At 43.0% G+C, this 57,671-nt stretch carries 48 protein-coding genes (1 of these 48 running past the window's edge); 16 read left to right on the top strand and 32 right to left on the bottom strand.

The annotated features are described in order from the left end of the window. The 7 genes from BLS65_RS02905 to BLS65_RS02930 all read right to left on the bottom strand — a co-directional run. A partial coding sequence (locus tag BLS65_RS02905; protein ID WP_139180944.1) for an IS1 family transposase occupies positions 1–264 on the bottom strand: 264 nt, incomplete at its 3' end. 17 nt (positions 265–281) lie between these two features. Continuing rightward, the gene (locus tag BLS65_RS02910) at positions 282–2,945 is read right to left on the bottom strand and encodes an ABC transporter permease (RefSeq protein WP_092435595.1); all 2,664 of its coding nucleotides are present in this window, start codon (positions 2,943–2,945) and stop codon (positions 282–284) included. Between the two features lie 6 nt (positions 2,946–2,951). Beyond that, positions 2,952–3,863 (bottom strand): ABC transporter ATP-binding protein, encoded by a 912-nt coding sequence (locus tag BLS65_RS02915; RefSeq protein ID WP_092435596.1) that lies wholly within the window; start codon positions 3,861–3,863, stop codon positions 2,952–2,954. A 143-nt stretch (positions 3,864–4,006) separates the two neighbouring features. Beyond that, positions 4,007–4,738: a nucleotidyltransferase family protein gene (locus BLS65_RS02920; RefSeq protein WP_092435599.1), complete on the bottom strand. Its 732-nt coding sequence runs from the start codon at positions 4,736–4,738 to the stop codon at positions 4,007–4,009. Next, on the bottom strand, positions 4,735–4,872 hold the full coding sequence (locus BLS65_RS18170) for a hypothetical protein (RefSeq protein WP_170829982.1): 138 nt from the start codon (positions 4,870–4,872) through the stop codon (positions 4,735–4,737). Before BLS65_RS18170 ends, BLS65_RS02920 begins: the two co-directional genes overlap by 4 nt. Before the next feature lie 6 nt (positions 4,873–4,878). Beyond that, entirely contained in the window at positions 4,879–6,306 is a 1,428-nt protein-coding gene (locus tag BLS65_RS02925; RefSeq protein WP_092435603.1) for a RapZ C-terminal domain-containing protein, read from the bottom strand. A gap of 4 nt (positions 6,307–6,310) precedes the next feature. Continuing rightward, positions 6,311–6,997 carry a DUF554 domain-containing protein gene (locus BLS65_RS02930; protein WP_092435606.1) on the bottom strand — a complete coding sequence of 229 codons (687 nt, stop codon included), beginning with the start codon at positions 6,995–6,997 and terminating at the stop codon, positions 6,311–6,313. A 210-nt stretch (positions 6,998–7,207) separates the two neighbouring features. On the opposite strand from BLS65_RS02930, the gene BLS65_RS02935 reads away from it, so the two are divergent. Further along, complete coding sequence (locus tag BLS65_RS02935) at positions 7,208–7,666, top strand: hypothetical protein (RefSeq protein ID WP_092435609.1); 459 nt, start codon at positions 7,208–7,210, stop codon at positions 7,664–7,666. On the opposite strand, the gene BLS65_RS02940 is transcribed toward BLS65_RS02935, so the two are convergent. Beyond that, positions 7,663–8,784: a 4-phosphoerythronate dehydrogenase gene (locus BLS65_RS02940; RefSeq protein WP_092435612.1), complete on the bottom strand. Its 1,122-nt coding sequence runs from the start codon at positions 8,782–8,784 to the stop codon at positions 7,663–7,665. The two genes, BLS65_RS02935 and BLS65_RS02940, sit on opposite strands and share 4 nt — an antisense overlap. A gap of 59 nt (positions 8,785–8,843) precedes the next feature. Continuing rightward, on the bottom strand, positions 8,844–11,090 hold the full coding sequence (locus tag BLS65_RS02945) for a tetratricopeptide repeat protein (protein WP_092435615.1): 2,247 nt from the start codon (positions 11,088–11,090) through the stop codon (positions 8,844–8,846). A gap of 313 nt (positions 11,091–11,403) precedes the next feature. Between BLS65_RS02945 and nhaA the strand changes: the two genes are divergently transcribed. Together nhaA and BLS65_RS02955 are read left to right on the top strand one after the other, a co-directional pair. Then, entirely contained in the window at positions 11,404–12,714 is a 1,311-nt protein-coding gene (gene nhaA / locus BLS65_RS02950; protein ID WP_092435618.1) for a Na+/H+ antiporter NhaA, read from the top strand. 81 nt (positions 12,715–12,795) lie between these two features. Beyond that, the gene (locus BLS65_RS02955; protein ID WP_092435621.1) at positions 12,796–13,932 is read left to right on the top strand and encodes a metallophosphoesterase; all 1,137 of its coding nucleotides are present in this window, start codon (positions 12,796–12,798) and stop codon (positions 13,930–13,932) included. A 105-nt stretch (positions 13,933–14,037) separates the two neighbouring features. On the opposite strand, the gene BLS65_RS02960 is transcribed toward BLS65_RS02955, so the two are convergent. The 11 genes from BLS65_RS02960 to BLS65_RS03010 form a co-directional block, all read right to left on the bottom strand. Continuing rightward, a complete protein-coding gene (locus tag BLS65_RS02960) occupies positions 14,038–15,006 on the bottom strand; it encodes a mevalonate kinase family protein (RefSeq protein WP_092435624.1) in 969 nt (322 codons plus the stop codon). Positions 15,007–15,106: 100 nt separating this feature from the next. Further along, entirely contained in the window at positions 15,107–16,168 is a 1,062-nt protein-coding gene (locus BLS65_RS02965; protein WP_125869750.1) for a diphosphomevalonate decarboxylase, read from the bottom strand. A 10-nt stretch (positions 16,169–16,178) separates the two neighbouring features. Beyond that, a complete protein-coding gene (locus BLS65_RS02970; RefSeq protein ID WP_092435630.1) occupies positions 16,179–17,096 on the bottom strand; it encodes a GYDIA family GHMP kinase in 918 nt (305 codons plus the stop codon). Then, a complete protein-coding gene (locus BLS65_RS02975) occupies positions 17,093–18,406 on the bottom strand; it encodes a hydroxymethylglutaryl-CoA reductase, degradative (RefSeq protein WP_092435633.1) in 1,314 nt (437 codons plus the stop codon). Before BLS65_RS02975 ends, BLS65_RS02970 begins: the two co-directional genes overlap by 4 nt. A gap of 15 nt (positions 18,407–18,421) precedes the next feature. Then, a complete protein-coding gene (locus BLS65_RS02980) occupies positions 18,422–19,417 on the bottom strand; it encodes a beta/alpha barrel domain-containing protein (protein WP_092435815.1) in 996 nt (331 codons plus the stop codon). A gap of 116 nt (positions 19,418–19,533) precedes the next feature. Continuing rightward, positions 19,534–20,682 carry an acyl-CoA dehydrogenase family protein gene (locus BLS65_RS02985; RefSeq protein ID WP_092435638.1) on the bottom strand — a complete coding sequence of 383 codons (1,149 nt, stop codon included), beginning with the start codon at positions 20,680–20,682 and terminating at the stop codon, positions 19,534–19,536. A gap of 6 nt (positions 20,683–20,688) precedes the next feature. Continuing rightward, a complete protein-coding gene (locus tag BLS65_RS02990; RefSeq protein ID WP_092435642.1) occupies positions 20,689–22,659 on the bottom strand; it encodes an acetyl/propionyl/methylcrotonyl-CoA carboxylase subunit alpha in 1,971 nt (656 codons plus the stop codon). A gap of 24 nt (positions 22,660–22,683) precedes the next feature. Continuing rightward, the gene (locus BLS65_RS02995; protein ID WP_092435645.1) at positions 22,684–23,481 is read right to left on the bottom strand and encodes an enoyl-CoA hydratase/isomerase family protein; all 798 of its coding nucleotides are present in this window, start codon (positions 23,479–23,481) and stop codon (positions 22,684–22,686) included. A 3-nt stretch (positions 23,482–23,484) separates the two neighbouring features. Next, positions 23,485–25,092: a carboxyl transferase domain-containing protein gene (locus BLS65_RS03000; RefSeq protein ID WP_092435648.1), complete on the bottom strand. Its 1,608-nt coding sequence runs from the start codon at positions 25,090–25,092 to the stop codon at positions 23,485–23,487. Positions 25,093–25,277: 185 nt separating this feature from the next. Continuing rightward, on the bottom strand, positions 25,278–26,717 hold the full coding sequence (locus BLS65_RS03005; RefSeq protein ID WP_170829983.1) for a TrkH family potassium uptake protein: 1,440 nt from the start codon (positions 26,715–26,717) through the stop codon (positions 25,278–25,280). Positions 26,718–26,720: 3 nt separating this feature from the next. Beyond that, positions 26,721–27,497, bottom strand: a complete 777-nt coding sequence (locus BLS65_RS03010; RefSeq protein WP_092435653.1) for a HAMP domain-containing protein — start codon at positions 27,495–27,497, stop codon at positions 26,721–26,723. Between the two features lie 164 nt (positions 27,498–27,661). Here BLS65_RS03010 and BLS65_RS03015 point away from each other — a divergent pair, with 164 nt between their 5' ends. From BLS65_RS03015 to BLS65_RS03035, 5 genes are all read left to right on the top strand, one after another. Continuing rightward, positions 27,662–28,228 (top strand): RNA polymerase sigma factor, encoded by a 567-nt coding sequence (locus tag BLS65_RS03015; RefSeq protein WP_092435656.1) that lies wholly within the window; start codon positions 27,662–27,664, stop codon positions 28,226–28,228. A 48-nt stretch (positions 28,229–28,276) separates the two neighbouring features. Then, positions 28,277–28,708, top strand: a complete 432-nt coding sequence (locus BLS65_RS03020) for a TMEM14 family protein (protein ID WP_092435659.1) — start codon at positions 28,277–28,279, stop codon at positions 28,706–28,708. Between the two features lie 8 nt (positions 28,709–28,716). Then, positions 28,717–29,211, top strand: a complete 495-nt coding sequence (locus tag BLS65_RS03025) for a hypothetical protein (protein WP_092435663.1) — start codon at positions 28,717–28,719, stop codon at positions 29,209–29,211. A gap of 45 nt (positions 29,212–29,256) precedes the next feature. After that, positions 29,257–29,814, top strand: coding sequence for a Spy/CpxP family protein refolding chaperone (locus tag BLS65_RS03030; RefSeq protein WP_092435667.1), 558 nt, complete (start codon positions 29,257–29,259; stop codon positions 29,812–29,814). Between the two features lie 263 nt (positions 29,815–30,077). Then, entirely contained in the window at positions 30,078–31,100 is a 1,023-nt protein-coding gene (locus tag BLS65_RS03035; protein ID WP_092435670.1) for a 1,9-bis(guanidino)-5-aza-nonane synthase, read from the top strand. Between the two features lie 628 nt (positions 31,101–31,728). Here the strand turns inward: BLS65_RS03035 and BLS65_RS03040 are convergent. Both BLS65_RS03040 and ccsA read right to left on the bottom strand, forming a co-directional pair. Further along, a complete protein-coding gene (locus BLS65_RS03040) occupies positions 31,729–32,883 on the bottom strand; it encodes an iron-containing alcohol dehydrogenase (RefSeq protein WP_092435672.1) in 1,155 nt (384 codons plus the stop codon). A 37-nt stretch (positions 32,884–32,920) separates the two neighbouring features. Next, a complete protein-coding gene (gene ccsA / locus BLS65_RS03045; RefSeq protein WP_170829984.1) occupies positions 32,921–35,947 on the bottom strand; it encodes a cytochrome c biogenesis protein in 3,027 nt (1,008 codons plus the stop codon). Between the two features lie 381 nt (positions 35,948–36,328). On the opposite strand from ccsA, the gene BLS65_RS03050 reads away from it, so the two are divergent. Beyond that, complete coding sequence (locus BLS65_RS03050; protein WP_092435678.1) at positions 36,329–38,107, top strand: aminopeptidase P family protein; 1,779 nt, start codon at positions 36,329–36,331, stop codon at positions 38,105–38,107. Between the two features lie 67 nt (positions 38,108–38,174). On the opposite strand, the gene BLS65_RS03055 is transcribed toward BLS65_RS03050, so the two are convergent. From BLS65_RS03055 to BLS65_RS03065, 3 genes are all read right to left on the bottom strand, one after another. After that, entirely contained in the window at positions 38,175–38,819 is a 645-nt protein-coding gene (locus BLS65_RS03055) for a DUF4395 domain-containing protein (RefSeq protein ID WP_092435681.1), read from the bottom strand. Between the two features lie 175 nt (positions 38,820–38,994). After that, positions 38,995–39,864, bottom strand: coding sequence for a YkgJ family cysteine cluster protein (locus BLS65_RS03060; protein ID WP_244500656.1), 870 nt, complete (start codon positions 39,862–39,864; stop codon positions 38,995–38,997). Between the two features lie 147 nt (positions 39,865–40,011). After that, complete coding sequence (locus BLS65_RS03065) at positions 40,012–41,427, bottom strand: SDR family oxidoreductase (RefSeq protein WP_092435684.1); 1,416 nt, start codon at positions 41,425–41,427, stop codon at positions 40,012–40,014. Positions 41,428–41,859: 432 nt separating this feature from the next. Here BLS65_RS03065 and BLS65_RS03075 point away from each other — a divergent pair, with 432 nt between their 5' ends. Further along, positions 41,860–42,381, top strand: a complete 522-nt coding sequence (locus BLS65_RS03075; protein WP_092435690.1) for a hypothetical protein — start codon at positions 41,860–41,862, stop codon at positions 42,379–42,381. Between the two features lie 408 nt (positions 42,382–42,789). Here the strand turns inward: BLS65_RS03075 and BLS65_RS03080 are convergent, their stop codons facing one another. Then, a complete protein-coding gene (locus tag BLS65_RS03080; protein ID WP_125869751.1) occupies positions 42,790–43,209 on the bottom strand; it encodes a hypothetical protein in 420 nt (139 codons plus the stop codon). A gap of 124 nt (positions 43,210–43,333) precedes the next feature. Between BLS65_RS03080 and BLS65_RS03085 the strand changes: the two genes are divergently transcribed. From BLS65_RS03085 to BLS65_RS03095, 3 genes are all read left to right on the top strand, one after another. Next, the gene (locus tag BLS65_RS03085; protein ID WP_092435701.1) at positions 43,334–44,053 is read left to right on the top strand and encodes a DUF6261 family protein; all 720 of its coding nucleotides are present in this window, start codon (positions 43,334–43,336) and stop codon (positions 44,051–44,053) included. Between the two features lie 226 nt (positions 44,054–44,279). After that, entirely contained in the window at positions 44,280–45,212 is a 933-nt protein-coding gene (locus tag BLS65_RS03090; protein WP_092435704.1) for an SMI1/KNR4 family protein, read from the top strand. 269 nt (positions 45,213–45,481) lie between these two features. Continuing rightward, complete coding sequence (locus BLS65_RS03095; RefSeq protein ID WP_092435707.1) at positions 45,482–45,673, top strand: hypothetical protein; 192 nt, start codon at positions 45,482–45,484, stop codon at positions 45,671–45,673. Between the two features lie 355 nt (positions 45,674–46,028). Here BLS65_RS03095 and BLS65_RS03100 read toward each other — a convergent pair whose 3' ends face one another. Both BLS65_RS03100 and BLS65_RS03105 read right to left on the bottom strand, forming a co-directional pair. Next, positions 46,029–47,363, bottom strand: coding sequence for an MATE family efflux transporter (locus BLS65_RS03100; RefSeq protein ID WP_092435710.1), 1,335 nt, complete (start codon positions 47,361–47,363; stop codon positions 46,029–46,031). Positions 47,364–47,632: 269 nt separating this feature from the next. Next, positions 47,633–49,780, bottom strand: coding sequence for a S9 family peptidase (locus BLS65_RS03105; RefSeq protein WP_092435713.1), 2,148 nt, complete (start codon positions 49,778–49,780; stop codon positions 47,633–47,635). Between the two features lie 362 nt (positions 49,781–50,142). On the opposite strand from BLS65_RS03105, the gene BLS65_RS03110 reads away from it, so the two are divergent. Genes BLS65_RS03110 through BLS65_RS03120 form a run of 3 tightly spaced genes read left to right on the top strand, consistent with a single transcriptional unit; the run spans position 50,143 to position 54,590 of the window. Further along, complete coding sequence (locus BLS65_RS03110; protein WP_092435716.1) at positions 50,143–51,057, top strand: hypothetical protein; 915 nt, start codon at positions 50,143–50,145, stop codon at positions 51,055–51,057. 11 nt (positions 51,058–51,068) lie between these two features. Then, positions 51,069–51,491: a hypothetical protein gene (locus tag BLS65_RS03115; RefSeq protein WP_092435719.1), complete on the top strand. Its 423-nt coding sequence runs from the start codon at positions 51,069–51,071 to the stop codon at positions 51,489–51,491. Positions 51,492–51,503: 12 nt separating this feature from the next. Beyond that, on the top strand, positions 51,504–54,590 hold the full coding sequence (locus BLS65_RS03120; protein WP_092435722.1) for an ATP-binding cassette domain-containing protein: 3,087 nt from the start codon (positions 51,504–51,506) through the stop codon (positions 54,588–54,590). A gap of 52 nt (positions 54,591–54,642) precedes the next feature. On the opposite strand, the gene BLS65_RS03125 is transcribed toward BLS65_RS03120, so the two are convergent. The 4 genes from BLS65_RS03125 to BLS65_RS03140 all read right to left on the bottom strand — a co-directional run. Further along, complete coding sequence (locus BLS65_RS03125; RefSeq protein ID WP_092435725.1) at positions 54,643–55,023, bottom strand: DUF1987 domain-containing protein; 381 nt, start codon at positions 55,021–55,023, stop codon at positions 54,643–54,645. A gap of 13 nt (positions 55,024–55,036) precedes the next feature. Further along, positions 55,037–55,606: a SiaB family protein kinase gene (locus BLS65_RS03130; RefSeq protein ID WP_092435728.1), complete on the bottom strand. Its 570-nt coding sequence runs from the start codon at positions 55,604–55,606 to the stop codon at positions 55,037–55,039. A gap of 159 nt (positions 55,607–55,765) precedes the next feature. After that, positions 55,766–57,532, bottom strand: coding sequence for a DEAD/DEAH box helicase (locus tag BLS65_RS03135; RefSeq protein WP_092435731.1), 1,767 nt, complete (start codon positions 57,530–57,532; stop codon positions 55,766–55,768). Positions 57,533–57,569: 37 nt separating this feature from the next. After that, positions 57,570–57,671 carry the 3' end of a S41 family peptidase gene (locus BLS65_RS03140; protein WP_092435734.1) on the bottom strand. The gene runs 1,497 nt beyond the window's last position, so the window shows 102 of its 1,599 coding nt (coding positions 1,498–1,599); its start codon lies beyond the right edge, outside the window; its stop codon occupies positions 57,570–57,572.

Raw genomic sequence — 57,671 nt, forward strand, 5'->3', positions numbered from 1 at the left:
AAGTGAAACCTTTTTCAACCCGTGTATGGGCGTTCCGGTAAGCATAGTAAAGGTCTTGCCGCACGTTTTGCACTTGGAGCGCTGCCTCCCATTGAACATGCTGTGCTTAATGATCATGCTGCTCGAGCAGTGGGGGCAGACTTTCGCCTCCCCCAGCTGAGCCGTAAGTGATGCATCCGTATTTTTCAGCTCCCGCATTACCGTAACGCGCTCTTGTTCTGTCAACTGTTTTGCGAGTTCTCGGATTTGTTCAATTATTGTCATATCATAGAGACTTTCCACTAAGATAAGCAAATTTTTGCAACAACATTATCACTGAATAGAGCCATGGTTTTTAACCGTTTGGCTCCAACCACATAGGTCTTAAACGATGGACCATCATTACCACTGGATTCATCGCTCCCAGTCTCCCGCACAGCAATCTTTACAATCCCATCAATTTTGGATTCATTGCCAATTGATAGCCGAGTAAGATAGCGTTGACGCTGCCCTTCTTTTACTTTCAGCGCCTCCACTTGACCAATACGATACCCAGGCAACTCCTTAGACATAAGCCAACCCGCGATCAGATTGTCAATATTCTCTCCCGTCCGCTCCAAGATCACCTTTTTAAAGTCGACATAATCAATTGGCCGGAAGCTATGATCTTTTCGGATAAGAGCAATTATATCATCGAGGGTTTGCCGCCCAACACGCTGTTCTAGAAGCGAAAAAAGGGCATCACCTTTCATATCCATGACATTATCGGCCAACTTATTATAAGCGGGATTAGAGATGATTTCTGACATGCTTTTTTCCCGAAGAAGTAGCGCAGCCTTTTCGTATTCGCTAAAACCATACGTAAAAGCACCCTCATTTTCGATTTGACCTCTACGGCTTAAATAAGAACCAAGTAGCGGTGTGAAAATAGGGTATTGCTCCGAAACTACCGGATGGTTGAACCCATAAAACTGATCAAAAATAAAGTATGGATTATTAACCTCGTCCTCAATACGCTGACCGTTTTCCCAGCGAATTCGGTTGCGTGACATATTTTTCACAAAAAGATCTAACAAACTCTTTATCTCGTCAATTTGCAGGGAAAGAGAGTCTTGGTCTTTTTCATTGCCCCATTTATTTCGGTTTTGCATATTGCTCTTAAACCTAAAAGTACGCGACGAACCTCCCTTTTCGGGGACAAAGACCATTCCCGGCTGAACCATCTCGCTATGGTTAAGCCAGTAGCGTGGATAGGAATAGACTTGTATCGGAACTTCTACAAGGTATAGGCCACTGAATGGGTAATCGCCACCATTCCTAATGGCGAAATCCTGAAAAGTTTTATAAATAATACTTTCGGCAGTATCCTTAGACTCAACGAAAATGTTTTTGTAGAAATCGTGGCCCGGCTTAATCCACACACCGAGTTCGGGTAATTGCTTTTTATAGGAGTGTTTTTCATATTGGCCAATCACCAGCGAAAGTCCGGTTAATGGGTTTCCAGAATAAAATGTAGCAGGATTTACCTCTCCCCTTCGGCTCATACCCGATACAATAATAGCAGCACCATCAAAAGTATTAACAGTAAGAGTATACCGAGAAAAATAGGGCAGAATCCAACCCGTATTCTTTTGATTGTAACCAACGTTAGCCATTGGATACCAATTCGCCTCCGGCGTCAAGAAAAGATAGTTGCTTCTGATACAAGCATACACCTCCCCAATACTCAATATGTCCACCGATTTCTTTTTTGCGCGTAACTCTTCATCAATATCAATGTAGCAGGCCTCCTGATCTATACTACCCGCATACTCAATTCTTACTATTGCAGAATCGCCTATTGCAAGCGGTTTAGGCATATTAATGAAGAGCAAATGTCTTTCCCGCTTAAAATCGAGAGTTTGGGTACCCGACTCAACTTTGCTCACAGTAAGACCCGGATTTAAGCGAACAAGAACCTGACTCGATGGTTGACTCTCGTTATTTTTAACGGTAATAGCAACATGAACCCATATTTCAGTCCCTTTGTGGTTAAGAGTTATATGCTGATCGGTGATGCTTAATTGGGGTAACGATGAGTATTGATTGTTCAATCCAACCATCTCTTTCCTTAGTTCTTCGCCATACCGTGCATCCGCTATATGGAAATATCCAAGAACAACGCTCCCAATTAAAAAAATGAGAGCAACCATCAAGGGATAAACCCTAGAGAACGGTTTATTGGGAAGACGGCCCAAACGGTAAACGGTAAAGGAAATAAACGAAAGCCCTAAACTGGCATACATTAATCGATGAACCAACAACTTTCCTATATCGGAAAACCCAATCAAATCGGAATATACCATTGGGATATTATAGGCCATGTAATCGAACAAGTAGAAGTACTGCTGCTGAAGATAAAAGAGTGTGAGAAAGATATACCCAAGCAGCACTGCAAAAGTAATGGCCTGATTCCGGATGAGGTTCATCAGCACAAAAGAGAGGCCAATTATGAATAGTAATGTAGGCACCGAAATAAGCAAGAAGTAGTACAGATAGGACTCCAAGCATACCTGATGGGAAGAAGAGATAATATTAATGGTTAAGGATAAAGCAAGAATCAAAAAGTTGAAAGTGAAAAACACCGTCAAAACACCCAACAATTTACCTAGGATGTAATCGCCATTGGACATCGAACGGGTATAAATAACCTCTGTGGTATCGAGTTTTTTGTCCCGTTTCAAGAAGTCAGAAGCTAAGAATACGGCAATTATCGACTGGACCAGATTTAAAAACAAAAGGTTAACGTAAGGTATTGCCGATGGAACTGCTAGATATAGTTGTCCTTCATTATCGCTAATCTGCTCAATATCAAACACAAGTAGAAACAACAGCATGAGGATTCCGAAAATTCGAAAAAACCAACTCCGGAAGAGAGTTTTTGCTTCGAAATGCGCAATCGTATTTATGTGGTTAAAGGATAGCATACAGGCTTATTTTTCGGTATCGATGAATAAGAACTCCTTACTGCCCGAATGCTGGTCCATAAAGTAAACGTAGGCATGTTCGAGATTTGCATCCACTTGCTTACCAACAAACGGACTCGGATTATCGGTGACCACCTCAATATCCCATCCGTCAGAAACTGGAATAGTCGTAGTAATAGGGAACTGTTGTCCAATTCTATCCATTTCCTCTTGGTTAACAACCATTTGCCATACCTTACCCCGTGCTTGGGCAACTAAATCTTCGGGAGTACCACAGTAGGCAACTTTACCCTCAGCCATTAATGCCATATTGCGGCAGGTGCTTGAGATATCGCTTACAATGTGCGTAGAAAGAATAATAATAACATCTCGGTTGCTAATGGTAGAGAGCAGATTTCGAAACCGAATTCGCTCTTCTGGATCAAGCCCCGTGGTAGGCTCATCCACTACAATGATTCGGGGATCGTTAATGAGCGCCTGAGCAATTCCTAACCGCCGTTTCATCCCACCCGAAAGTTTATTCGCTTTCCGATCGCGGGCATCAAACAAGCCCACAGTCTCCAGCATTCCATTCACTGCGATTGCACGAGGTTTACTGCGATTCATACCCGATAGGCGTGCCGCAAAATCCAGAAATTCGTAGGTTGTAAGGTTCGAAAAGAATCGAAAATCTTGGGGTAGGTAACCCAACATGCCCCGCATCTCCTTACGATGCTTGGACACATCAAGTCCATCCACAAAAACAGTCCCTTCCGTTGGATCCATCAGGGTTACGAGTATCCTCATCAGTGTAGACTTTCCAGCTCCATTTGGCCCAAGTAGCCCAAACATACCACTAGAAATGGAAAGATTAACGTTGTCGAGTGCCTTATTGCCGTTGGGATATACCTTCGAGAGCTGCTTAATTTCAATCTGCACGGTGCTGTTATTTGTTCCTCAATAACGAGATCGAATAACAACCGCTGCATCTGCTGACGAACAATTAAATCGACCCCTTATACAAAGGTCGAAAAAAAACAGTCAAAACAAAGTTAATGAGAACTTAATTGCAAATTGGTTAGCTACAAAACGCCTTCCGAAACCAAACGATTAGCCTCCTCTAGTTTTGGAAGAGTTCCAATATCCAGTATCATAGAGTTGGAAAGATTCAGTGCATGAATGGAAAACTGGCAACAAAGCGATAAATAGACATCGACAATTGAAAATGCACCCAATTGGCTGTGATGATTGAAAATAGCAGGATTCACAATATGAATACCAGAGAAAGCTGCCGCCACAAGATTTTCTACCTCACTACAGGGAAGTTTTTTCTCATTCGTATTTACGTTCTCCCATCCCCGGAGAAGTCCGTCGGCATTGAAGAGAAACCTTCGGCTACTCGGGCGATTGCTAACGACCAGTGAAGCGAGTACCTGGGATTGAGCATGTTGATGATAAACTTCGGCAAGATTAATATTGGAAAGAATATCGACGTTGTGAACTAAGAATGGTTCATTCCCGCTGAGCAAATTGGCTACCTTCCATAATCCACCACCAGTATCTAGCAGCTGATCCGATTCGTTAGAGATTAAAACCTCAACCCCGGGAATTTCAAGGGAGGATAAATATGCTATCACTTTCTCCGCATGGTGATGTACATTAACCACAATCGTAGTAAAGCCAAAAGTTGCAAGCCTCCGTATTTGGTAGCCCAGAATAGGTTCACCATTAACCTCAACCAACGCTTTTGGGATGAAATCGGTTATTGGCTTAAGCCTCGTACCTAACCCTGCTGCAAATAGCATTGCCTTCATTTCTTAGCCTTTTCGGGTTTACAAAGTTTCTCCTCTTTTTTGGCAAAACGGCCACAACGTTTACACTCGAAACGGGCATCTTCCGATCCCTTTTCTTTACCCTTTTTATCCTCTTTGCACAACGTCTTGCCCATAACAAACTATTTTTCCGTAATACCCAACTCTCTATGTCGAAGAACAACCCTCACCGAAGGGAAATACTGCCTTAACTGCTGCGCAATCGCTTCTGCCGAATAAACCGATCGGTGTTGACCTCCAGTACAACCAAAAGCGACAACTAAACTTCTAAAACCTCTTGCCAGATATCTTTTAACAGAGGCTTCGATTAACTGATTGGCGCTTTGTAAAAACGAAGCCATCTCGGTCGACTCCCCTAAATAATTCGCAACTTCAGCATCGCGACCCGTTAGGCTTGCCAAGCGGGGCAACCGTCCTGGATTATGAACCGCTCTGCAATCGAAAACGAAACCGCCCCCATTACCTGAATAATCTTCCGGTATACCGTTACGATAAGAAAAGCTCCAAACATCCACGGTTAAACCATCAAAGGGCTCTAGTTGTTCAACTCCGATTCCTTTGTTTACGAGGGTGGTTAACACTTCAGCAAAATAACTCCCTTCCAAAGCACCTTCAATAAGTAGTTGCTTTAGATTGGATAGAGCAAATGGGACACTCTGAATAAAATGAGGTTTCTTTTCGAAAAAGCCGCGGTAGCCATATGCCCCAAGAACTTGCAGCGTGCGAAAGAGAACAAAAAGTTTATACTGTCGCCTAAGGTCTGGAACATTTATGGAAATCCGCTCTCCCAACTCTTTCAGATAGTAATCAAAAAGCCTATCGCGCACATCGGAGGAAAGACCAGCCTTTGCCTGATAAATAAATGAAGCAGGATCATAAAGAAGAGGGCCACGCCGTCCGCCCTGATAATCGATAAATACAAGTCCCCCATCCTCCTTCATCATAATATTCCGTGACTGAAAATCGCGATAAAGGAAGTAGTTATCGTCTCCCACGGTAAGGGTTTCCGCTAATGAGACAAATTCGTTTTCGAGTATTTGCTCGTTGAAATTAATTCCGGAAGGCTTTAAAAAACAATACTTAAAATAGTTCAGATCCCACATCACAGTGGTTTTATCCTGTGATTCTTGGGGATAGCATTTATGAAAATCTAAGCACTCACCACCATCTATCTGAAACTGCACCAGAAGGGATAAAGCCTCGCGCATCTTGGCTTCACGTTCGGCCATAAGGATGCTGGGATCGGTAATGAATGAAAAAAGGTCATGCGTTCCAACATCCTCTTGTAAGTATGAAAGAGAATCATCGCTAACTCTAAAAAGCTCAGGAACAGGAAGCCCAATGGAACGAAAATGATTGGTCAGGTAAAAAAAAGCCCTATTTTCATCAACATCCTCACCTACTACACCAATTACGCTTTTGTTTTCAAAAGCCATACGGAAATAGCGACGATTTGAACCCGAAGCAGGCAACGGTATGATAGAATCGGCCAGTTTGCCAAAATGTGCTAACGAAAGCGCATCGAGAATTTCCTTTTGTTTTAAAGCCATAACCTTATATATACTTTCCAAACAGAATTACAAGAACCACGATAAAGACAAGTGCAGGCAAAAGATTCAACACTTTAATGGCCTTTACCTCCAGAATTGTTAGCCCAAGCCCAATGAGCAAAACACCTCCCACGCCCGAAATTTCAGAAACAATTGACTCAGGTAAAGCATGTCCAAAATAACGAGCAAGCAAAGTAAGGGCACCTTGATAGATGAGCAATGGAATGGCAGCAAAAATTACTCCCGATCCAAATGCCGCAGTAAGCGCTATGGCTGAGATTCCATCCATAAGCGATTTGGCCATTAACAATCTGGGATAGTTGCCCATACCCTCTTCGAGTGAGCCCAATATCGTCATGGAACCCATGCAAAACATTAAAAATGCAGTAACTAAACCTTCTGTAAACCGTGCATCTCCAAACTTTATTCTGCGCTTTATCGTCTCACCTAAACCATTCATCCTTGTCTCCAATCGCAGCAACTCGCCAGTAATTCCGCCAAGAATCAAGGCAAATATGGCCAACAATATCTCGTTCATTTTAAGAGCCATAGACACGCCCAAGAAGAGCGTGAACAAGCCCATTGCCTGAAACACAATAATGCGAATATTATTGGGAAACTTGGACCGAAAAGCCAAGCCGATGAATCCCCCAACAACTATTGCAGCAAAATTTATAAGAGTTCCAACCATATAAATAAATTGATTGGCTCAAAAATAGCAGTTAATTTCCGGGGAAAAGTCGACATATGATTATTTGATGCGGAAAGAATTAGAAAAAAGAATAAATTTACCTAGGAAAAATACCGAACTTGCATCTATTTAAATACCCACAATTTCGGTTAAGAAAAATGATATTGGTACAGCCGGCAGTAAGAAACAAACATTAATATCTCCATTACTATGAAACTAGGATTACAATCAAAAGAGCAAGTATTTAATTTTGTGGAGTTTAACATCTCAGGTAATTCGGATATATACTTCAAGTGTGACACCGAATCTAAATTTCTGTACTTGGATGTATTCAATATTTTTGTTGGATGTTTTGAGCGCAGCAACCATATTTATGACTTTTTTGGTGCCACTAAATACAACTCCAGAAACATCATTCCCCTCAAAAACGAACTACTCGATAACCTAGAGAAAATTGTATCCATCACTAATCTGGATGAATTCAAGGGTTACTTAACCGGAATATTCCTAGGTAAAAATTTGTTAAAGGAACTCGAAGAGCAAGATAAAAGATGGATTACCCGTTGGCATGCATACCACCGCAAGTTGATTCAGGTAAACCGATCTCTTATTGCCCTTTGCGACAAGTGTGTTTTAGAAGAAAGAACACTATGGGTTATTAACTTCTAGTATCCTGTCACGATAAATCCAACCTTTTGGAAACGCTTTACCAATTTTGCATCGAGATTGCTTCCATCAACTTGAAAAGAGGAGAACTCATTGCGGAAATTATAATCGGTTCGTAACTTCTCGAAATTCCGAGGATTCGATCGCAAACCATTATCGTCGATCATAACCCTGTAGGTAGACCTTACCGCTTCAAGGATTGTTTTGTGAGGCACATTATTTTTGGGTTCAATGATTGAATTTCGCGGTGAGGGAACCGAACTTGGATACCAGTTGTCGATGCCCAATCCAAAATGCCTACTCAACGCTTGAACGGCATACGCAGTTCCTTTGGCTTTACCTTCCACAGAGTAGCCAGCAATATGGGGTGTAGCAATATCTACCATTCGGAGCAGTTCAACATCCACCGTTGGCTCATTTTCCCAAACATCCACAACAGCACCCCGAATAACTCTCGAAATCAGGGCGCGTTTGAGCGCATCACCCGACATAACCTCGCCGCGAGAAGAGTTAATAATTATCGGCATTTTCTTTAATCGAGCAAAAAAATGATCATCGACCATTTGGATCGTCTTATAATCACCCTCCAGTGTAAGTGGAACATGGAAAGAGATAAAATCCGATTCAGCCTGAATAGTTTCAAGCGAAACAAAATCGCCACCCTCCTTCAGTGCCCGAGGCGGATCATTTACCAAAACGTTTAAACCTAGAGCCAAAGCCGTTTCGGCAATTTTGCTACCTACATGGCCAGCGCCAACAATGCCTAGTGTAAGATTATTTAAAGACATCGAATATTTCTGGGCCATTTCGAGGATAGAGGCAATAACATACTGCTGAACAGCCCAAGCGTTACAACCGGGAGCATTCGACCACTTTATTCCAGCTTTCTTACAGTAAGCGGCATCAATATGATCGTGGCCAATAGTTGCGGTGGCAATACACTTTACAGGAGTACCGTTTAGTAGTAACCCATTGCACTGGGTGCGAGTTCTCACCAACAGGGCATCAGCGTCTTGCAAATCGGTTCTGCAAATGAACTTCCCAGGTTTGTATACCACTTCAAAATAATTCTCTAGAATACCCTCCAGAAATGGGATCTTATCGTCAATAACAATTTTCATATCTCTTACAATTAAGAGGTTATATAATCATCGCAAATACATACATTCTTAAGCAAATACTAAATCAAAAGTCCAAAAACCATCATATCATCCACCTGCTCCTTTGTTCCCTTCCAATTGTCATATTCCTGCTCCAATAACAAATATTGATCCTGAAGAGGCAAGCCAGAACTATTCAAAAGTAGTTTTTCGAAGCCGGTAAACAGTAGTTTTCGACCCGTTTTTTCACCCAGTTGATCGGCGAATCCGTCAGAATATAAGAATAATCTATCGCCCGACAATAAGGTTGTGGTGGTAGTGTTGTAATCGGATGTACTGGGAATATATCCAATTGAGGTCCTATTCCCCTTAATTTTATGCGAAACAAACGAGGATCGTTCCTTACGTACAATTAGCGAATCCATTCCAGCGCCTGCATAATCTAACTGAAGAGTATCCCTATCGATAACTGCAATAGCTAGGGCGAGGCCATCGTGACTATCGTTCACTTTTCCATGTTGATGCAAGTTAGCGACAATTTTATCCCTCATTCTAGATGCGAACCAAGCTGGATCGAGCGAAGTTGCCTCAATAAAAAATTGGTTTAAATGCGAAATAGCCAACACGCTCATAAAGGCACCTGGTACTCCATGCCCCGTGCAATCCACGGCCACAAGCATCATCTTGTTTTGACGGAAAGCCACCCAAACAAAATCCCCGCTCACAATATCCTTAGGTCGATTCAAGTAGAAAAAATCGGAATAGTATTCTTTGATGGACGCAATAGGTGCTAACAGAGCATTTTGGATAGTTTTAGCGTATGTTATAGAATCAGTCAGCCGCAAGTTAGTCCGGAAAATTTCGTAATGTTGAACAGATATCTCCTCGTTTTTTTCCTCTATTTCCCGATTCTTTAAGGCAAGAGCCTTAAATGCAACCCTCTTCTGATAGTAGGTATATAGCAGCATTATAGCCAATATTAGCAATACCAAACTGGAAACCACCGAGATTAGAAGTTCTGTCCGCTTCTTATCCAGCAAAACGGTCTGGAAGGCCTTCTCACGCTCTAAACTGCTAATAAGATTCTCCTTCTTATCGGACTCATATTGCACAAGCAACTCATTCATTTGCTTCCTTGCCTGAAGACCATTTAAGGAATCGCTCAAAGAGTGATAAATTTCAAAATGCGTCAAAGCACTTTTTAAACTTTTGCCCTTCTTTTCAACTCGGTAGAGCCAGAGTGAAGCCTCTTTTTGCAACTCTAAATTTTCATGTTTTTCCGCTTTTGCCAATCCATCACGCAAATATATTACGGCCTCAGCATTCTTCCCCATCATCACATTTACGCGCCCAAGATTTACATAGCAGGCGGGCAAACTACTTTCCTCGCCGCTCTCGCGCAGCAAAACAATAGCTCGTTTAAAATAAACTACAGCCTTTGGATAGGCTCCTTTCTGAAAAAAGACCTCACCTAAATTATTTGCCGAAAATCCGATACCTGATATATTTCCTGCCTTCTTTTCAAGAGCCATGGACTCTTCAAGAGTAACAATTGCCCTGTCATACTTTTTAAGATTCTTATAAGCAACCCCAATGTTATTTAAGGCATTTCGTAATCCGGTATTGTTATTCTTAATTCGATAAATGTTTAGGGCACGGCTATACCAAACAAGTGCATTTTTGTAATCCTTTTGATCGTCGTATATTATCCCAATATTATTGGAAACATTTGCAATCCCGACCGAATCGGCTACCCGTTCCTTCATCCGGAGCGCTTTGAGAAATATTTTGATGGCACCTGGATAGTTGCCGCGTGCCCACTGAACGCCACCCAGTAAATTATAAGCACTTGCAAGTTCTTTATCCGATCCTTGCTTAATTAAAATTTTCTCTGCCTTCTCCAACGCCTCAATGGCATTGTCATACTTTCCCAAACGAAAACAAATGCCACCCTTGGCAAGTAGCAACTCGGCCTCTATACGTTGATTACCACACGTCTTAAGCCAACCCAATGCTCGGTCGGTCTCCTCTAATGCTTCCGGTAGTTTACCCTGAAAGCGATATGCCTTCACTATTCCAAAATGAATTAGTGGTTTAAAATAGCATGAATCAGTTTTATTAAGCAAGGATTCAGCCCTATGCAGATATACTTCAGCTTTCAATGGTTGGTCGGACACAACCGAATTAGCAATATCACACAGATACCGAATTTTTTGGTGATTTGCAGGGAATTTTTTCAATTGCTGCGACAAAGTATCCACCTGACCATGCGCCAGCGATGAAATTAAAAGTAGAATAAGTAGAATAGATTGCCGTGCAAATAGCATGTTCGATTATCTTTACCCGTAAAAGCATCAACACTGTTAATGCATCCATCAAATATAAAAAAAATGATCATACTGAACTATTCCAAAAAAAAATTTGAATCAGATAAAAAGTCTAGAGCTTAAACTCCGCCACCAATACCAGCACACGAAAGTTAATGAACATTCGGATTATTACCAGAATACCAATGATGCCATTAACAAAAAGATAATGGAAGATTGTTGTTAAACATAACAACAAGTTCGCTGTTTGAGATTGCGGAAAACATCTCGCTTAAAATACGATAGTTGAATTAACAATAAAGCATCATAAGGAATGAAGAGAACAGACAATCCATTTCAAAGATTTGTTTCGTTAGAATCTACAAGTAGTTTGCTACTATTTGTCGCCGCATTGGTGGCATTATTCTGGGCAAATTCCGAATTTTCTGCATCCTACTTTTCCATATGGAAGACCCAAGTTTCGCTTGGAGTTGGCAATTGGTCTATAGACAAACCACTGATTTTATGGATAAACGACGGACTAATGGCCGTTTTCTTCTTTGTAATTGGACTCGAAATAAAAAAAGAGATTTTAGCTGGAGAACTCTCCACCATTCAAAAGGCCTCACTACCAATATTTGCCGCAGTTGGAGGCATGGTTGTCCCAATCACTCTTTTTCTTGTTCTGAACGACAATGGTGTCGGCAAGGAGGGCTGGGGAATACCAATGGCTACCGATATAGCCTTTTCCTTGGGTATCCTTCAACTTCTAGGAAAGAGAGTTCCACTTAGTTTAAAGATATTCCTAACCGCATTTGCTATTGTAGATGATTTAGGTGCAGTTTTGGTAATAACGTTCTTTTACAGCACTTCCATTCTATGGATTTATTTAATTGTGGCATTTGGAATACTTCTTTTACTATTCGTGGCCAACTACCTAAACATAAACCACAAATGGACCTACATTCTTGGTGGAATTGGTGTTTGGTATTTATTCCTTAAATCGGGTATTCACCCAACAATTGCAGGGGTTCTCTTGGCCTTTACCATCCCCGGAAATAGAAAGATTGAAGTGGGAACATTTCAACGTCTCCTTCGGATCGAGATTGATAACCTAACGTGTACCTTCAAGAAAAAAACACAATTCTTAACAAAACCTCAAAGGGTCTCGCTCGAAACTATAGAAACCCTCACGCAGCAAGCTCAACCAATGCTACAACATTTTGAAACACGATTGCATGGATTTGTAGCATTTGTTATAATGCCCATTTTTGCACTAGCCAACGCTGGTGTAGAATTATTCCCTGCATCAAATTCGGCTTCAGGATTTACCCCACTGTCGCTGCATTTAGCAGAGGCCATGCTGTTTGGAAAAGTCTTAGGAATAAGCCTATTTAGTTGGTTAGCCATAAAAATGGGATTTTCCTCACTCCCATCTGGGGTTAACTTTAAACAGATCATTGGAGTCTCAATCTTAGGTGGCTTCGGCTTTACAATGGCTCTGTTTATTGAAAGTTTAGCTTATACCGATCCCGACATTATTACAAGCGGGAAAATAGGCATTTTGGTAGGTTCCCTTTTTGCAGGCATTCTTGGTTATATATTCCTTAGAGTTACACTTACAAAAGAACTAAAAAGAGCCTAACCGATGGCGTCTCGTCAAATAAGATGCCACCACAAACAGTATAAAAGCAACATACAATTAAACGTCAAATAGAACAAGAAGATGAAAGTGTATTTTTTAGTATTTTTTTCCATTGTGCTGCTTGTATTCTTCAGCACCAACTACTACATATTGCACCGATCGGTGGCAGCAATACAAGGTTTTCACTATAAGAACTATATCATTGCCCTATTCTGGCTTATCGTATTTACCTACCCAGTGGGCCGTATATTGGAAAGTGTAATTCCGACTTTAGCCCCGCCAGTCCTGGTGAAAATAGGATCAATTTGGTTGGCGGTAATGCTTTACCTTTTCCTTGGGCTTCTATTGCTGGATATACTCCGGGGTATATATGCTCTTTCTGACTTTCACTTTTTATCGTTCCTTGCAGCAAAACGACCGTTGCTAATCGGCATAGTGTATGCAATCACTTTTGTTGTGGTGATAGTTGGGTATTTCAATGCAGTTACACCACGTATTAAGCAACTGCAGATAAACCTCCCTGCCGAAAAGAGAATCCTTCGTCCGCTGAAGATCGTAGCTGCTAGCGACATTCATCTTGGAACAATAATTTCGAATGGTAGACTCAAAAGATTGACGACCCTCATTAACAGCCAAAAACCGGACATCATTCTACTGGTTGGAGATACCTTTGATGAGGATCTTGGTCCAGTTATCAGGAACAACATGGGAGAGCAACTGTCCACCCTAAAGGCCACTTATGGCGTTTTTGCAATCACTGGAAATCACGAATACTATGGAAATGTGGATAAGGCTATTCAGTATCTTCAAGCCCACGGAATCACAGTACTTCAAGATACGACTATTACAATCGATGGAATAGCAAACCTCGTTGGACGCAACGATCGGCAATCGATACGGTTTCTGGGAAAGAACAGAAAACCGCTTGAGGCACTCATGAAAGAGAGCAATCAAAGCCTACCAACCATTTTACTGGATCACCAACCATTCAACTTATCAGAAGCACAAAATAACAAGGTCACACTCCAACTATCTGGCCATACACACCATGGACAATTGTGGCCGTTTAACTACATTACAGAAGCCATTTTTGAGTTAAGCAGCGGATACCTCCAGCGGGAGAATACCCACTATTACGTTTCCAACGGCTATGGAACTTGGGGGCCGCCGGTAAGAGTAGGCAACAGACCAGAAATAGTAGTGATTACGCTGAAATAGTCATCATAATACTGAGAAAGAAAACCCCCACCCAAAAATATTTGAGTGGGGGTTTTAGTATTTGAAAATCAAACGATTCGTGGAGATAGAAAGTCGAAAATAGGATTACTCCTGTAATCCCGAAAGGTAAACCGGAAAGTGAACATACTTATTTTCGGACAAATAACCTGTCACCTGCAAATAGTCAGGTGCAAAACCGGTTAGGAATCCGCCACCGCCCGAACCGCAAAGTTTAAGGTAGAAAGTATTAGTTCTCAAACCTTCTTTCCATAAAACTAAAAGATTGCTTGGAATCATATCTGTAAGGTTCTCGAGTTGGAATTGTGACAACTTTTTAATGTTTGCCCAAAAGGATAAATAATCGCCGCTTATTAAACTTTGAATTGAAGCATCATTCAGCTGTATTAACTCCTCTCCATTTGGAGAAACATTACTATCAGGTGCGAAATTGTTTAAAAACAACGAAACCAGAGGACCCGTCTTTCCTGAAGACCCACTATCCAATAAAAAAATACCGCTATTCCTATCGGAACGATTGTGAGGTATACCAACAAAATCGATATTACCATCCTTACGAATGAGCAAAGGAGCCTTCAAGTAACAACTTAGCGGATCAATTCCAGAACTTTTGCCATGAAAAAAAGATTCAATGGTCGAAAAAATTGTTCGTAGTTTTTGAATTTGCTCCTGCGATACTCCTTTGTTTGAAATACGGTCAATAGCATATCGTCCATATAGTGCGGCACAAAGAGCGCCGGAACTACCAATACCATAACTTTGAGGTATAGACGATTCAAAATAAAGACTTAGAGTAAGGTCTTTTTCAAACTGGTCAAGGTCTAGTATCTCATCCAAATTTGAATTTGTTGCGGTTATCTTTAAGTAGTGGTGCAACTCGCGCAGCAGTTTATTGCTGGTTAACGCAAAATCTAAGTCGGTATACTTGTCCTCGTGAATAAAACTCAACTCCCCCTGAAAATGGCTATAAGGGATACTTAAGGCCATCGATCCTAAAAGGACCGAATACTCCCCAAAAAGAAGAATTTTTGAATAGAACTTCTCTGATTCGATCATAAGTATTTGGGCTAGACCACTGATTCCTTACAAATGTTTAACTAAAACTAGCATTCATCTTACAAACAACAGGAAGAACTAAAAATAGTTCAGATTAAATTTAAATTCGCTCAGGTCCGGTACCACATTTATCGAAGATCACATAACCATTTTCACATAGCGCTTTCAATTCAGCGTTAGCAAAAGACTCCACCTCAGGCGCATGCGACTCGAGATAAAGCAGGTGAATGTTTGGTCCTGCATCAATAGTAAAGCCAACAGGCAAACCCGTCTGTTGACGAAATTCGCGAATTTTAGTAATCATCAGCAAACTTTCGGGAGCTAAAAGCATAGGTGTGGTACGCGAACTCATGATTAAACCGTGGAGCGTAAGAGCCTCCTGCTCGCAAAGGTTAATAAACGCACTCAAATCCCCCTTTTTCAATGCTTTCAGCAAGGCATTTAGGCTCAACTTGGCTTCGGCATATCGGGCTTCAGCATAGGGATGATCCACCATAAGGGCGTGCCCATTGCTGCTTGACAAGGATTTAGGCTTAGTGCTAACTACAAGAACGGCATCGCGTAAACCTAAGAATTTAGGATCGATCGATGGGGTAACCGGAATAGCATAGTCATTGGTAGAATTTGGTAACTCGGCCAAGTAACCCCAAACTTGGTATCCACCGTAAACCGAGCGAGAAGCACTGCCGGAACCAATACGTGCAACAGAGGAAGCCTTCTGAAGAAAATCGGACCCAAATCCTTCGTTGCCTAGTAAGCGCTGTTCAATTTCGCATAGGCAAAGGGCCAATGATGCAAAAGACGAAGCGGAGGAGGCAATACCAACCGAATGAGGAAAACTGTTCTCAGTAATAACCGATATGGAAGCCTTCGCTAAAAAGGGGAAATTGATCTCAATATCGTTGAAGAAATTTGTAAGTTTCGGCATAAATGGATGGTTCTCATCGCCATTCACAACTATTGGTTTGCGAACCTCGCTATAGATCAACGAAAGCGTGGTGGCAGTATAGCATGCGCTCAGGCTAAAACTCAGGGATGGGTTTTGCGGAATCTGATTGGGCCTTTTCCCCCAATATTTAATCAGGGCTATGTTAGAGGGAGCCTTCCATGCCGCCGATATTGAACCAAAAGGCTTAAGGGCATCAACAGGTAAAGAACTCATAAAAGTATTGTTAGTCATATCCTAGTGTAATATCGTTAAACCGAAAAATTGGAGTCAATCCTTTTGCTGCAATATAGCTATAAACTTGATTTGTGGGTAAGGAAGAACAAAACATAGCAAAATCGCCACCCCATGCACCTAGAGACTTTACACTTCCTTCAAAATCGTTAAACCGAAGTTGTTTCAACGGCTTTATCCCTAGCACCTCCGAAATAATTTCTTCGTGCCGTTCCATCAATTGGCAAAGATGGGGAATGCTCTCGGCGTGAGCCATCGAGTAAGAAATTGTTGAAATCTCGTCTATCATCCCAGACGGCCATACCTTCTCAGACCTCAAGAATCGACTTACCCCGGCCTGGCTGTCCTCTTTTTTTCCTAAGTAAGCAAAGTAGACACCGTGGCTAAAAACAGGCGACAATGTTGTTGGTGTAATTGTAGCCACGCCATTCCTCAGATTATATAGGAAAGCGCCACTGCTCACAGCCGCTACAGCATCGTAGCCCGAGCCATTGCTTACCATCCGATGAAGAGTGAGCGGATCAACTGCGGCAAGCTGAGCTAGAAGACCAATAAGACTTGAACTACTCCCAAGCCCCCAACTCATATTAAAATCGGCAGTAATGGTAATTGTTTTCCCAATAAATTGTTGAAAAAAGTTCGATCGGAGTGAGTTTATAGCCAGAATTATACCCGATACAAACTGAGCCGACTTTTCGCTTGACGCTTCAATTATCTGACTATTTTCCTTGAAAGTTGCTGAAAACCAAATTCCCGTAGGTGATTTGCTAATCCAAGTAATTTGGTTGATTGGCCCTTCACTTACACTTAATTCTTGCCCAAATTTCAGTGGAATGGCAAGAGCTTCAGCCCCAGAAAGCACAAGGTATTCACCCGACAAAAGCAATTTCCCATGCGCCTTAAAGTTCATTGCTTACCAGTTAAAAATTCCTTTACTGCCGCAAAACTCACTTTTTTATCTTCAAAATAGAGAATCGCCTCTGCCTTCGTTTTCGGATCGGCACCTAGAGACACGAGGATATTAGAAAGGTGCATTTTCATATGCCCTTGCTGAATACCGTTGGTTACCAAACTTTTCACTGCGGAAAAATTGCTCGCCAAGCCAACAGCAGCAACAATCTTCATAAGATCCTTCGCCGTTGGATTCCCCAGTAGTTCGAGGGAGGCTTTAGCCATTGGATGGATATTGATAACCCCACCAACGGTTCCAAGTGCTAGGGGCATTGTGAGTTTAATAGTAAAAATATCATTAGAAAGAGAGCACTCACTCAAGCTCCGGTAACGCCCAGTAGCAGAAGCAAAGGCATGAGCACCTGCCTCAACAGCCCTAAAATCATTACCGGTAGCAATAAGAACAGCATCCACCCCATTCATAATTCCTTTATTATGGGTAGTTGCCCTATAAACATCAACCAGAGCAATATCATACGCAAGTTTGATCTTCCGTGCCAACTCTGCTCCCGAAAGCCCCTTAACTACACCATCGAGTTGCAAAACACTGCAAGAAGCCGATACGGTGATCATACAACCATCGGCATAGTTGCTGAGTATCGCCATAATTCCCTCCATACTACTTTCACCAATATCTGAAAAATTCTTGGCATAGTATAGCTTAAGTTCCTGTGCGATCTCCTCTAAGCAGGAATTAATGAAGTTTGCCCCCATGGAATCTACCGTTTCAAATTCCACATTTATGCGAAATAGGTTAGGAATTGAGTAAGTAAGGTTTTCCAACTCAACCGCCACAATTCCGCCACCTCGGCCCTCCATCCTAGTGGTTTGAGTTTTCACCCGTTCCAGCAGTAGAAATCTCAGATACGGCCAATTTCCGGTAAGGTCTAAGGGATTTTCTTTCCAAAGAAAATAGACATGGCCAAATTTAGAAGTGGAGAGAGAGTCAACCTTAAAGCCGCCTCTTTCTGCCCAAAATTTTGCACTCCAAGCGGCAGCGGCAACTACGGAACTCTCCTCGGTAACCATAGGAACATGATAAACGTCCCCATCGACCATTAGATTTGGAGCAATGGAGTAGGGCATATGATATGCACCTATTGTATTTTCACTCAGATCCAAAAAATTATTGCGCATTTTAATGTCACGAAAGAGGGAACCGTTGAATAGTTGCTCTTTCTCATCAGATGAACTGAGCAGGTTTACCACAAACCTCAGTTTCTCATCCTGGGTTAAACCCGAAAATCCATTTATAATTCCTTGGTTCATAGCAGCAAGTTTATACTATTCTTTTACCCTTAAAAACGATTTAGCAAAGAGCAAACCATTAATCTGACCCTGGGTATATGCCTTTAACTCGGCATAATCGCCACGCGCAAATTTTAGAAAACCGGATGCTTGTCCATAAATAGAGGGCAATTTACAACGATTGGTAAGGTAATAACCATCGAGAAAAGTTTTAACTCCACCCGAAATAATTACCTGCTTACACTGAATTGCCTGTTTGCTATCAACCATTTCATTTACCACACCAAGCATCTCCTCGGCGGTGTGCCCAATAAGAGCAAGCGGGCCAAAAAGTTCTTGCTGTTCGGGAGTGCTGCGCTGCAACTCTACGCTGGCAAAGTTGGTACCTCCAAAAGCAGCGAATTCGAGTGCCTCAATTGGCAACGACAAAATTTTTCGAATGCTTTCCGGCCCCATACCCTGCCCCACCTCTTTTACTATCACTTTCATTTTGGTAAGAGAAAGAAACTCTTCAACTATGCTAAATGGCGCATGGTGAAGCAAATCGCCCTCAGGCTGAAGCCACTCCTGTATTGGATTTACATGAATTATTAATCCATCGGCCCGCAGTCGTTCCACTAAACCGATAAGTTTATGGTAGGTTCCATCTTGGAGCATACGCTCCAGCTGAGCGATGCCTATATTTGCATAGAAGGGAAGATCATCTCCAATGATGCTTCGCATATCAAAATCGGCAAAATACTCCTCTTTTTCGAGAAGAATACGACAGGAACCCAATCCCATACCCATACCAAACTCGTTACATGCACGAGCCAAGTTTGTGTTAATGGTTCGAGCCAAAGCAGTGCCCCCGGTCATGCTACTTACCCATATAGGCACACGCATTGTTTTACCAAGAAACGGAAATGGCTCCAACACTCCTTGCATATGCGATCCCATGAGCGGCTCATAGGAAAAGCGAGAATCGGAGTGTGGTGCAGCCACTTGCGATTTGAATGCCAAGTCGATATGATCCTTTTTTCTATCTTCCATTAACCGATTATTTTGTATTCCTTGGTTAGTTTTCTCTTTCAAAAATAGAACAACTATTCAAAAACAGAAAATGTAACAGATAAATTCACTATTCAGAAGCCAAGAGCAATTCTTACCTATATTTTACAACCCACCTTACGCGCAATTACGAGCTTCAATATTTCAGAAGTTCCCTCTCCTACATGTAAAATTCGCTGGTCGCGGAAGTGACGTTCTATCAGGCTTCCTTTTACCAAACCATAGGCACCATGAATTTGGCTTCCTTCGGTGGCAGCAAATGTAGCCACTTCGGAGCAAAACAGCTTAGCCATAGCTGCCTCTTTTCCAAATGGTTTATCGTTATCTTTTAACCATACAGCATGGTATAAGAGTTGTCGAGCGGCTTCAATTTTCATTGCCATTTCGGCCAACTTAAAAGCAACTGCCTGAAAGCTGGATATTGGCTTCCCGAACTGATGGCGGGTATTAGCATAAGCAAGCGACTCCTCGTAAGCGCCAATAGCCAAACCAAGCCCCATAGCACCAATGCTTAAACGCCCTGCGTCAAGAGTTTCGAGCATTAGCCTTCCGCCCTTACCAATTTCTCCTAAGATATTTGACTCTGGAACTTTTATATTATTGAAAAATAGTTTACCAGTGTCGGACGCGCGCCACATCATCTTTCCAGTAATACGCTCAACCTCATAACCAGCACTTCTGGGGACTAGTATTGCCGAAATTTCGCCTCTACCGTTACGCTCACCAGTTCGAGCCATCAGAGTAATTCCGCCCGAAACTAATGATGTTCCATTTGAAATAAAGGTCTTTTTTCCATTAATTTCCCACTCATTATTACTCACGTGAGCGGTAGTTTCCACACCAAGAGCATCGCTACCAGCGTTAGGCTCGGTAAGACCGAAGGCCCAAACCGATTCGCCGGTACAGAGTGATGGCAAAAATTTACGCCGTTGCTCCTCGGTTCCGTAATAGTAAATAGGATTAACGCCTAAACAGTTGTGCGCAGCAAGCGTTCCGGCCTGAGAGCCATCGACTTTAGCCAACTCCTCAACGGCAATAACAAGTGCCATATAGTCGAGTCCTTGTCCGCCATACTCCTTAGGCACAACAATCCCAAACAGCCCCAGCTGTCCCATTTCGCGCGTAAGTTCTACGGAGAATGTCTCCTTTTCATCGTATTCAACCGCAACGGGTTTCACACGCTCTTGGGCGAATGCGCGCACTTTTGCCCTTAACTCTTGGTGTATTTTACTTTGGTCGTAATCCATATCCTATCAAATTTTTTCTAAAATAATTAGTTCAGCACCATCGGATACTTGGTCGTCTAGGCTTACCAAAACTTTACCAATTTTTGCCCGCTGTGGTGATGATATTAGGTTTTCCATCTTCATTGCTTCAATAATCATCAAAGTGCTTCCTACCTCCACTATCTCTCCTTCGATTACCGAGAGTGACAATACTTTTCCATGCAAGGGTGAAATTACCACTCTTTCGCCCGATTCCAATCGTATAGGCCTAGGCTTATACTCACCATCCGACAAGTGATTGGGATACTCCAATCTATAGTTTCGATTGCCAAAAGTCAAGTAAACACCCCAATTTTTCCGAGTAAAAAACAGGGTCATTCGCTCGCCATCTTTTTCAAATTCGAGTTTACTCTCAGAAAAAACGAAATTGGTGGCAGAATGGCTTCCATCCGGCAACTCGAGAGTCAGACTGTTTTGTCGAAAAAGAGAAATGGGAAATTCGAAAGAGTCATTTAAGTGCGTAAACCGCAACCGGCCCATAGGTTGCGAAGCCCCGAATGAAGTCCACACCTTCTGCAATAATGAAGGTTGCGTGGAGTTATTAGTCAAGGTTGTAATTGCAAAGGCTAATATTACCTCCGTGGGCAGTAACTGATTATTGCTATAACCAGTGGCAATTTCATCAATGGTATTGGTTGAAATTCGGTTCGATGCAAACTGCTTCGATTCAATAACATACTGCAAGAAACCAATGTTATTAGTTACTCCATGCAAAAAACTCTGTCCTAAAACCTGCCTTAACCGAGAAATTGCCTCCTTCCGGTTGCTCCCTTTAACAATTACCTTCCCAAGCATTGGGTCGAACAACCCAGTTACCTGATCGTGGGCACGCATGGCATGCTCCACTCTAAGCCAAGGCTCAACAGGAAAAGCAAATGCATCAATGGTGCCGGTTGCTGGAGCAAAATTTCGTTCAGAATCTTCGGCATAAACGCGCACCTCAATGGCATTGCCCTTCAGCCAAATATTTTCTTGCGAAATCAGTAAACTTTCGCCGCCTGCAACCTGCAGCTGTATTTCCACTATATCGGTAGAGGTAACCATCTCCGTTACCGGATGCTCTACTTGAATACGCGTATTCATCTCGAGAAAAAACACATTGCCTTGCCCATCAAGAAGAAATTCAACGGTACCAGCACTTCGATAGTTGACGTGAGCGGCAAGGGCAAGGGCGTAGCCAGTAATTCGTTCTCGCTGATCGATACTCAATGAAGGAGAAGGAGCCTCCTCTACAATTTTTTGATATCGACGCTGGAGGCTGCATTCTCTATCGAAGAGATGTATGACCTTACCGTTACCATCGCCTATAATCTGAACCTCAATATGCCTTGCCTCTGGAATATACTTTTCGATATAAACTTCTCGAGTTCCAAAAGCAGCTCCAGCTTCCCTTGCCGACTGTTTCAGGAGCGAATCGAGATGATCGAGACCTTGAGCAATATACATCCCTTTCCCACCACCACCACCTGCAGGTTTTACTAATACCGGGAATCCTATAGTAGCAGCAAGGGCAAGGATATCAGCACTCGATCCGGTTGCGCCAGGAAGCGTTGGTATTCCAATATTGGTAGCAATATCACGGGCGGCCACTTTATTCCCCAAAAGGGCAATAGATGTTGATGTGGGACCAACAAACCTGATACCTGCATGCTCAACTGCCTCGGCAAACTCGGCATTCTCCGATAAAAACCCATAACCTGGATGGATAGCATCCGCTTGATGCGTCTTAGCCAATTCTACAATTTTCGCTATATTCAGGTAAGTGTCCCGTAATGATCCGGAACCTAAACTTACTGCGCTATCGGCCATCATAGCATGAAGCGGCCTACCTTCATCTTCGGAATAAACCGCAATAGTATGAATACCCAACCGCTTTGCGGTGCGCATGATGCGGAGGGCTATTTCACCCCTGTTAGCTATAAGTAGTCTTGAAATCATATCAGCAGAAACTATTCATTGGGACTAAAGTTCATGGCGCCTATTAAATTTTGCTTTTCGTTTTTCCAGAAAAGCGGCAATACCCTCCTTTGCCTCATCCCCAGCACGCATTTCAGCAAGCACAGTCGATGTATGATCTACCATATTATGAAAAGAGTGGTTGCAACGCGTCTCCAATATTAAGGTTTTGCAGATTCCTTGCGCCAGCGGAGCACCTTCGAGTAAACTACCCAGCAGATCCGTTAACTTCTCGGGGATAGAAATGGAAGGAGTAACCTCAGAGATCAATCCAAAATCAATTGCATCCTCGGCATTGAATCGCCTTCCGGTGAGCATCAATTCCCGCATTTTGCCTTCGTTCATTCGTTGGGCTACGTAAGGCATTATGGTAGCAGGAACCAGACCCAATTTAACTTCGCTAAACGACATCATGGTAGATGGGTCGGCAAGGATATAGTCCGATGCAGCAATTAATCCAATAGCACCACCGTAGGCATAACCATGAACAACACAAACAACCGGTTTGGGCAAAGCGTTTAGTTGGCAAAACATATTCGCCAATGCCCTACTTTCGCGCAGTACCTCTAACTCCATTCCCGGATTTCCACTTTTCGAAAAGGAAGCGAGATTGGCGCCCGAGCAAAATCCATCACCTCTACCACGAATGACCAAAACTCGAATTTCGGTAGTATTTATCACATAATCAATCTCATGCGTCAACTCAGTAACCATCGCAGGGCTAAGGGCATTTCTGGATGAGGGTTCATTCATCCATAAAGTATAAACAGAGCCCTTTAATTCTTTTTCGAGAATAGTATCCATACGCTACATTCTAAAGATTCCAAAATTTGGCTTTTCAAACTTTTGATTTAGCGAGGCAGCAATGCCCAACGCCAAAACTTTCCGAGTATCAGTAGGATCAATAATGCCGTCGTCCCAAAGCCGAGAAGTGCTGTAATACGCAGAACTTTCGCGCTGGAACTTAGCTAAGATCTCTTCACGCATTTTTTGAGACTCTGCTGCAGGAAGATTTTCTCCCTTGGCACGCAGCTGCTCTTCCTTTACCGATACCAGCACGTTTGCAGCCTGCTCGCCACCCATTACAGCAATTTTTGCATTGGGCCACATAAACAAGAGTCGAGGGCTAAATGCTCTGCCTGCCATAGCGTAATTGCCTGCACCATAAGAGGCACCAACTACAACAGTAAATACAGGTACCGATGCATTCGATACCGCATGAATCATCTTTGCGCCATCGCGCGCAATACCGCCATGTTCATGCTTTTTACCCACGATAAATCCGGTAATATTTTGCAGAAAGATTATTGGTGTTTTTCGAGCACAGCACAATTCAACAAAATGAGCACCCTTTAGCGCACTCTCCGAATTTAGAAATCCGTTATTGGCAATTATACCAATCGGGTAGCCCATAAGTCGAGCAAATCCAGTAACCAGGGTTGTTCCGTAGTTTTCCTTAAACTCATGAAAGCGACTTCCATCCACAATTCGCGCTATAATCTCGCGAACATCAAATCCTCGTTTTAGGTCGAATGGAACCACTCCATACAGCTGATCCTCCTCGTAGTGTGGCGGTTCAGGCTCCACCCAATCAACCTGCTGCCGATCGGGCGGTGGCAATGTTTCAAAAATGTTGCGGCAAATTTCCAACGCATGGGTATCGTTTTCGGCCAAATGGTCGGCCACTCCTGATGTGGTGGTATGTACAACTCCGCCGCCTAACTCCTCGGCCGAAACCACTTCGCCAGTGGCAGCCTTAACCAATGGAGGCCCACCAATGAAGATGGTACCTTGGTTGCGAACTATAATCGCTTCATCGCTCATTGCCGGAATATACGCACCACCAGCTGTGCATAGCCCCATAACAACAGATATCTGAGGAATACCCTTTGCCGATAACTTCGACTGATTATAGAAAATTCGTCCAAAATCATCTCTGTCGGGAAATACCCTATCCTGTTCGGGCAAAAAGGCACCACCAGAATCGACAAGATATACGCAAGGAAGATTGTTTTCTAATGCAATTTCCTGTGCTCGTAAATGTTTTTTGATGGTTTCTCTGATGTATGTACCTCCCTTTGCTGTGGCATCGTTTGCTACAATAATCGCTTCTCTTCCGTGAATTACCCCAATACCGGTAACGATACCTGCCGAAGGGAAACTATTGTTGTACTGGCCATTTGCTGCGAGTGCCGAAAGTTCAAGGAAAGGAGTTCCTTGATCCACAAGTAACCGTATTCGCTCTCTAGCAAGCAATTTCCCTCGCTCCTTGTGCCTTACAACCGAAATATCAGAATCTCTATATAAAACAGAACTTAGTTGTTCCTTAAAATAATTTACCGACTCAACATTGTTTTTGCATGAACGAATGTAGTCCACCGAACTAACATTAATAGATGTTTGAAGTCTATACACAGTTGCCGTATTAGGTTTTTGTATACATTAAACAGTAAGAGGATTATTTTGTTGAATTATTAGTTCATGAAAAAGAACAAAACATTTGAAGAGTCGAAATCAGATATGCAAAAAAGGGCAGATTCCAGAATCTGCCCTTATGCACACCAAGCCTCTTCAAGGCCTGCTAGTAAATCGTTGAATAATTATTTCCACGATTTCATTAAGAACAGCAACAGTAACCCATAAATCTCCATACGACCAAGAAGCATCACAATCGATAGAATCCATTTACCTAAATCGGGTATACTACTATAAGTTGTCATCGAACCGACAATTCCAAAACCGGGTCCCACATTGCCCATACAGGCTGCGGAGGCTGAAAACGACGATAAAATATCTACCCCCATGGCAGCAAGCAAAACGGTCGAGATAAACACAATAAAGATATATAGGGCGATAAAAAGAATGGTGCCAGAAACCAATTCTTCATCCACTATGAATTTCTTAACCTTAACCGGAATTATCGCATTGGGGTGTTGCAGCTTCTTAACCTGTCGTTTGAGCGTTTGGTAAAAGATTACCACCCTATCGGTTTTGATACCACCAGAGGTTGAGCCCGAACAAGCACACTGAAGTATTAAAAACAGCATTATCAGAATGGAGAAGGGTGGCCAAATGGCGGAATCAGCATTGGCAAACCCGGTGGTAGTGCCCACCGAAATTACCTGAAAAGAGGCATAACGCAAAGCATCTACCCATGTATGATATATGGGACCCTTTATATTAATGGTTACAAGGGCGATACCAACTATCAGGGAAAAGAAGTAGTACCGAGTAACGGCAGAGGTAAAGAGGTTGAACTTATGGAACATTATAGTAGCCCAAATCAAGCCAAAGTGCAGGCCGGAAAGGAACATAAACACCATGGTGATAATTTCGATGGAAGGGCTATGGTAGAAGGCAATACTAAGATTCTTGGTACTAAACCCTCCAGTGGCAATCGTGGCAAAAGCATGGCATACTGCATCGAACCAACTCATGCCGGCTATTTTCAGCAGTATTGTCTGAGATAAGGTTAAACCTAAATAGACAACCACAATGATATGCATTGTTTTGCGCGCCTGATACTTGAAATTATCCTTTGCTAATGGCGAGAGTTCAATCTTGGAAAGAGCCGTTTTTAGTTTCCCAAATGCAGGCATCACCACTAAGGCAAACAATACAATACCAATACCGCCAATAAAATGTGTAGATGCACGCCAGAATAGCAGCGAAGGTGGTAGCGCCTCCACATTATTAAGAATCGTAGAACCAGTTGTTGTATAGCCAGAAACAACTTCATACCAAGCGTTAACGAGAGAAAATTCCCCACCCCAAAGCAAGTAAGGCAACATGGCCACAACGCAGGATACTAGCCAACTTAAAACAACAATGGCATAGCCCTCTTTGGTGTTTACATTGGAATCGTAGGGCACAAATACAACAGGAAAAACTGCCAATACAATTGTAATAAACATACTTAGCAGCAGTGGGATAAACCCAGTATCCTGATTAAAAAGCGAAATAACCGCAGAGATGGCCATAAACGCTGCATTGAAAAGCAGCACAAGACCTACTGTCCTTATTACCTTGAACCAACGCATAGGTTAATTTTCGGGATTAGTTTTTTGGCCCTTTTTGGCTTGAGTCACAAGCGTAGCAATGGCATCGCGCAACTCCCCAATTTCGTCCTTCGTTTCTACTACAACATCGAAGGGGATCTTATGCTTTACGAAATCATCAACCGCGCGGGTAAGCTTCACAATGGGTGAAAGAAAATAGTGGTTTAAAAAAAGGTTGAATAAAATGGTAAGAAAAAAGCCTGCACAGATGGCAATAATACCTGGCATAATGGCACGATAGGTATTATTCTCGAGATCAGATGCATTAGCAATGATCGCCGTTTCATTAATTGTCATCAAGGATTTTACCCGCTTCGATACACGGTTATAGGCAGGGTTCAACTCCGTAACATACCACTTTCGATCCAACTCCAGCACTTCGGCACGAACAGAAAGCCCACTCAATAAGGAATCGAATTGGGCATGATCCATACGGATGGAGTCCACCAATTCCTTTTCACCTGCGATGGTTAGGTTACCCATGGCGGCGAGAATACCTGCGTGGAATAACTCACGGCCACCGCTCAGTTGAACAAAACCACTATCGACATTGCCGGCCAGCACCTGAAGCAACCCAGAATTCTCCTGCTCAAGAGCATCAAGCATCCCTTTGGATATTTCTATACTCTTGTAGTTCTCGTGCAGCAATCCTGATACCGATTTGCCAACGGTGGTAAGCAGATAGATGGACATTGCGCCCGAAATAAGCAACACAAACCCCAGCAATACAAATCCACTTAATATTTTTCCTTTAATCCCCATATTGTAGTCTTAAGCAACAATGACAAAATTCACTATATTTCCACAAATATACAAGCGCCTTATTCACACGAGTTGCTAGATGTGCTGGAATATTTTTATTTCGCCAGCAAGGTAGCGCAAGTTTTTTTTTAAAGTGGTGTCTAACCACAATAAATGCATGAAAAATGATGGATGAAGATTTGCTCATTCAACGCATACTCAAAGGGGAAACTGAACTTTTCAGTCGGGTTGTAGCGGAGCACCAGAGCAAGGTCTTTCATACCGCTCTTGGGCTTTTACACAGCCAACACGATGCCGAGGATATTGCTCAGGATGTTTTCTTAGAGGCTTACCGATCGTTGGCTACGTTCCGTAATGATTCAAAGATTGCAACTTGGCTCTACCGCATCACCGTAAACCGCTCCCTGAACCTACTAAAAAAGAGAAAACGATCGGCATTCATCCAAAGTTTCGACCAGCTCTTTTCAAAAACAGCCAAGGACGCCGAACAGATAAACGACCCCACACCCACATCCCAAGAAGCGCTTGAAGAGGTCCAAAAACTAGACCTGTTGCACACAACAGTAGATACGCTGCCCGAAAATCAACGAATAGCATTTACGCTCAGCAAATACGAAGAACTCTCCTACGCAGAAATTGCCGAGGTTATGCACACCACGGTATCATCGGTAGAGTCTTTAATTTTCAGAGCCCGAAAGAATGTCATCAGCCGAATTGAGAAAACAAAATAGAAGCGCAAGTTTTTACAGATGAGATTGTCTAAACAAAAAACAACCACGATGGACTGCTATAAATTCAATTTAGAACTACAGAAGATGCTCACTGCAGCATCGGACGCTGCAGCGCCAGAGTTTACACAGCACATGAATACTTGCCCCAAGTGCCATAACGCTTATGCACAAGTAGAACTGTTGCTGGCTGCAATTTCTTACGAAAAGAAAGCCTCTCCAAACTTCTTTTTACAAGGGAAGGTGATGGATCGGATTTTGGCCGAAGCAAGAGCAACAATCCACATCAGGCCAATTCGCTGGGAAACAGCAATAACATCATTAGTTGCCGGATTAGCTCTGGGAATAATTATCGGAACCGCCTCTTACGTTTCACTTTCGAGTCAATCCGAGAACAACCTAACCTCCGCCATCTCGTTGATGCAGGACACTGAAAGCACCACACTCGAAGAATATATCTTCACAACTGAAAACGACAAATAAGAAGCGCCATGAATATAGAAAAGAAAATCAGGTTGCTCACCATCGCAGTATTGGTATTAATTGCCACCAACGCCGCTACGATTGCAACAATATTCATTCATCCCTTCTCCTCCGAAGTAGAAGATGTTAGGACACGAAGAGATATGCACGAACGGTTTAAGGCGGCTGGGTTTTCCCCAAAACAGATGAATATGCTCAAGCAGACAAGGGGGCAATGGCGCGATGAAAACCGCACAGCCATGCAACGAACAAAGGAACTTCGCCACGCCTTACACCAACAACTCCTTTCGGAAACACCCGATACGGCTGAGATGTCACGATTGATTATCGAAATTGGTAAAAACTACCAAAAGATGAAGCGGCTTTCGGTAAAGCAGTTCTTAATGGTAAAACCCCATTGCACCAAAGAACAACTGCACATGCTACTCCAAGGCGACGAGCAAATGCCTCGTGGCGAAGGAAAGGGTAAGCACCGAGGCCAAGACAACAACCAGTGTGAATAATTTCATTCCAATCAATTAATAGTTTCACGTTAAATTTTCACAGCCATGAAAACAAAACAAATTATTGCGACTGCCGCTATTTCGGCATTAATGTTTATCGGCACTATTAGTGCAAACGCTCAGAGCGAAAACCGTGCAAAAATGGATGCAAGCAAACCGATGCTTTGCGACCAGAAAATTCCCGGATTAACCGAAGAGCAAAAGACAAAGATTAATGACCTTCGCACAGCGCACATGAAAGAGGTTACACCCGTTAAAAATGTACTCGCCGAGAAAAACGCTAGACTCAACACGCTCACTTCCGCCGACAAGGCCGACATGACCGAAGTAAATAAGACTATCGATGAGATTGCTAAGCTAAAGGGCGACCTGATGAAGATGCGCGTAAGCCATCAAACTAAGGTTAAAGCCCTGCTCACCGACGAGCAAAAAGTTTACTTCAACGCCCACATGGGTGGAAAAAAAGGAATGGGTAAGGGAATGCACGGCCGTAACGGTATGGGCCAAGGTAAAGGCATGCATCAGGGTAACGGTATGGGCCAAGGAATGCACCGGAATGGAATGAACAAGGGCGAATGCCAAAATGCTGATTCTTCAAAATAGATATTTCTAGATTAGATGTAGGGAAAAAGGTTGGTCCAAAAAGACCAACTTTTTTCATATATCAATAGCCCAACCTTGCGAATGGAAAAAAGTTTCGAACAAGTTTGCAATGAGTTGCCTGTCTATCTAAAAAACTCTAAAACAAATTACTAACTTTGACCCCGATTTCGCTCCTCTTATTTGAGTGAAACACGATTACTAGTAAATTGAGAGCCTTACAAATAAGGCGCTACACTGCTTTAGTTTTAACCTTTTATCACGAAATGGAAAAGAAAGATTACTTAAAGGAGGTCATCGAGCACATCGATATCAAGTCGTTCGACTCTACTCCAATTATCGACAGCATGCGTAAAATGTCGTTCACTTCACGTGAAATCGCATCGGCTACCGACATTTATGGACTGATGATAAACGACCTAGAGTGCTCCAACATACTTACCCTTGCCGGTAGTACCAGCGCTGCTGGTTGCATGCAGGTGTATGTTGATATGGTTAAGCACAACATGGTTGACTGCATTGTTGCTACTGGAGCATCAATTGTGGACATGGACTTCTTTGAAGCTCTTGGCTTTAAACACTACCGCGGAAGTCAGTTTGTTGACGATAACGTTCTTCGCGACAACTACATCGACCGTATTTACGATACCTATATCGACGAGCAAGAGTTGCAAAACTGCGACACTACCATTAAGGCTATTGCCGATGGTATGAAGCCAGGCGTTTACTCATCTCGCGAATTCATCAAGGAGATGGGAAAATACTTAACCCAACACTCGGTTAAGAAAGATTCGCTTATCCAAGTTTGCTACGAGCACAACGTGCCTATCTTCTGTCCTGCATTCAGCGACTCTAGCGCAGGTTTCGGTTTGGTTATGCACCAGTGGGAAAGACCCGATGCTCATATCGCCATCGACTCTGTGAAGGATTTCCGTGAGTTGACTATGGTGAAGATTGAGGCTAAGGTTACCGGCCTATTCATGGTTGGTGGCGGTGTGCCAAAGAACTTTACCCAAGATACTGTTGTTTGCGCCGAGTGCCTTGGAATTGATGTTCCTATGCACAAATATGCCATCCAAATTACCGTAGCCGACGTTCGCGACGGTGCTTGCTCCTCCTCTACCCTTAAGGAAGCTTCCTCATGGGGTAAGGTTGACACCACCTACGAACAGATGGTTTTCGCCGAAGGTACTACGGTAATCCCAATGATTGCCAGCTACCTTTACCACAAGCGCGACTGGGCTAAGCGTACCGCCCGCAACTTCAGCAAGATTTTCGACAAGAAATAGTCGAATCGAGATAAATAAAAAGAGAGCCTCCTTGTGGGGCTCTTTTTTTTGTGCAGAAAACTCTAGCTGCTGTAGGATCAAATTGCCCATACGGTAAGCCAGCCAAGCGTGGCGGCATACTAGTCGCACCCGGACTACTGCCGCTTCACTGTGCTACCTTTTTTCTATCATGGGTTCTTAAATAAGAACTCGAGTTACCTTTTTAAGAACTGCACTTCTTAAATAAGAACTCAACTTACCTTTTCATGAACTCAACTTACCTTTTCACGAACTCCACTTCCTATTTAAGAACTCAACTTACCTTTTCACGAACTCCACTTCCTATTTAAGAACTCAACTTACCTTTTTACTAACATCACCTCTTACGCAAGAGGTGAATCTACTAACCGCAACAATGACCATCAGCCCCGCTCATGCGTGGCTAGTCCGAGCGCGACGGCTACCGTTCACTGTCTGGGTGACTTTTTGCTACCGAAAACAGTCACACCTACAGTTGCTATACCCTAAAAAAGAGAGACGCACCGTAGCGCGTCTCGTTTTATCTATCTAAGTTCTGAATGAGCATTAAGCAGCAGCCTTATAAACTCTGCACCGCCCATCCTTTAACTTTTAACCTCTAACATTTAACCTACAAACTTGCCTTCAAAATCTCCAACACCTTTGCAGGCGTTACCATGCGGCGCTCGCCAAGGCCTTTCCAGCCGCGCTCTTCGAAGCGGGTAACAATCTTGGCAAAGTTTTCGGCACCAATACCGTATTCGGTTAGTTTGGTTTTTACGCCCAACGATTGGAAGAATGCCTCAGTTTTGTCGATAGCCGCCAACGCCTTTTCGCGCTCGGTGCCTTTGGTGATTCCCCAAACACGCTCGGCCATTTGGGCTAGTTTGGCTTGCTTCTCATCAATCATAGTGCGCAGAAGCGATGGCAAAACAATGGCCAACGTTACCCCATGCGCCAACCCATGGTATGCGGTGAGCTCGTGACCAATCATGTGGGTTGCCCAATCGGAAGGAACACCAACACCAATGAGCCCGTTTAGAGCCATTGTAGCCGACCACATAAGGTTAGCCTTTACATCGTAGTCGTTACGGCTAGCCATGGCCTTCGGAGCCTCCTCAATCAGGGTTAAAAGAATTCCCTCGGCCGTTCTGTCCTGAATAGGCGCATTTACCGGGTAGGTTAAGTATTGCTCGGTAGTATGAATGAAGGTATCCACGATACCATTGGCAACTTGGTTGGATGGTAACGAAAAAGTGGTTGTAGGGTCGAGAATGGAGAACTGAGGGAACAGCAGCGGACTGCCAAAAGCCAACTTCTCCTTGGTTTCGTTACGCGTAATAACTGCACCGCTATTCATTTCGGAACCGGTTGCGGCTAAGGTAAGCACTGCACCAAATGGCAAGGCCTCTACAATAGGTGCTTTTTTAGAAAGGATATCCCATGGTTCGCCCTTGAAAGGCACAGCAGCCACAATCAACTTGGTGCCATCTATAACCGAACCACCTCCAACAGCCAAAACGAAGTCGATCTTCTCCTTGCGGATAAGCGCAACGGCCTTCATCAGGGTCTCATACTTGGGGTTGGGTTCTATTCCACCAAACTCGAAAACGGTATAGCCTTTTAGTGCATCAAAGACCTGATCGTAAACACCATTCTCCTTGATGCTTCCACCACCATAGGTGATTAGCACGCGTTGGTCTTTCGCAATAAACTTTGGCAACTCGGCAATTTTACCTTTACCAAAAACTATCTTAACCGGATTATAAAATTCAAAACTGTTCATATCGTATCTTATTTGGTTACAAATTTAATATCCATTTTTATTTTTCCACCTCGGATGGCTTACGAAATATGGAATACCTCGATCCAATGATCGCTGCCACCCAAACAACAAGAACGAGACCAATACCTGCATATACCCCCCACGGAATGCGAACGGCTTCGCCGCTGGCATAAGAGTGAAGACCCGAAAGCAGATAGTTCACGCCAAAGTAGGTCATGAGCACGGTTACAAACCCAACTAGGCTGGAAAAGCTCACGGCAATTGGATTTTTAAAACCAGGGATATTATCGAGGTGGGTAATAATTACGTAAACTAGAATGGTTATGAGGGCCCATGTCTCCTTTGGATCCCAGCCCCAATAGCGTCCCCACGACTCGTTGGCCCAAATAGCGCCGAGAAAGGTTCCTACTGTAAAAAGGTAAAGTCCTATAATCATTCCCGCCTGCATTACATTTTGGATTCGACCAAAATCGTCCCCCTCAATCCTGCGATAAAGTTTAGGGATGGCAATTACCAGCAGCGATAGGAATCCGAGAAAGGCCGACAACCCAAAGAAAGCATAGCCTGCCATCACAAACGAAACATGTAGCGTTAGCCACTTCGATTTAAGCACCGGTACCAAATTGGTGATCTCCGGATCCATCCAGCTGAGGTGGGCAACAAACAAGGTGGCCGTAGCAAGAATGGCTGCTATGCCAAGGATCGTCGGCATCTTACGAACGAGCAATAATCCAGCCAGCAATGCAACCCACGAAACCATGAGCATGGATTCATACCCGTTGCTCATGGGAGAATGGCCGGCTATAATCCATCGCAAGCCTAGGCCTGCGGTATGCACAACAAACCCAGCCACGACAATGCCCACCAAGATTCTGGACGTTAGCTTTGCATGACGCCAGCTACGCTGAAAGAAAAGTAGGATAAGCAAGAAGAACCCAGCCAACCCATAAATTGGAATAATCCGCTCGAAGGGTTTTATTTTATTGTAAAGAACCTCCAACGCCGGAAAACCGTCGAAAGAACTACCCGCCGCACTATTCTGGTAAACCGCAAACCGGTTGAGGGTGCTGTCGACATTTTGGTAGCTACCCGTAGATGTAGCAAATCGCAATGCGGTGAAATACTCAAGCAGCAACCGTCCTGCTTGGGTAGAGTCTCCTCCATTTCCCAAACCTTGCTCAATGGACAACCATTGACCGGTATTTGCATCTGGAAAAAGTTTAAGCAAACCTCCGGTGAATATCATATAGCAGATATTCACCCGCTCATCGACCTTGAGAATCTCCTTCTCCATCTTAGTGCGCGAAACTGGCGGTTTTTGATTTATAGCGGCAATCTGTTGCTGCAACTTGTAGCCGCCAGTTGTAGAATCGAAGAAATTAAGGAACGAAGCCAATGGTTTTTCAACACCCAAAAGGTTTCGAAGTTCTTCATTGCCAAGTTTAATGATAGGAGCCGCCTGGTAAAAATCGGGAAAAACGGTCATGGCCAATACCAGCTGGTCGGACGATAAATCGCCATAGGTACCTTGTCCCGTTACTTTGCGGGTAATTTCACCACTAATTGTGTTTAAAGGGTGTATTCGTCCATCGCGAGAAAGAACCAACAACCGTCCAAACTTAGCGGCATGATCTCTATCGGGAACAGGTAGTTCCTGAGCCATAGAGAAAGCAGGCATAAGGATAAAAGCCAATATTACTCCAACCTTAGCGCTAGGGGAAGTCAGTAAAGCATAAAGTTTTGTTCGTCGGGAAATCATCATAAATATTACCCCAACCATAAATAAGCCATATCCAAGATAGGTTAAGGTCATGCCCCAGAAATCGTTACTCACCCGCAAAATAGTTCCCTTCTCATCGGTATCATACGAAGCCTGAAAGAACCGATACCCATGATAATCAACAACACGATTCATGGCTACCGACCGTTCAAACACCCCACCACTCTCATCGCTAATGGCAATCAGACTAGAGTATGCCGATGGCGATTCGGATCCGCTATACCGCTCGAGGACAAACTTATTCAGCACAACCGAAAAAGGCAACTTCACCTCCTTTGGACCATAACGCATCAATAGGGTTTGACCTCCGAGATTAATGGTGGTCCAGTCGGTTAATTCGTTTGTTTTATTCAAGTAAATAGTCTTTAAAAGCCCATCAAAGGTTGCACGAAACTCAAGGGTTTGAGCGTTACTTTTACCTTGTGGCATGTACTCTACTCGCGATGGAGCAGCAATACCTGTAACCACCAGTTGATATTTTGAACCGGCATATATGGTATTTAACTTTACCGGAGAAGGAGTGTTGGCAACAACATCACTCCCATGAGAGGATGGCATCGATCCCATCAATACAGATTCTGAAGTAGTAAGGGTTAAAAGAGAGTCGGCTCCCTTAAACACGATATCGCTTACCTGTGCACATTCGTAGCCAATCGTGATGCCATCAACCTGAATAATCTCGCCAAGGGCTAGCAGCTGATTTACACGTCCATTAAGGGTAGCAACCACCAACTTCAATACCGGAACGCCTTGTTTGTCGGGGATAAGAACAGGAACCGAATTAGGAATATAACGCGTAAGGTTCAACTCAACCACTCCTGCCTGTGTTTGGATGGCTTCGGAAAACTCATTACTGGAATATGGATTAAAGTTATCCTGACTACTGAATAATACATGTCCGGCACTATCGGCCACCTGAAGATAAGGCTCCTCGCTCATATAGTTGGAGCGAACCTCTGCCTCGCGAAGGTGCATTAATCCAGCAGTTCCAAAAAATCGGGTAATACCGGCACCAGTGATTATGATTAGAAATGCCAAGTGGAAAATGAAAATACCGAGGCGCTTTCGGGCAAATCGAGCTCGAGTAAAAAGGGCTGCCACCAAATTTATGGCGAGTAAAAGCCACAGAAGATTAAACCACCAAGCGCTATACACCAGGCCCCACGAAGCTTCTAGCCCATAGTATTTCTCAAAAAAGGTAGCAAACCCCATTGCTACCGCTAAAACTATCATGAGTAACCCCATGAGAAGGTATGATCCAATATAGAGAAGAAGTCTTTTCATAGAATCCCAAAATAAGTGACTAAGATAATTTAATTTTAACTTTTGCTGCATCTTTTCAAGAAGGCGACCATGCAAGAGTGGTTTCCAAAGCCATAAAAAGCGAATAAACGTGCATAGGAAAGTCACAACAAGTCGAAGGAAGCCTTTGTTTTCAACACGTTAAAAAATCAGTCTACTGGAGAAGTCGAACAAAGAATTCGTTACTTAAATTATCTGTAAGCCAAAATTGAGTAGGGGCCAACAAAACATGAGGAGATGAAGGCACAATAGGCAATTAATCGTCGGTAAAGGGCGAAACACCGTTGAAGTTGTTTAACTTTATAGCGTTCCGTAAGTCTGACTTACTATTCCTAACAACAAATTTATACGAAACTCAACGATATGGAAAAGACATTGAAACTTAAACAGCTTAGAAAGGAGATGGAAAAGCGAGGAATATCCGCCGCCATCATTCCATCGGGCGATCCGCATCTAAGCGAATACGTAGCCGAACATTGGCGAACTAGGGCCTGGCTTTCAGGCTTTACTGGTTCGGCAGGAACGGTAGTAGTCACCGAGACTGATGCTGGGCTCTGGACCGACTCTCGTTACTTTCTTCAAGCAGAAAGAGAGCTGGAAGGCACCGGAATTAGACTCTTTAAGATGGGAACTCCCGGCGTACCTACATCGGAAGATTGGTTGTTGGAGCAGCTCAACAAAAAATCGATCGTTGGTGTCGACACCCGGCTCTTCTCCTACAACCAGCTTATTGGGTTGGAAGATAAACTTTATGAAAAGAAGATTACCATTGCTCACACTCAAGGGATCGGCAGCAAGGGATGGGAAACCCGACCACGTCTCCCCAAGGAGCCAATAATCATTCACCCCGAAGAGATTGCAGGGGAAACGATGATTGTAAAGCTAACAACCATCCGAGCAAAGATGGAAGAGGCAAAGGCAACATCCTACATTATTACTGCACTCGACGAGATTGCTTGGCTCTTTAACCTCCGCGGATCGGATGTAGCCTACAACCCGGTATTCTATGCCTACGCCATTGTGTTTACCAATCGTGTAGCACTATTTATCGACTCGGCAAAGGTATCGCCCACCGTAATGCGCATGCTCAACAACCACGCGATTGAGATTTTCGATTACGATGAGATAATCGATTTTGTAAAGGATTTCAAAAAGAAGGAACGCATTCTGGTGGATCCTGCTAAGACTAACTTTGCGCTAGCAAACACCATCCCAAGCAGCTGCAAGATTGTATGGCAGTCGTCGCCCATTGCGCTAGCCAAGGCATGCAAAACAGAAATAGAGCTGGAAGGCATTCGCAACGCAATGATTAACGATGGCGTGGCCATGGTAGAAGTGCTACAATGGATTGAACAAACGGTAGGCAAAGAAACCATTACAGAGATTACCGTTGAGGAGAAGCTGCGCAATTGTCGCTCACGGCAACCCTACTTTGTGGGCGAGAGTTTTGGCTCCATTGTTGGATATGCCGAGCATGGGGCCATTGTGCACTACTCTGCAACTCCCGAAACCGCCTCGGAGATACACCCCAAATCGTTCCTACTAATAGATAGCGGCGGCCAGTACCAAAGTGGCACTACCGATATTACCCGAACGATACACCTCGCAGCCCCCACCGAGCAGGAGAAGGAGGACTACACTCTAGTATTAAAGGGAATGATTGGACTTGCACGTGCAGTGTTTACGCCCAACACCCGAGGATCAAATCTCGATATGCTTGCACGCCAGCCGCTCCTTGCCCAGCAGCGAAACTACGGACACGGAACGGGACACGGTGTAGGATTCTTCCTCAATGTGCACGAAGGACCTCAAAGCATCCGCATGGAAGAAAACTCCGTAACGATCCAACCCGGCATGGTTTGCAGCGACGAACCAGGGCTCTATCGCTCCGGCATGTATGGCATTCGCATCGAAAATCTTATTGCCTGCGTGCCCGCCGGAACCACTGAGTTTGGAACCTTTAACAAATGGGAAACGCTTACCCTCTGCCCCATCGATCTTAAACCAGTAAACAAAGCCCTACTCTCTACCGAAGAGGTTGAGTGGCTCAACGGCTACCACCAGCGGGTATTCGACACCCTCGCCCCAAGGCTGGTGCCCGAACTTAAGGATTGGCTCGAGAAGAAAACGAAAGCCATCTAACAAAGAAAAGAGCCGCTCCAAATGGAGCGGCTCTTTTAGATTAATATCGGCGATTAAAGCAGCAGCATTAATGTACTGCAAGCCCAAACAGATCGTGTGGCTTAATGCTGAAAAAGTCGTGGAACAGGAAGGCCATTAGAACTACAAAACCTACCATACCCAGCACGAATAGTATGTGTATAATCTTAATCTTCTGAATTTCGTGCTTGTCCTTTGTTTTGCAAATCTCGCCCGGACAGTGCTGCGCCTTATCCTTGTATATCATATTGTAGAACAGGCAGCCCAAACAAATTCCGAAGACAGATTCAAAGAAGAGAAATATCAAACAGATTAGGCAGATGATACCTGAAATAGGGCTGTAGGAGTTTAGTAAAACCATCAACACAAACATAGTGGCAGAAAGGACTACACCAATAATCCATGCAAACTTCTTTTGGGCTGCACCAACATACTCGGGAGTTTGCCTGCTCACAATCCATCGGCCAATTATAAGCGTTGGGGCATACATCGGATTGATAAACACCCGAATCAGAAAGTCCACCATGAAGATTGTGATCACATACTTTATCATCAAGAAATCGCCCTTAAACAGAATAAGCATAAGCGATAGAAACGTGAAAAAGTAAAGAATACCCGACGCGGCTCTGATTTCGCGTTCATTCAATACCGGAATATTATATCCTACAACGGTTTCGCCAAATTGTCTTTTCATTGCACATCGATTTTATTTAGTTTTATGATTACAGAAACACACCGTTGCACCTTTTGTTCCCACAACCTTCGATTAACTAATTAGGGATTGAAACCTTAATTTAGCAACAAGTTAAAACACATTGAACCAGAACTATTAATCGCATCCATTCTCCCATCTCTTACAAGTTAAGATGCTATTCCATGGCTCCATGTTTCTTTGCCGTATCAATCCAATGTTCGGCAAGAATTGCTGGATTGGCCCCAATACCACGAGCAAGATGCAATGCTACACCCATTATTAATACCGACGCTTCATGTATCTCTTGATTGTTTTGCAGGGCTCCAAATTGTTCTTGTGCTTTTAGTTGGAGCAATTCATTATGTTTCCGAGCAAAGGAAATGGGATCGTCTATATCATCCAGAATCGAAGGAAGCATCAAACAATCCAGCCAGTCGGGCCCTATTCTTTCTGCCAATGCTTCTGGAAGTTCGCTGCCCATTACTCTCCATTGCGGCAATGTATGCTTATCGCCCGATTCGGTCAAGCCAGTTTCAAGAAGAAGAACGAATGCTATGTCGGCTAAATCTTGCATTAGGTTTAAATATGCATCCTGAGCCTTTTCGAACATTTCGGTTATCTGTCCACCAAGATATTCGCCAACCGTCAAATAAGGTAAAGTTAAAACCTCGGGGCATCCCTCCAAACAAGGAAATTCGTCGCCTTGATACATATAGTGAACCACCTCACTTTGTATTTGACGACCCAGCGGATATAGCCGACAAGCCAATGGACGGCCCACATGTACGCTACATCCAAAGTTCTCGACATATTGGCTGCACGCGGGCTGATTCTTCCACCCGAGTGCTCCATCGAACCGTAAACGAATTCCGCCAAACTCACAGTAACGATCCCGAAACTCCCTTGGAGTAACTTTTTTCTCCTTGGCAAAACACACCAACTCCCATGGATTGAGTAGCACAAGTTTCCCATGACAACAGGTTCCTGTTCGCGAGCAGGTAAGCGGCAATTTATCGTGTATACTGAGTTTGGTTGTAACCATCATTGCTCTGTTTTTAATAAAAATCTATTCACAGTCTAGGTTACGGCTAGAACGGCAATAGTTACAGTTAAATTCATCAATATGGAAAAATGTAATAAATACGACAGCGTAACCCGCAGCTCTCAACGCGGCTTTACGGTTAACGTTGCTTTACTTACCTATTTTCCGAGTCATTCCCCTGAAAATGAAGTAATGGATAGGATACAAAAGATACCAATACAATATGCCCGAGGCCCCTTTGGGGCGGAACGTGGCTGTTTGATACAGTGTATTGCCTTTAATAGAGAATTCGAGCCACGCTTCGCCCGGCACTTTCATTTCGGCAAATAAGAGTAAACGACCTTCGGATTTGTTGGCATAAAGAACGCGCCAAAAATCAATTGCATCGCCTGCATCGATAAAGGTTGGATCTGTCCTACCGCGCCGTAAACCAACGCCTCCAATCATTCGATCCATAAATCCTCTTAAACGCCACAACGAATTTGCAAAATACCAACCATTATCGCCACCTATCTGCCAGATTTTCCGAACGCACTCTTCACGGTCGGTTATGGTTGCCGTGCGTATATCTTTAAAACATCCATGAGTAGGGACCGTTATAAAATCGGATATTTTAAAAGAGATGTTACTGCTCGAAAATGAATCTTTCCAGCTCGATATAATTTGATTGTCGTCAATCACCGATAGTGTTTTTCGTAGCGCCTGCTCGTAAGGGATGGGCGCTATACCAAGAAGTGTATTTATCTCGGAGTTTCGACAAATAACTTCTATTTTCATGCTATCAACCAATGCCGAAGCCAGCATATAGCTGGTTGAGGTAATGAAATACAACCAGTACGACGACAATTTGGGTGTCATTACAGGAACAACAAAAATATGCCTTCGCAAACCACGCACGCGTGCGTATCCAAGCAACATTTCTTTATACGAAAGAATATCGGGCCCTCCGATATCAAAATCTTTATTGAAGGTCTTTTCATTCCCCAAACACAATTCAAGAATTCGAATAACATCCCCAATTCCGATGGGTTGACATTTTGTATTTAACCATTTGGGAGTAATCATTACAGGCAACTTTTCGACCAAATCCCTCATTATTTCGAACGAAGCACTTCCCGAACCAATAATTATTCCTGCACGTAAGGTGGTAAGGTGGTACGAATCGCTTTTCAATTCCAATTCCACCATTTTGCGGGAACTTAAATGTTCGGACAAATTGGTTTCATTTACAATCCCACTCAGGAATATAACTTGCTTAACATTGGTTTTGTTGATGGTATTTTTGAAATTTGTGGCACAGACTTCCTCCAAATGTTTAAACGATTTGGACGATGACATGGAATGAATTAGGTAATAAGCCACATCAATTTCCGTTGGGATAGCATGCAGCGTATCTTCATTAAGAAAATCGGCTTCCACAATCTCAATCCTGTCGATAACCGATTGGGGTAAACCAATTCTTTTTGCATCCCGCACACAGCAAATCACGTTATGCCCTCTCTCTATAAGGATGGGTAAAAGTCGTTTCCCAATATATCCCGTTGCGCCTGTTAGTAGGATTCTCATATCTCTGTTTTTGAATTACACACCAAGTTTTGCGGCGAGGGCAAGGCAGGTTGGCAGCACCCATATCCTTCCCTTTGCCGAAACCAAGGTAAACAAATCTTTGGAATTGCACATCGGATGGAACCCATACGACAAGATGATGATGCAGATGGCTGGGATAATAGTTCGAAAAGCAAGTAGCACTCCCCGCAAATCCAGACTTGCGGGGCGTTTTTTTTTCGAAGAGTGTTAGAATAAATTCCCGCCGGAGCAGTGGAAGGTAGGAAAAGATAAGATTGCCGGTTGACGATATGTGAAAAAACATTCTACCTTTGACATAGAAACCCAAACAAAAGCTTGGTTTAGTATGCCAGAATATTACGCTAGACAAAACTTGGATTATAAACGAGTTGGCACACAGCATGACCAATAAACTAACATAACTTAAATATTATGGAACTTAACATTACTGCAGAATTACGTTTTATCGAAGAGAAAAAAATACCGGCCTTAATGCAGGCGATTGAACCTAAAGAAATTATTAAAAAAAGTCTTTTCGGTTTAAAAAAGTCGATTGAATACATTGACAACTTCGAGGAATATTTAAATGAGAACTCCGTGTTAATTGATACTTTTGACAACAAGGGTTTTTTGGTGATTAGTGATTTAGTGGAATTCTTGAGGGAATATAAAAAAATAAATATTGATAAATCATTGTTTAAAGAGGTTTCTGAAAAACATAATGAAAGAGAGGAATGTGCAATTTTTATAAATTACAAATCTGCAATAGAATTAAATGAAAAACTTGATAATATTCTAATTGAAGAAATAGAATTAACAAGATATTACAAAGAAAGAGATGGTATCTCTATTGAAAAAGCAATTCCATCTCAAATAGACCAAGTTTCAAGGTTAATAAAAGCAATGAAATTGATTAAACCCGATTATGCTTTGTATATTAGAGGAGAGGGTTGAGCGAGAAAAATACAGTGTGCCAATCGGGTAGCCCCCCAGCTTAGCCCACACGAAAAAGTAACTCCTGCCCCTCGCTCCCAACAAACAAAAAAGGTTTGCTCCGATTACAGGGCGCGATATATGCCTGCAATTGTTCGCTACAGACAGTTGCATTCTACTGCCAGAATAATTAGTAGAGCATTGCCCACAAAAAAAAAGAGCACAGCCTATTGTTTCGTATTATAAAATATCCGTAACTTTCATGTGGCTATTTAATTAGTACACCAATGAAAGTTGGATTACACAAGGCGAGGCAGTGTTTTGGAGCTATTTTCGGTAGACTCCCGCACTCTTTTTCGCTTCCCGCGCCCGCCATTTTCCAGCCCTACCGCCCCTTGCATCGGAACCAAAACGACCTCTGCCGGTGGTTCACCGCCAACCTATTTTTAGCTGCCGACTATGCTCGGTACTATAAAACGATTTCACTTTGCCGTACCGAGCATGCTCGGTACCATGAAACGATTTCACTTTGCCGTACCGAGCATGCTCGGTACCATAAAATGATTTCACTTTGCCGTACCGAGCATGCTCGGTACCATAAAACGATTTCACTTTGCCGTACCGAGCATGCTCGGTACCATGAAATGAATTCACTTTGCCCTGCCGAGCATGCTCGGTACCATGAAATGATTTCACTTTGCCGTACCGAGCATGCTCGGTACCATGAAATGAATTCACTTTGCCGTACCGAGCATGCTCGGTACCATGAAATGATTTCATTTTGCCGTACCGAGCATGCCGGTACCATGAAACGGTTTCATTTTGCCCTGCCGAGCATGCTCGGTACATCCACTACAGCTTTACACGCGCGTTTCGAATCACCTATCACCGCATTTTGTTGCCAAACGAGGCTAGTCAGGAGCACATAGCCAAGTTGGATTATAAATATAGTAGTAACTTAAAAATGTAAGAAATGCCAAACTTATCACATTTACCAAACTCCGCCATAGGCACAACAGGCGAGCGCATCGAGGATGTGGTGCTTGGAACCAACAACCAGGAGGTAATCCAAAGCAGCTACTTTACTAACTTACAGGCCCGGAACAAAAGCTTCGATACGAGCTTCAACCTCATGCCGATGAATATGTACACCGAAAATGTGGTGAAGCTCGATGGACTGCGCGACAAGGCAGTAAGGGGCTTATTTAGTCACCTGAAGGGGCAAGCCAACCATCCCGACCCCCTCATATCGGAGGTAGGCCGAAAGGCCTTGACCATTGCCCGAGCAGTGGGCACGCCCAGCCATATCGTGGCGCTTCCGCACTCCGAAGAGTCGAAGGAGATTCAAAAGATACTTACCAACCTGCGTGCCAACCTAACGCCGGCAGAGATAGTGCGCATAAATCTCCAACCGTGGATCGATGCCGTAGAGGGCACTCAGAACGAGTTTGAAACCATTTACGGCACCCGCTCCGACGATAAGGCCCAGAAAGCCGAAATAGACTCGGCCACCAAGGAGCGCGGCGACCTGGAGGCTGCCATCCGAGGGTTTATAAAATATGTGGAGGCTATGGAGATTACCACCGCTGCCCCATTCTGGCACGACCTAGGCATGCGCATCGAGGAGCGCATTCAAGAAGTACTCCGCAACTCGCGCCCCAACAGCCGCCCCAAACCCGACGAGGAAAAATAATTCCTCTCACCGCTCCCCGCAAATCCTGACTTGCGGGGAGTTTTTTTATGGGGAAAAGACTAAAAAAGATTGAATTGCCGATTGATGATATTTGAGATAATATTCTACCTTTGAAATATAAACCTTCACAAAAGCTAGGTTTATCCACCCATATTTGGGTGGATAAACCCAACAAAACTGGGTTTATAAACGAGTTGGGCACTATTAAACGAGACACTGGAACCATATGACCAATACAGATAAACTAAAGAAAATAATTGATTTGCAATCCGAGAAATTTGATTGGAAAATAAACCCTCTTAATGACGGTGTGAATGAAAATCAATTAGCTGAAATAGAGAAACTGATTGATGATAAATTGCCGGCTGAACTATCTGATTTTTATCTTGCTAATAATGGAGAATCAGGTGATGAGCGAAGTTGTTTTCTTGGTCATAGATTCATGCCAATCAATGAAGTGATTAAGCAGATTGAATTTGGATTATCTTTAGTAAAACCAGCTGAAAGAAAGCTTAATAACCCTGAAAAATCTAAGGGATTACTTAATAAGATTGTAGATTTTTATTTTGCAAAAGCTCCAAAAAAAGGATTATTTAAGAAAAGCTGGTATAAAATTGAGTTTTCTTGTGGTTTAGGTTCGTATGGTGGGCCATATTTATATAAATCTGAAAAGGCTGAAGGAAAAGGTAGAGAAACAATTGATATTAATTTTGATGATTATAAGAAATTATCTCCATTAGTTAAAGAATTACATGAATTAGAAAAGGACTCCTATAATTGGGATGAACTTGAGTTCGTTATGTACTCTGAACAGAAATATGAAGTTAAAAGGACAGATTATAATTTTAATGAGGAAATTCCATTTACTTCAACCCCTGTCGGAGCTATTAAGAAAATGTATTTTAATCCCAAATGGATTCCTGTATTCTCTGACCATGGTGGAAATTATATTGGTATTGACTTAGACCCAGATACTAATGGGATTAATGGTCAAGTGATAATTTTCGGTAGAGACGAAGAAGATATGTTTGTGCTTTCAAATAGTATCACAGACTTTTTCGATTTGATTATTTCAAAAATTGTTGATGAATCAGTTGATTTTAAAAAGGAATTACATTTTCACGAGATTTTAAAGGATATGATTAATAATGGAAAATAACAGTGCCCAATCGAGTAGTTCACCCCGCCAGCTAAGCCCACAGGAAAAATAACTCCGCTCCCCGCAAATCCTGACTTGCGGTTTTTTTTTATGGCAGAGTCGTAAAATATATTCCCGCCAGAGCAGCGGAAGGATGAGGAACTATAAAGAAATAATGCTATTTTTGAAAATATAAACTCAACGTTGTTAGGTTTATAAACGAGTTGAGTGGCATGTAAAAAAACGCTTTCGTTGCTATTTAAATATTTCAAATAAGGCAAAATAACATTATGACAAAAGGTAAAACTATTTTAATATCAGTTCTTCTGATTGTATCGACAGTTATAATAAAAGTATTGGTAGCTGATTCCAACACAAAATTGGATAAGGAATTAATCGATTTTTTCTCCGGAATTTTGTTTGGTGTTGGAATAGCATTGCTTTATCCGTTGATTTTTAAGAAAAGGAAGATGACTGAATAATTGTTCTACTCTACCAAATTCAGCAATACTACCGCTTAAACGATGATTTCAAAAGCAATGATTGTATAGACATTTATGATTCTTGTATAGCAATTAGACAAAATATAAATGCACGAACACTCAATCGAGTATCCAGTTCCGCCAGCTAAGCTGACGGGGAAAACCTCTCACACACCAACGGACTTACCACATAACACCACCTTGCATATAAAACGGAACCATATCCGCATTCTAAACTAAAGCCACAGCAAACAATTCGGCATGGGTTTGCACATCCAGCACCGAACAGCAGCCCAACAACAAGTTAATGTAAGAAATAGGTTAGAAGCAAAGTCCAAAAGGCAATAAATATCGCCTAAAAGTGTGCGGCATTGCGCCAATTTCCAAACCTCAGATAGAGCAAGGCAGCCATAGCCATAAATAGCCCATAGAAGATCTCCACCGTCCACACAGCCGAAATAGAGAGGTGAAACACGGACGCAAATAGATATCCGAGCAACACGTATAGTCCCAAATCGGCAGTTTCGAGAATAAAGGTAACGTTGGTTTTACCTGTTCCGGCAACAGCATTAAAGGCAATAAATCCGATGGAAAGAACAGGCCCGGCAATAGCCACAACGAAAAGAACCGGAAGGGTATACTCAATAAGCGAAATATCCTTTGAGTAGAGCGAAAGCAAATCGCGGGCAAAGAATCCGGTAATGAGCAAAACCACCAGCACCGATAGTAGCGAAAGAACTTCAGCCCTCCACACCAGCCCCATAACCTCCTCTTTGCGCCCTCGTCCAATCAAAAAGCTGGTAAGGCTGCTCGTTGCCGAGGCAATACCCCACACCGGGATAAGCAGCAGCACATATAAGCTGCGCACAATATTGGACGCGGCAAGAACCCGCTCGCCCATTCCCTCCACAAAGAGGAAAAAGAGCAGCCAGCTGCTAAACGATAGCAGATTCTGAAACATGGTGGGCAGCGAAATCCGCAACAGTGGCTTAAAGAAGTTAGAGCTGTATCGGGTAAATGCAAACAGGTTGTATTTAACGCTATCTACCGTAATCATGGTATAGATAACGTAAAACAAACACCCAACCAGCTCCGCTATTACCGAAGCCAGCGCAGCACCGGGAATTCCCATCTTTGGCAAACCTAAATTTCCAAAGATGAGGCCGTAGTCCAGCACAATATTGGTAACCACCGCCAAGGAGTTGGCAACGGAAATGATGCGCGTTTTGCCAATTCCAATATAAAACGCTTGAAAAATTAAGCTTATGGTCACAAAGAACAATCCCCACTTGCGCCAAGACAAAAACTCGATGGAGGCTTCCATTATTCGCGGAGAGTGGATCATGGCACCCAAAATGGTTGGGGCCATTTGCCATAAAATCCAAAATAGAAGAAGCACCAGAACCGTGAGAAAGTAAAACGAGTGGGTAAGTGTAATGCCAATGCTGCCATACTTCTTTTGGCCAAACCTTCGAGCCACCACTATTTGAGTACCAATGGTAAAACCGTAGGCAACCATAACTGCGGCCAAGTGCAGCAAGCCACCAATGGCTCCGGCACCAAGAGCAACTTCTCCCAGCTGTCCCAGAAATATGGTATCGATAACGTTGAGCAAGTTCTGAGCAACGCTACCAATGATAATTGGAACCGCAATTTGCCAAATACGCCTATATCCTGTTTCTGAGTTCATCAATCTTAATATCTGCTGCAAATTTCGGCAATTATCCGCAGAATTATACCCCACGGAAAAAATAAACCCCGAGAGTTGGAACGCTCGGGGTATATTTTCTTCCTTATAACTTCCGTCTACAATCCGTTTAACTCCCGTTTAACTTCTTTTTTAACCACAGAGGATCACAGAGACAAGTATGAGGCTATTTCCTTTAACTTCGTATAACTTCATCCTATTCTTTTAATTCTTTGACTCCTCAAACTTCCGTCTAACTTCCGTCTAACTCCCTATTTCTTAAGATAAGTATCAAAATAGTCGGTAACCTTGCGCATTAAATGGATACGATCCGTTCCGCGCACATTATGCTCGTGCTGGGGATACACAAAATAGTCGACCATTACCCTTTTTCCCACACACTCGTGTATAAACTCAAGGCTATTCTGCCATACAACAGTATTATCGATATCGCCATGGATCAACATCAATTTACCAGTCAGGTTCTCAACATAGTTCAGCATGTTTGCATTCTTGTAGCCTTCGGGGTTTTCCTCCGGAGTATCCATGTAGCGTTCGCCATACATCACCTCGTAAAGGCTCCAGTCTATTACCGGTCCGCCGGCAACGCCAACCTTAAATATCTTATTCTCCTTAAGCATCATTTGGGTGGTCATAAACCCTCCGAAGCTCCAGCCGTGTACCCCAACTCGAGCAGTATCAACGTAAGGCAGCTTAAAGAGGTATTGAATCCCGCGCATCTGATCGGCAAGCTCGTTGGCGCCAAGGTTGCGGTGAATAATACTTTCGAAATCGAAGCCACGATTGGACGATCCGCGATTATCTACAGTAAACATGATGTAGCCCTTTTGAGCCATATGGTAGTCCCACAGGCCTGTTCCTCCAAGCCATCGGTTGGTAACCAATTGCGCATGAGGTCCACCGTAAACATAAACAACCACAGGGTATTTCTTTGTCGAGTCAAAGTCGATAGGCTTAATCATGCGGCAGTATAGATTGGTAGAATCGTCTGCCGCCTTAATAGTGAAGATCTTCATTTCGGGCATACGGTAATCCATAAGAGGATTTACGGAAACCAAGAGTTCCTGCCGCTGCTCTCCCGAAAAATCGGTGATACAAATTCGGTTTGGAACCGTAATACTGCTATACCTATCGATAAAGAGTCCGCTGACAAAATTTACAATTGGCTGGTGGGTTCCCTCTTCCTTAGTAAGTCGTAACAACTTCTTAGTCTTGAGATTTACCTTACATAGGTTTACTTCCAGAGGGCTATCGATGGTGGAAGTGAATAGCACATCCTTAGCGTCGGAAGTAAATCCGATAAAGTTTGTAACCATCCAATTGCCCTTAGTTATTTGACCGAATAACTTACCGCTCAAATCATACTTGTATAGGTGATTGAACCCATCGCGCTGGCTCTGCCAAACAAATGTATTTGGCTCGTTAGGAAAAAAGATTGCAGGATTAGAAGGCTCCACATAGCGAGCATTCTTCTCCTCAAATAGGGTCTTAACAAAATCACCCGTAGTGGCATTATACTGATTTAGGCTCATGTGATTCTGACCACGGTTTAGCTCCGCAATCAAAATGAATTTTTCGTCGGGAGTCCAGGATACGTTTGTTAAATAGTGATCCAATGGCTCTCCCGTTTTCAGAAATACGGTTGATCCAGTTTTAGGATTAAAGACACCCACCGTAACCTGATGGCTAGTCATTCCTGCCATGGGGTATTTAATGGGAGTAACCTTAGCAATACGCTGGGTAATATCCACCAATGGATAATCGGTAACCATCGTTTGGTCCATACGGTAAAAGGCCAGCATATTCCCATTGGGCGACCAAAAAGTGCCCTTAGAAATACCAAATTCATTGCGGTGTACGCTCTGTCCGTTAATGATATTCTGGTTTTGATCGGAGGTTACTACCATGCGCTCGGCACCCTCTGCTTTAACGTAAAGGTTGTTCTTTACCGTATATGCCAAAGCCTTATTGTCGGGGCGGAAATCGATGTTCTCGGCATCCTCCTCCGCGCTCAGTATTCTTTCCACCTTTTTATCGGCTACATTCACAAATATGGTTTCATTGCCACTACTGAACATGATCGACACCGAACTCACCCATTGAAAGGAGGGCATTCTTTTCAGCACATTTACGTTAGCTTGTTTTACCCATCCGTTAAGGTTGGCCAGGGTAAACAGCAGCGATGGCTTGCTATCGTTAACTGTCTGAACAAACACAGAGTCCTTCCGGTTAAAGGAAAACGTGGAGGTTTCGCCCTTCCATTGAATAGCCGAAAGGTTTTGGGGCGCAAGGCTCTGTCGTGTTCCCACCACCGCTTCATCAATGGTAAATAGCTTATTCTGACCGCTAGCCGCAGTAGCAAAGGATAAGCACGCAACAATGTATAGAATTCTTCTCATGGGGTAAATAGGTTTTGATCAAAAGTAATGCTTTCGCCTTAGATACAGAAACCACAAAAAGGTTTCACACTACAATAAAAATTAAGAGGTTCGGCAAGCAACGAATTGCGCGATACAAGGCACTCGAGTCAAAAAAAGCGAAGCACTTATCCATTAGGGCAAGGATTATCGGAGGTACGAATTAGTGCAATTAAAAACCGTGAAAGGCCCTAAAATCCTAGACTTTTCCTACTTTTGTACAATCATAGGTTAATGTAAGGAGATGAAACCATTTCAAAGCAGCTGAATTTCAGCAAAACAGCCTTTGAAAAGATTATTATTTTTACTTACTTGCATTGTAATGTGTTAAAAATATCCGATTAATGGATTTGACTTTATATACCAAAAAACAGCAGCCTTTATTCTACGCTATTGCGGGTGTGCTGTTTATACTTCTTTTAGCTTCCTGTGGTGGCGAAAATCCGACCAACAAAAAGTCCGCAGAGGATTTAAGCATCGATAGTTCCTCGCTCATCCTTAAATACGACAATACTCTGTTTGCACTGCCATCGCCCTATCAAGCCAGTGCCATTATTAAAAGCAACTCACTTCCCTATAATTCCGAACTGCCCAATTTGGCTTCGCGCGTCTCCAGCTATAACTCGAATTACAAGAAGGGGTTTAATCTAGGCGTGTACGGAACAGACCTTAGCTACTTCAACATCTATGATAAATCGCAGGAGTGTATTACTTACTTTGCTGCGGTAAAACGATTGTCCGACGAGTTGGGTATATCCTCTTACTTTGACGATAAATTCTTCAAGAATATTGAGAAAAACATTGGAAACCAAGACTCCCTACTTTACCTAACCAGCTACACTTACCGGAATGCGGACATGTTTCTGAAGCGGGACGATCGTGGCGAAATAAGCGCCCTAGTTCTTGCAGGAGGATGGGTGGAGAGTCTTTATCTGCTCACACAAGTAGCTACCGAAACGAAAAACCGCGAAATCATCAACCGAATTGGCGAACAAAAATACCCCTTAGATAATCTCATAGATATTTTAAGTCCGCACTATTACATTTCGCCCGAGTATTCCTTATTGGTTGATGATTTGGTTGATTTGGCATATGAATTTGATGGAATCATTTTCAACTACTACTATAAACCACCAAAAGTAGATCCCAGCAACAAGTTAATTACTATAAATAGCGAATCACAGGTTGTGCTTAGCGAATACCACATGGAGGTAATCACCAAAAAATTGGCCGCCATCCGAAACAAGGCAGTACAATAAACGAGCAAATTATGGTAAAGAAAATTATAATCATCTCGCTTGCATTTACTCTCGGAGTTACGTTCAAGGCCTTTTCGCAGCTAGAGCAGCTTCAGAATATATGCTCGCTCTACTTTCCACCCGAATTTATTTCCGACGGACAACAATACTTTTCCCCGCTAAAGCCAGACCAATCGGTAGAATTTAGAACAACATTCTACGGTGATAATGTTTACCGCATTGTTGCCTGCACCAATGCAAAAAAAGGCGATTTGGTATTCAGCGTGTACGACACCGAGAAGAATCTTCTTTTCACCAATTCCGCATACGATAATTCACCATATTGGAATTTTAAGTTTAAATCGACCGTAAGCTGTATTATTCGGCTAAAGTTGGAATCGAAAAGTTTTCAACCCGGATATGTAATGCTTCTAATAGGGTATCAAACGAAGTAAAAACGGATCCACATGAGCGAATCAATCTTAAAAGCATTAATGCAGCTATTTGCAATTATTGCTTGGCCCGAAGAGAAAGGTAGTCTGGGTGATAGGCGCGCAATTGTAGAATCGTTTTTAAAACTCCAAATCAACAGAGATTTGGTCGATGAGTACCTTAAGATATTCGATACATTCTACGATCTATATCAGCTTAAACTAAGTGAGAAGAGCAAATCGGTAAAGCGAGCCTCGAGCAGTTCCGTTAGGCTATTAAAGATTTGCACGGAGATCAACAATCAGCTAACCCAGCAGCAAAAAGTTGTTGTTTTGGTTCGATTGCTTGAGTTTGCAAGGAGTGAAAGTGGAACGGTTTCCAACCAAGAAATGGCCTTCATTGCCACCGTTGCCGAAACATTTCATATTGAGGACACCGAATTCAACTCTATCCTTAACTATGCACTCCTCTCCTTCGACAAAATTGAGCATACCGAAGATATCCTTACCATCAGCAATGAGCCTGAGGACTATTCTGGCTTTGGGAAGAAACACATATTTTCCGATAACTTTAGAGGCGAGGTAAAGATCCTCAGCATCCTCTCGGCAAATATGTTCTTCATTCGGTACCATGGTAAGCATGAGCTCTACCTGAATGGCCATTTGCTGCTACCCGACAGAATCTTTGTGCTCAATGCCGGGGCATCAATTCGAAACGCCAAGATAAATGCCATTTACTATAGTGATATTCTCTCACGCTTTACCCTCGATAAAGTAAAGGAGCGTATCACTTTCGAAGCAAAGGAGGTAGAATACAAATTCCGAGGAGGGCAATTCGGCCTTCACTCCCTATCCTTTAGTGAAGAATCGGGCAAGTTAATTGGTATCATGGGAGCTTCAGGCGCAGGTAAATCTACGCTGCTGAACGTGCTAAACGGTAGCGATGCGCCCACCTCGGGAGAGGTCCAGATCAACGGCATCAGTATCCACAAGGAAAAGGAGGCCACTAAGGGGCTTATTGGGTTTGTATCGCAGGACGACCTGCTTATGGAAGACCTTTCCGTTTTCCAAAACCTTTACTACAACGCCAAACTTTGCTTTAGCAACTACTCCGAAAATGATATAGTAGAAACGGTAGATAGAACGCTAATCAACCTAGGCCTTTTCGATATTAAGCATATGCGCGTAGGCTCTCCTCTGAATAAGAAAATTAGCGGAGGCCAACGCAAGCGCTTAAACATAGCCCTAGAATTGATCCGGGAACCCACCATTCTTTTCCTTGACGAACCCACATCAGGGCTCTCATCCCGCGATTCAGAGAACATCTTGGATCTTCTAAAGGAGCTAACCTTAAAAGGGAAGTTGGTCTTTGTGGTTATTCACCAACCGTCTTCGGATATCTTTAAAATGTTCGATAAGTTGCTGATTCTGGACACAGGAGGATATTTGATATACAATGGAGACCCAATAGAGTCAATCATTTACTTCAAATCGCGCATTCAGCACGCCAACTGGAACGAGAGCGAATGTGCAACTTGCGGCAATGTTAACCCCGAACAGATCTTCAATATCGTTGAAGCTAACGTATTGGACGAGTATGGAAATTCAACCCGGGTAAGAAAGACCAGCCCGAAGGAATGGAATTACTACTACGATGAATTCTCGGCTAAAGAAAACTCAACCACCACGGTGTATGCCGATATGCCGGAGAAACAATTTAAAATCCCCAATAGACTCAAACAGCTGTGGGTATTCATTAGCAGAGATTTGCTCTCAAAATTTGCCAACAAGCAGTACTGGGTTATAAACTTAGTGGAACCACCACTTCTTGCATTTATCCTATCCTATATCATTAAATTCTACAACGTTGATGTAAACAATAAGATAGGTTATACTCTTGCCGATAATAGCAACCTACCAGTTTACATCTTTATGTCGGTGATTGTAGCAATCTTTATTGGACTCACAGTAAGTGCGGAAGAGATAATAAAGGATCAGAAAATCCTAAAACGCGAATCGTTCCTGAACCTTTCCCGAGCCAGCTACCTTCTATCGAAGGTAGCAATACTAATAGGTATCTCTGCTATTCAGGCATTTCTTTTTGTGATTGTTGGAAACACCATAATGGAAGTGCAAGGCATGTATTTTGCCTACTGGATTGTTCTTTTCAGCGCATGGGTATCGGCCAATATGCTTGGGTTGCTCATCTCCGATAGCTTTAAAACAGTTGTGACTATCTACATCCTAATCCCCTTCTTGGTAATCCCACAGATCATTTTAAGCGGCATCATTGTAAAGTATGAAAAGTTGAATCCCAACATTTCATCACCCGACCGGATTCCCTTTTATGGTGAGGTGATTGTGGCTCGGTGGGCCTATGAGGCATTAGCTGTATTTCAATTCAAAGAGAACCAATACCAGCAGCAGTTCTACGAGTTAGATAGAGCAATGAGCGTGGCCGATTTCCGGAGAAACTACTGGATTAAATCCATGAATAACAAAATTGACTTTATTGAGCGTGAAGGAATCACTGCAGACCAGCATAAAAAAGCCGAAAACGCCGTTATTCTCATACAAAACGAACTTCTCCGTCACGCAAAGTTACTGCCACAGCTATCGCCTCCGCAGGGCATCATCAAAGGCTTAAGTCAAGCTAAAATAACCCACGAAACCATATCTCAACTTCGCGATTACTTAGAGTTGATTCGACAATACTATGTTAAACTTTATAATACAGCCAACAACAAAAAAGACGCAATCATATCCACGGCTCAAAGCACGAACATCTCAAAGGAATCGTTCCTTCAGGAGAAAAGAGATTACTTCAATGAGAACTTGAGTGATTTGGTTCAAAACAACGATGAGGTAGACCGGATCATTGAGTATGATAATCATCTGATACAAAAGATTGATCCCATTTTCCTATACCCTGAAGGGAAGTTTATTGCATCACATTTCTATGCCCCTGCAAAACCCATCTTCGGCTATTACTATAGTACGTTTTGGGTAAACATCATAGTAATTTGGGTTATGTCAGGCTTTCTGTATGTTGCCGTATATTTTAGGTGGGTCAGAAAATTACTAGAGATCTCCGAATTTAGGCAAGGAAATAAGAAGGAATGAAAAATGGGAAGCAAAATGCTTCCCATTTTTTTTCTCAATCGAGAAAATATTTTTAGTCTACAATTTCGATCATCTTGAACGGAATCTTTATAATCGATTCGTAGTCCTCACCGGCCTCAAGCATATCTTCGTCATCCTCCTCGTAGTACCAATTAACGACAACATCATTTTTACCCTTTTTAAGGGCTTCTAATTTCTTAAAAACATCAAGAATACACTTAGAAGAGGAGGTGTTGAAATACTCCAATTGAATGCTTACTACCGTTTTTTCCTTGGGAGACTTCGCATATTCATCCAACCAGTCAACAATGGGTTTATAAAACTCAATGGAGTTTTCAGGTATCGAACGACCTTTAATCTCGATGCTTCCAGTTTCGGAGTTCAGAGAAATGGTTGGTGTTTTGGGAGTTCCCTCTATGTTTACTAATTCCATGGCCTATTGAATTTTATTTTTCTTCTTCTGGAATAACTACTGAAAATGTAAAAAAGCAAAAACTGCTGTCGTAGGGTTCAAAAGAGTAGATTAGTTTAGTGCCTGTTTTTCGTGCTATATCAATGAGACCTAAACCACCACCACCTTTGGATGAGAATTCCTGATTATTCAGAACAAATTTATAAAAATCCTTTAACTCTTCCTTGGTAAGGGTATTAATCTTTTCTAATTTTTTGCGAAGACCATCCACCCGTTCATTGAGAATGAAATTCCCAGTGAAAACTTTAAATCCAGCGTCTAGTTTTGTAAGAACAAACAACCCATAACTGCCATTGTTATTGACTAGGCCTGTGGGTGAATCGACGTGATGGAAAAGATTTTGTAGACTTTCAACTAATACGTTATAAACCTTCTTCCGAACGGCTCCGTGATCAATAAGATCATCCAGTTTTGCTTCTACGAGAAAGAGGGTGTTATTTATAAAATCCGTAGTTATAGCACCCCTATAAGCAAATATAGGTTCTCCCTCCCGGTGGATCTCAGTAAAGTGTTTATCCAAGTCGAAAAAAATTGGGTGGCTCACAGCTTGCTATAATAAAGAATTATTTTTCATCCACTCTTGTAAACAAATCTATGAAAAAAAAGAACACTTTTTATGTTTATTAAGAAAAATTGAATATTCGTAGGCATTTTTTTATCAAAAACCCCGGTTCACTATTTGTGACCGGGGTTTTTTATCTATTTAGCTTCTTCTTCTTCTCGATTCGGGAGAGCCACCTTCACGACTTCCGCCTTCTCTGCGGTAGCCACCTTCGCGACGTCCGCCTTCACGGCTTCCACCTTCACGACTCCCGCCGTCACGGCTTCCACCTTCTCTTCGGAAACCACCTTCGCGACGACCACCTCTGCTTCCACCACCAGCACTGCCGCCTTCTTTCTTACTGGCAATTTCAGCGATAGGTCTGCCTCCGCGTCCATCCTTATTCAGAACAGCAAGAATTGCTTCAGCATCAGCAAAGGAAACCGTTACAAATGAGAAATTTTCAAGTACTTCAACTTCGTCAATCCGGGAATCGGTCAAAGATGTCTTCTCCTTGATCATATCTGTTAGTTTACCAGGAGCATATCCATCGCGCTTACCAAGAGCGATAAATACCCTTGCCTTGCCCTTACGATCTACGTTAAAACTGCGAATCTCAGGATAATTCTTCTCCGACAACTCGTTTTTGAAGGCCATTTTAAGCAACGAAGCCAACGTAACTTCGGGACTAGCAGAAGCCAACATGTCTTCAGCCATACCAAGGTAATCACCAAAGGTGCCGGTCTCAACAATCTGGCTTAATTCTCCCAAAATACGGGCCTTCTTCACAGCAACAACATCCTTACCGTGGGGTAATTTCTCCTTACGGATAGTATTGCGAGTTACCTTCTGCAAAGTAACAAAACTCCTATACTCGTTGGATGAAATAAAAGTAATTGCTGTTCCCTCTTTTCCTGCTCTACCGGTACGTCCTATACGGTGAACGTAGCTATCGGGATCCTGAGGCATGGAATAGTTAATAACGTGTGTTAGATCATGGATATCAATACCACGAGCAGCCACATCGGTTGCCACAAGGATGTTGATTTGGTGGGTCTTAAATTTTTTTAAGATCTTTTCCCGCATAGTTTGAGAAACCTCGCCATGGAGACCATCGGAGGCGTATCCATGCTCGTTTAACCGTGCTACTAGATCATCTACTGCAATACGAGTACGACAGAACACCAACCCATAAAATTCGGGTTCAATATCGATAATACGGGTAAGCGCATCGAAGCGGTCACCTTCACTAACCTCAAAGTATATTTGATCGGTTAAATCGGCAGTCATCTGCTTACGTTCGATCTCTAACCGCTGTGGGTTTTTCATGTACTTCTTGGAAAGGCGAGCAATCCTGTCGGGCATTGTAGCCGAGAAAAGGAAGGTACGTCTATCTTCAGGAGTTTTGGACATAATCTCCTCGATGTCGTCAACAAATCCCATGTTTAGCATCTCGTCGGCTTCATCGAGAACCAAATATTTCACGTTGTCCAGTTTCAAACTGCCACGAGAAAGGTGATCAAGAATTCGGCCCGGGGTGCCCACTACAATCTCAACCCCTTGGCGTAAACGACGAAGCTGCTCGCTCATGGATTGTCCTCCATAAACGGAAATAATTTGAAGACGATGATCGCCCTTAAACGAGAGCATCTCTTCAGTAACTTGAAGTGCTAGTTCGCGCGTTGGAACTAGGATAATGGCCTGCACTGTTCCGATATTTTCCTCGATGAGGTCAATAATAGGTAATCCATAGGCAGCCGTTTTTCCGGTTCCGGTTTGAGCTAACCCAATAATATCGGATTGTGTGCCAACCAATACGGGAATGGCGAGCGCTTGAATAGGAGTAGCCTTTTCAAAACCTTTTTTTCTAATAACTTCTAATGTTCTCTCGGACAAGCCTAAAGAAGCGAAATCGTTGTTAATCTCCATTAATACTTAATTACTGTGTGTTTTAAAAAAATAATGCTTAGTAGTTCTTGCCGATCTGGACCTTGTATTTCTTCCAATCGGCAATTACCTCAAGGGCCTTCGCATAGGTAGGATCGTTCTCCTTATTCACTATTTGAAA

Source organism: Williamwhitmania taraxaci, from assembly GCF_900096565.1.
Taxonomy (GTDB): domain Bacteria; phylum Bacteroidota; class Bacteroidia; order Bacteroidales; family Williamwhitmaniaceae; genus Williamwhitmania; species Williamwhitmania taraxaci.

Coding starts and splice junctions, on each gene's coding strand:
- BLS65_RS02955 (WP_092435621.1), top strand. CDS start 12,796: ATGAAAGTGTATTTTTTAGTATTTTTTTCCATTGTGCTGCTTGTATTC.
- BLS65_RS02925 (WP_092435603.1), bottom strand. CDS start 6,306: ATGGCTTTAAAACAAAAGGAAATTCTCGATGCGCTTTCGTTAGCACAT.
- BLS65_RS02980 (WP_092435815.1), bottom strand. CDS start 19,417: ATGGAAGATAGAAAAAAGGATCATATCGACTTGGCATTCAAATCGCAA.
- BLS65_RS03015 (WP_092435656.1), top strand. CDS start 27,662: ATGATGGATGAAGATTTGCTCATTCAACGCATACTCAAAGGGGAAACT.
- BLS65_RS03020 (WP_092435659.1), top strand. CDS start 28,277: ATGGACTGCTATAAATTCAATTTAGAACTACAGAAGATGCTCACTGCA.
- BLS65_RS03110 (WP_092435716.1), top strand. CDS start 50,143: ATGGATTTGACTTTATATACCAAAAAACAGCAGCCTTTATTCTACGCT.
- BLS65_RS03100 (WP_092435710.1), bottom strand. CDS start 47,363: ATGAACTCAGAAACAGGATATAGGCGTATTTGGCAAATTGCGGTTCCA.
- BLS65_RS03055 (WP_092435681.1), bottom strand. CDS start 38,819: ATGAAAAGACAATTTGGCGAAACCGTTGTAGGATATAATATTCCGGTA.
- BLS65_RS03040 (WP_092435672.1), bottom strand. CDS start 32,883: ATGAACAGTTTTGAATTTTATAATCCGGTTAAGATAGTTTTTGGTAAA.
- BLS65_RS03090 (WP_092435704.1), top strand. CDS start 44,280: ATGACCAATACAGATAAACTAAAGAAAATAATTGATTTGCAATCCGAG.
- BLS65_RS03010 (WP_092435653.1), bottom strand. CDS start 27,497: ATGGGGATTAAAGGAAAAATATTAAGTGGATTTGTATTGCTGGGGTTT.
- BLS65_RS03135 (WP_092435731.1), bottom strand. CDS start 57,532: ATGGAGATTAACAACGATTTCGCTTCTTTAGGCTTGTCCGAGAGAACA.
- ccsA (WP_170829984.1), bottom strand. CDS start 35,947: ATGAAAAGACTTCTTCTCTATATTGGATCATACCTTCTCATGGGGTTA.
- BLS65_RS02930 (WP_092435606.1), bottom strand. CDS start 6,997: ATGGTTGGAACTCTTATAAATTTTGCTGCAATAGTTGTTGGGGGATTC.
- BLS65_RS02990 (WP_092435642.1), bottom strand. CDS start 22,659: ATGATTTCAAGACTACTTATAGCTAACAGGGGTGAAATAGCCCTCCGC.
- BLS65_RS02960 (WP_092435624.1), bottom strand. CDS start 15,006: ATGATCGAATCAGAGAAGTTCTATTCAAAAATTCTTCTTTTTGGGGAG.
- BLS65_RS03120 (WP_092435722.1), top strand. CDS start 51,504: ATGAGCGAATCAATCTTAAAAGCATTAATGCAGCTATTTGCAATTATT.
- BLS65_RS03095 (WP_092435707.1), top strand. CDS start 45,482: ATGACAAAAGGTAAAACTATTTTAATATCAGTTCTTCTGATTGTATCG.
- BLS65_RS02935 (WP_092435609.1), top strand. CDS start 7,208: ATGAAACTAGGATTACAATCAAAAGAGCAAGTATTTAATTTTGTGGAG.
- BLS65_RS02940 (WP_092435612.1), bottom strand. CDS start 8,784: ATGAAAATTGTTATTGACGATAAGATCCCATTTCTGGAGGGTATTCTA.
- BLS65_RS03085 (WP_092435701.1), top strand. CDS start 43,334: ATGCCAAACTTATCACATTTACCAAACTCCGCCATAGGCACAACAGGC.
- BLS65_RS02920 (WP_092435599.1), bottom strand. CDS start 4,738: ATGAAGGCAATGCTATTTGCAGCAGGGTTAGGTACGAGGCTTAAGCCA.
- BLS65_RS02965 (WP_125869750.1), bottom strand. CDS start 16,168: ATGAGTTCTTTACCTGTTGATGCCCTTAAGCCTTTTGGTTCAATATCG.
- BLS65_RS02975 (WP_092435633.1), bottom strand. CDS start 18,406: ATGAACCAAGGAATTATAAATGGATTTTCGGGTTTAACCCAGGATGAG.
- BLS65_RS02995 (WP_092435645.1), bottom strand. CDS start 23,481: ATGGATACTATTCTCGAAAAAGAATTAAAGGGCTCTGTTTATACTTTA.
- BLS65_RS03125 (WP_092435725.1), bottom strand. CDS start 55,023: ATGGAATTAGTAAACATAGAGGGAACTCCCAAAACACCAACCATTTCT.
- BLS65_RS03105 (WP_092435713.1), bottom strand. CDS start 49,780: ATGAGAAGAATTCTATACATTGTTGCGTGCTTATCCTTTGCTACTGCG.
- nhaA (WP_092435618.1), top strand. CDS start 11,404: ATGAAGAGAACAGACAATCCATTTCAAAGATTTGTTTCGTTAGAATCT.
- BLS65_RS03025 (WP_092435663.1), top strand. CDS start 28,717: ATGAATATAGAAAAGAAAATCAGGTTGCTCACCATCGCAGTATTGGTA.
- BLS65_RS03030 (WP_092435667.1), top strand. CDS start 29,257: ATGAAAACAAAACAAATTATTGCGACTGCCGCTATTTCGGCATTAATG.
- BLS65_RS03115 (WP_092435719.1), top strand. CDS start 51,069: ATGGTAAAGAAAATTATAATCATCTCGCTTGCATTTACTCTCGGAGTT.
- BLS65_RS03050 (WP_092435678.1), top strand. CDS start 36,329: ATGGAAAAGACATTGAAACTTAAACAGCTTAGAAAGGAGATGGAAAAG.
- BLS65_RS02970 (WP_092435630.1), bottom strand. CDS start 17,096: ATGAACTTTAAGGCGCATGGGAAATTGCTTTTGTCGGGTGAATACCTT.
- BLS65_RS02910 (WP_092435595.1), bottom strand. CDS start 2,945: ATGCTATCCTTTAACCACATAAATACGATTGCGCATTTCGAAGCAAAA.
- BLS65_RS18170 (WP_170829982.1), bottom strand. CDS start 4,872: ATGGGCAAGACGTTGTGCAAAGAGGATAAAAAGGGTAAAGAAAAGGGA.
- BLS65_RS02985 (WP_092435638.1), bottom strand. CDS start 20,682: ATGGATTACGACCAAAGTAAAATACACCAAGAGTTAAGGGCAAAAGTG.
- BLS65_RS03065 (WP_092435684.1), bottom strand. CDS start 41,427: ATGAGAATCCTACTAACAGGCGCAACGGGATATATTGGGAAACGACTT.
- BLS65_RS03080 (WP_125869751.1), bottom strand. CDS start 43,209: ATGTACCGAGCATGCTCGGCAGGGCAAAATGAAACCGTTTCATGGTAC.
- BLS65_RS03075 (WP_092435690.1), top strand. CDS start 41,860: ATGGAACTTAACATTACTGCAGAATTACGTTTTATCGAAGAGAAAAAA.
- BLS65_RS03060 (WP_244500656.1), bottom strand. CDS start 39,864: ATGATGGTTACAACCAAACTCAGTATACACGATAAATTGCCGCTTACC.
- BLS65_RS03035 (WP_092435670.1), top strand. CDS start 30,078: ATGGAAAAGAAAGATTACTTAAAGGAGGTCATCGAGCACATCGATATC.
- BLS65_RS02945 (WP_092435615.1), bottom strand. CDS start 11,090: ATGCTATTTGCACGGCAATCTATTCTACTTATTCTACTTTTAATTTCA.
- BLS65_RS03005 (WP_170829983.1), bottom strand. CDS start 26,717: ATGCGTTGGTTCAAGGTAATAAGGACAGTAGGTCTTGTGCTGCTTTTC.